Source organism: Streptomyces endophyticus (assembly GCF_035798155.1).
GTDB classification, from domain to species: Bacteria; Actinomycetota; Actinomycetes; order Streptomycetales; family Streptomycetaceae; genus Streptomyces; species Streptomyces endophyticus.
In genome coordinates, this window is sequence record NZ_JAOZYC010000207.1 from 112,930 (window position 1) to 170,600 (window position 57,671).

Annotated in this window: 48 protein-coding genes and 1 riboswitch (2 of these 49 only partly in view); of the genes, 23 read left to right on the forward strand and 25 right to left on the reverse strand. The window is 71.8% G+C overall.

Going from position 1 to position 57,671, the window contains the following annotated elements:
• The 4 genes from OKJ99_RS42155 to OKJ99_RS42170 form a co-directional block, all read right to left on the reverse strand.
• Positions 1-1,426 carry the start of a DUF5979 domain-containing protein gene (locus tag OKJ99_RS42155; RefSeq protein ID WP_326023951.1) on the reverse strand. Its footprint begins 3,584 nt before the window's first position, so 1,426 of the gene's 5,010 nt are visible here — the first part of the coding sequence; the start codon lies at positions 1,424-1,426; its stop codon lies off the left edge, out of view.
• 260 nt (positions 1,427-1,686) lie between these two features.
• Positions 1,687-1,938 (reverse strand): winged helix-turn-helix domain-containing protein, encoded by a 252-nt coding sequence (locus tag OKJ99_RS42160; protein WP_326023952.1) that lies wholly within the window; start codon positions 1,936-1,938, stop codon positions 1,687-1,689.
• Positions 1,939-2,303: 365 nt separating this feature from the next.
• On the reverse strand, positions 2,304-4,064 hold the full coding sequence (locus OKJ99_RS42165; RefSeq protein ID WP_326023953.1) for an ABC transporter ATP-binding protein: 1,761 nt from the start codon (positions 4,062-4,064) through the stop codon (positions 2,304-2,306).
• An 82-nt stretch (positions 4,065-4,146) separates the two neighbouring features.
• Positions 4,147-4,287 (reverse strand): hypothetical protein, encoded by a 141-nt coding sequence (locus OKJ99_RS42170; protein WP_326023954.1) that lies wholly within the window; start codon positions 4,285-4,287, stop codon positions 4,147-4,149.
• A 181-nt stretch (positions 4,288-4,468) separates the two neighbouring features.
• Here OKJ99_RS42170 and OKJ99_RS42175 point away from each other — a divergent pair, with 181 nt between their 5' ends.
• Together OKJ99_RS42175 and OKJ99_RS42180 are read left to right on the forward strand one after the other, a co-directional pair.
• Positions 4,469-6,979 (forward strand): polysaccharide lyase family 8 super-sandwich domain-containing protein, encoded by a 2,511-nt coding sequence (locus tag OKJ99_RS42175; protein ID WP_326023955.1) that lies wholly within the window; start codon positions 4,469-4,471, stop codon positions 6,977-6,979.
• A 61-nt stretch (positions 6,980-7,040) separates the two neighbouring features.
• Positions 7,041-10,538 carry a DUF7927 domain-containing protein gene (locus OKJ99_RS42180; protein ID WP_326023956.1) on the forward strand — a complete coding sequence of 1,166 codons (3,498 nt, stop codon included), beginning with the start codon at positions 7,041-7,043 and terminating at the stop codon, positions 10,536-10,538.
• Position 10,539: 1 nt separating this feature from the next.
• On the opposite strand, the gene cobN is transcribed toward OKJ99_RS42180, so the two are convergent.
• Positions 10,540-14,247, reverse strand: a complete 3,708-nt coding sequence (cobN, locus tag OKJ99_RS42185; RefSeq protein WP_326023957.1) for a cobaltochelatase subunit CobN — start codon at positions 14,245-14,247, stop codon at positions 10,540-10,542.
• Between the two features lie 50 nt (positions 14,248-14,297).
• Positions 14,298-14,405: riboswitch (cobalamin riboswitch) on the reverse strand.
• A 92-nt stretch (positions 14,406-14,497) separates the two neighbouring features.
• On the opposite strand from cobN, the gene cobG reads away from it, so the two are divergent.
• From cobG to OKJ99_RS42200, 3 genes are read left to right on the forward strand one after another with little or no spacing between them, the layout of a single operon-like run.
• On the forward strand, positions 14,498-15,796 hold the full coding sequence (gene cobG / locus OKJ99_RS42190) for a precorrin-3B synthase (RefSeq protein WP_326023958.1): 1,299 nt from the start codon (positions 14,498-14,500) through the stop codon (positions 15,794-15,796).
• A gap of 8 nt (positions 15,797-15,804) precedes the next feature.
• Positions 15,805-16,455: a precorrin-8X methylmutase gene (locus OKJ99_RS42195; protein WP_326023959.1), complete on the forward strand. Its 651-nt coding sequence runs from the start codon at positions 15,805-15,807 to the stop codon at positions 16,453-16,455.
• Entirely contained in the window at positions 16,452-17,975 is a 1,524-nt protein-coding gene (locus tag OKJ99_RS42200) for a precorrin-2 C(20)-methyltransferase (protein ID WP_326023960.1), read from the forward strand. Before OKJ99_RS42195 ends, OKJ99_RS42200 begins: the two co-directional genes overlap by 4 nt.
• 108 nt (positions 17,976-18,083) lie before the next feature.
• Here OKJ99_RS42200 and OKJ99_RS42205 read toward each other — a convergent pair whose 3' ends face one another.
• On the reverse strand, positions 18,084-18,818 hold the full coding sequence (locus tag OKJ99_RS42205; RefSeq protein ID WP_326023961.1) for a cobalt-precorrin-6A reductase: 735 nt from the start codon (positions 18,816-18,818) through the stop codon (positions 18,084-18,086).
• Between the two features lie 11 nt (positions 18,819-18,829).
• Here OKJ99_RS42205 and OKJ99_RS42210 point away from each other — a divergent pair, with 11 nt between their 5' ends.
• Complete coding sequence (locus OKJ99_RS42210; RefSeq protein WP_326023962.1) at positions 18,830-19,987, forward strand: cobalt-precorrin-5B (C(1))-methyltransferase; 1,158 nt, start codon at positions 18,830-18,832, stop codon at positions 19,985-19,987.
• Here OKJ99_RS42210 and OKJ99_RS42215 read toward each other — a convergent pair.
• The 9 genes from OKJ99_RS42215 to cbiE form a co-directional block, all read right to left on the reverse strand.
• On the reverse strand, positions 19,972-21,021 hold the full coding sequence (locus OKJ99_RS42215) for a hypothetical protein (RefSeq protein ID WP_326023963.1): 1,050 nt from the start codon (positions 21,019-21,021) through the stop codon (positions 19,972-19,974). The genes OKJ99_RS42210 and OKJ99_RS42215 overlap by 16 nt on opposite strands.
• A gap of 32 nt (positions 21,022-21,053) precedes the next feature.
• A complete protein-coding gene (locus tag OKJ99_RS42220; protein ID WP_326023964.1) occupies positions 21,054-21,563 on the reverse strand; it encodes a SigE family RNA polymerase sigma factor in 510 nt (169 codons plus the stop codon).
• Positions 21,564-21,657: 94 nt separating this feature from the next.
• Positions 21,658-22,953, reverse strand: coding sequence for an ABC transporter permease (locus tag OKJ99_RS42225; protein WP_407700877.1), 1,296 nt, complete (start codon positions 22,951-22,953; stop codon positions 21,658-21,660).
• Positions 22,950-23,654 (reverse strand): ABC transporter ATP-binding protein, encoded by a 705-nt coding sequence (locus OKJ99_RS42230; RefSeq protein WP_326023965.1) that lies wholly within the window; start codon positions 23,652-23,654, stop codon positions 22,950-22,952. The genes OKJ99_RS42225 and OKJ99_RS42230 overlap by 4 nt, the downstream gene beginning before the upstream one ends.
• Complete coding sequence (locus tag OKJ99_RS42235) at positions 23,651-25,129, reverse strand: efflux RND transporter periplasmic adaptor subunit (RefSeq protein WP_326023966.1); 1,479 nt, start codon at positions 25,127-25,129, stop codon at positions 23,651-23,653. The genes OKJ99_RS42230 and OKJ99_RS42235 overlap by 4 nt, the downstream gene beginning before the upstream one ends.
• Before the next feature lie 60 nt (positions 25,130-25,189).
• Entirely contained in the window at positions 25,190-26,146 is a 957-nt protein-coding gene (locus OKJ99_RS42240) for a hypothetical protein (protein ID WP_326023967.1), read from the reverse strand.
• A 130-nt stretch (positions 26,147-26,276) separates the two neighbouring features.
• Positions 26,277-26,675, reverse strand: a complete 399-nt coding sequence (locus OKJ99_RS42245) for a hypothetical protein (RefSeq protein WP_326023968.1) — start codon at positions 26,673-26,675, stop codon at positions 26,277-26,279.
• A gap of 417 nt (positions 26,676-27,092) precedes the next feature.
• The gene (cobM, locus tag OKJ99_RS42250; protein WP_326023969.1) at positions 27,093-27,848 is read right to left on the reverse strand and encodes a precorrin-4 C(11)-methyltransferase; all 756 of its coding nucleotides are present in this window, start codon (positions 27,846-27,848) and stop codon (positions 27,093-27,095) included.
• A complete protein-coding gene (gene cbiE, locus OKJ99_RS42255; RefSeq protein ID WP_326023970.1) occupies positions 27,845-29,089 on the reverse strand; it encodes a precorrin-6y C5,15-methyltransferase (decarboxylating) subunit CbiE in 1,245 nt (414 codons plus the stop codon). The genes cobM and cbiE overlap by 4 nt, the downstream gene beginning before the upstream one ends.
• 243 nt (positions 29,090-29,332) lie before the next feature.
• On the opposite strand from cbiE, the gene OKJ99_RS42260 reads away from it, so the two are divergent.
• Complete coding sequence (locus OKJ99_RS42260; protein ID WP_326023971.1) at positions 29,333-31,129, forward strand: DUF6049 family protein; 1,797 nt, start codon at positions 29,333-29,335, stop codon at positions 31,127-31,129.
• On the opposite strand, the gene OKJ99_RS42265 is transcribed toward OKJ99_RS42260, so the two are convergent.
• Complete coding sequence (locus tag OKJ99_RS42265; RefSeq protein ID WP_326023972.1) at positions 31,130-32,092, reverse strand: S8 family peptidase; 963 nt, start codon at positions 32,090-32,092, stop codon at positions 31,130-31,132.
• Between the two features lie 67 nt (positions 32,093-32,159).
• The gene (locus tag OKJ99_RS42270; RefSeq protein WP_326023973.1) at positions 32,160-33,098 is read right to left on the reverse strand and encodes a LysR family transcriptional regulator; all 939 of its coding nucleotides are present in this window, start codon (positions 33,096-33,098) and stop codon (positions 32,160-32,162) included.
• A 118-nt stretch (positions 33,099-33,216) separates the two neighbouring features.
• Here OKJ99_RS42270 and OKJ99_RS42275 point away from each other — a divergent pair, with 118 nt between their 5' ends.
• From OKJ99_RS42275 to OKJ99_RS42295, 5 genes are all read left to right on the forward strand, one after another.
• Entirely contained in the window at positions 33,217-34,464 is a 1,248-nt protein-coding gene (locus tag OKJ99_RS42275) for an MFS transporter (RefSeq protein ID WP_326023974.1), read from the forward strand.
• Between the two features lie 59 nt (positions 34,465-34,523).
• Positions 34,524-35,402, forward strand: coding sequence for a ParA family protein (locus tag OKJ99_RS42280; protein WP_326023975.1), 879 nt, complete (start codon positions 34,524-34,526; stop codon positions 35,400-35,402).
• Entirely contained in the window at positions 35,402-36,226 is an 825-nt protein-coding gene (locus OKJ99_RS42285; protein WP_326023976.1) for a ParB/RepB/Spo0J family partition protein, read from the forward strand. The genes OKJ99_RS42280 and OKJ99_RS42285 overlap by 1 nt, the downstream gene beginning before the upstream one ends.
• 47 nt (positions 36,227-36,273) lie before the next feature.
• Complete coding sequence (locus OKJ99_RS42290; RefSeq protein WP_326023977.1) at positions 36,274-37,689, forward strand: IclR family transcriptional regulator domain-containing protein; 1,416 nt, start codon at positions 36,274-36,276, stop codon at positions 37,687-37,689.
• Positions 37,690-37,761: 72 nt separating this feature from the next.
• Positions 37,762-39,093, forward strand: a complete 1,332-nt coding sequence (locus tag OKJ99_RS42295; RefSeq protein ID WP_326023978.1) for a PP2C family protein-serine/threonine phosphatase — start codon at positions 37,762-37,764, stop codon at positions 39,091-39,093.
• On the opposite strand, the gene OKJ99_RS42300 is transcribed toward OKJ99_RS42295, so the two are convergent.
• Positions 39,021-39,656 (reverse strand): NAD(P)-dependent oxidoreductase, encoded by a 636-nt coding sequence (locus OKJ99_RS42300; protein WP_326023979.1) that lies wholly within the window; start codon positions 39,654-39,656, stop codon positions 39,021-39,023. The genes OKJ99_RS42295 and OKJ99_RS42300 overlap by 73 nt on opposite strands.
• Positions 39,657-39,756: 100 nt before the next feature.
• Between OKJ99_RS42300 and OKJ99_RS42305 the strand changes: the two genes are divergently transcribed.
• Entirely contained in the window at positions 39,757-40,179 is a 423-nt protein-coding gene (locus OKJ99_RS42305; protein WP_326023980.1) for a hypothetical protein, read from the forward strand.
• A 34-nt stretch (positions 40,180-40,213) separates the two neighbouring features.
• On the opposite strand, the gene OKJ99_RS42310 is transcribed toward OKJ99_RS42305, so the two are convergent.
• Complete coding sequence (locus OKJ99_RS42310) at positions 40,214-40,645, reverse strand: SH3 domain-containing protein (RefSeq protein WP_326023981.1); 432 nt, start codon at positions 40,643-40,645, stop codon at positions 40,214-40,216.
• A 174-nt stretch (positions 40,646-40,819) separates the two neighbouring features.
• On the opposite strand from OKJ99_RS42310, the gene OKJ99_RS42315 reads away from it, so the two are divergent.
• The 5 genes from OKJ99_RS42315 (at position 40,820) to OKJ99_RS42335 (ending at position 45,249) form a co-directional block, all read left to right on the forward strand.
• The gene (locus OKJ99_RS42315) at positions 40,820-41,845 is read left to right on the forward strand and encodes an ATP-binding cassette domain-containing protein (protein WP_326023982.1); all 1,026 of its coding nucleotides are present in this window, start codon (positions 40,820-40,822) and stop codon (positions 41,843-41,845) included.
• Positions 41,842-42,696, forward strand: a complete 855-nt coding sequence (locus tag OKJ99_RS42320; RefSeq protein ID WP_326023983.1) for an ABC transporter permease — start codon at positions 41,842-41,844, stop codon at positions 42,694-42,696. Before OKJ99_RS42315 ends, OKJ99_RS42320 begins: the two co-directional genes overlap by 4 nt.
• Before the next feature lie 70 nt (positions 42,697-42,766).
• Positions 42,767-43,732 (forward strand): hypothetical protein, encoded by a 966-nt coding sequence (locus OKJ99_RS42325; protein ID WP_326023984.1) that lies wholly within the window; start codon positions 42,767-42,769, stop codon positions 43,730-43,732.
• The gene (locus tag OKJ99_RS42330; RefSeq protein WP_326023985.1) at positions 43,662-44,156 is read left to right on the forward strand and encodes a DUF7144 family membrane protein; all 495 of its coding nucleotides are present in this window, start codon (positions 43,662-43,664) and stop codon (positions 44,154-44,156) included. Before OKJ99_RS42325 ends, OKJ99_RS42330 begins: the two co-directional genes overlap by 71 nt.
• A gap of 64 nt (positions 44,157-44,220) precedes the next feature.
• On the forward strand, positions 44,221-45,249 hold the full coding sequence (locus tag OKJ99_RS42335) for an endonuclease/exonuclease/phosphatase family protein (RefSeq protein ID WP_407700878.1): 1,029 nt from the start codon (positions 44,221-44,223) through the stop codon (positions 45,247-45,249).
• Positions 45,250-45,389: 140 nt separating this feature from the next.
• On the opposite strand, the gene snpA is transcribed toward OKJ99_RS42335, so the two are convergent.
• The gene (snpA, locus tag OKJ99_RS42340) at positions 45,390-46,082 is read right to left on the reverse strand and encodes a snapalysin (protein WP_326024031.1); all 693 of its coding nucleotides are present in this window, start codon (positions 46,080-46,082) and stop codon (positions 45,390-45,392) included.
• A 125-nt stretch (positions 46,083-46,207) separates the two neighbouring features.
• Here snpA and OKJ99_RS42345 point away from each other — a divergent pair, with 125 nt between their 5' ends.
• From OKJ99_RS42345 to metG, 3 genes are all read left to right on the forward strand, one after another.
• A complete protein-coding gene (locus OKJ99_RS42345; RefSeq protein WP_326023986.1) occupies positions 46,208-47,140 on the forward strand; it encodes a LysR family transcriptional regulator in 933 nt (310 codons plus the stop codon).
• Between the two features lie 147 nt (positions 47,141-47,287).
• A complete protein-coding gene (locus OKJ99_RS42350) occupies positions 47,288-48,832 on the forward strand; it encodes a VWA domain-containing protein (protein WP_326023987.1) in 1,545 nt (514 codons plus the stop codon).
• A 144-nt stretch (positions 48,833-48,976) separates the two neighbouring features.
• Positions 48,977-50,707 (forward strand): methionine--tRNA ligase, encoded by a 1,731-nt coding sequence (gene metG / locus OKJ99_RS42355; RefSeq protein ID WP_326023988.1) that lies wholly within the window; start codon positions 48,977-48,979, stop codon positions 50,705-50,707.
• Between the two features lie 64 nt (positions 50,708-50,771).
• Here the strand turns inward: metG and OKJ99_RS42360 are convergent, their stop codons facing one another.
• The 3 genes from OKJ99_RS42360 to OKJ99_RS42370 are packed head-to-tail and all read right to left on the reverse strand — an operon-like array spanning position 50,772 to position 53,898.
• A complete protein-coding gene (locus OKJ99_RS42360) occupies positions 50,772-51,545 on the reverse strand; it encodes a hypothetical protein (protein ID WP_326023989.1) in 774 nt (257 codons plus the stop codon).
• Complete coding sequence (locus OKJ99_RS42365; protein WP_326023990.1) at positions 51,542-52,975, reverse strand: hypothetical protein; 1,434 nt, start codon at positions 52,973-52,975, stop codon at positions 51,542-51,544. The genes OKJ99_RS42360 and OKJ99_RS42365 overlap by 4 nt, the downstream gene beginning before the upstream one ends.
• A complete protein-coding gene (locus tag OKJ99_RS42370) occupies positions 52,972-53,898 on the reverse strand; it encodes an ABC transporter ATP-binding protein (RefSeq protein WP_326023991.1) in 927 nt (308 codons plus the stop codon). Before OKJ99_RS42370 ends, OKJ99_RS42365 begins: the two co-directional genes overlap by 4 nt.
• Positions 53,899-54,019: 121 nt before the next feature.
• Between OKJ99_RS42370 and OKJ99_RS42375 the strand changes: the two genes are divergently transcribed.
• Entirely contained in the window at positions 54,020-55,180 is a 1,161-nt protein-coding gene (locus OKJ99_RS42375; RefSeq protein ID WP_326023992.1) for a sensor histidine kinase, read from the forward strand.
• On the forward strand, positions 55,177-55,845 hold the full coding sequence (locus OKJ99_RS42380) for a response regulator transcription factor (protein WP_326023993.1): 669 nt from the start codon (positions 55,177-55,179) through the stop codon (positions 55,843-55,845). The genes OKJ99_RS42375 and OKJ99_RS42380 overlap by 4 nt, the downstream gene beginning before the upstream one ends.
• A gap of 3 nt (positions 55,846-55,848) precedes the next feature.
• Here OKJ99_RS42380 and OKJ99_RS42385 read toward each other — a convergent pair whose 3' ends face one another.
• Both OKJ99_RS42385 and aspS read right to left on the reverse strand, forming a co-directional pair.
• The gene (locus OKJ99_RS42385) at positions 55,849-56,736 is read right to left on the reverse strand and encodes an intradiol ring-cleavage dioxygenase (protein WP_326023994.1); all 888 of its coding nucleotides are present in this window, start codon (positions 56,734-56,736) and stop codon (positions 55,849-55,851) included.
• 166 nt (positions 56,737-56,902) lie between these two features.
• A protein-coding gene (gene aspS / locus OKJ99_RS42390) for an aspartate--tRNA ligase (RefSeq protein WP_326023995.1) crosses the window boundary here: on the reverse strand, positions 56,903-57,671 show its 3' end. Its footprint extends 998 nt past the window's final position; 769 of the gene's 1,767 nt are visible here — the last part of the coding sequence; its start codon lies beyond the right edge, outside the window; its stop codon occupies positions 56,903-56,905.

Genomic DNA, 57,671 nt, shown 5'->3' on the forward strand with positions numbered 1-57,671 from the left:
GATTGCCGTCCGCGTCGACGCCGGTGTAGACGACCTCGACCTTCTTGACCTGCTTGCAGTTCGCGGGGACCTCGTAGGTCGCGTTCTCCGTGTACGTCTCTGTGCGGGTGGTCCCGTCCTCGCAGGTGACGGTCAGCTTCGCCTCGGTCGCGCCCTCGGGGAAGCGCAGCCGGACCTTGTCGACGTCGAGCTTGTCGAACTCGCTGGTCGCGTTCGCGTCCGGCTCGGTGATCGTCAGCGTCTTCACCTTGAACGGCGACTTGTTCGACAGATCGACCTCGGTGCTGACCGGCGAGTTCTCGCCGATCACCGCGTGCTCGTTGGAAGCGTGGGAGAAGTCGCCGTTGGTGTCGGCGTAGTACTTCTTCGTGGTGCCCAGGACCAGGATGTCCGGCAGGATGTCGTACGTGTCGCAGGCCTGCTCGCCGTCGACGTCGCCGTCCGTGGTCTCCTTCGCGGACGGCGTCGCGCAGTTGTTGACCGTGATCTTGTCGGTGGGCTCCAGCTTCGAGCCGTCCGAGCGCTTGGTGTCCCGCAGCTTCATGCCGACTTCGACGCTGCCGCCGTTCTCGTCGTACGGCAGCGGGTCGCCATTGCTGTTGGTGAAGACGACCTCGAAGCCGACCACGTCACCCGCGTCCACCCCGTCGGGCAGCGGCAGTTCTTCGGTGGGTGCGGTGACGGTGTCGCCCGTGTGCGTCTGGCCGTCCGCCGTGGTGACCACGAGGTGCGCCTGGTCGGCGCCCTTGGGGTAAGCGGTCACCTTGGCCCCGGTGAAGTCGAAGTACTCGAACGTCTCCTCGGTGTCGTCGGACACCGACAGCTCGGTGACCTCGGCCGAGGACGAGGAGCTGTTGCGCACGTCCAGCTTGATCGTGGACTCTTCGCCGGACAGCGCGACCGCCGAGCCGTCCTCCCACGTCTTGGTGGAGACCGGCTTGACCACGCGCGGGATGGAGATGGTGATGTCGGAGTCGGAGGTCTTCGGGTCCGCGTTGTCGGCCTCGGCCTTCGCGGTGTTGGTGATGGTGGTGCCGTCCTCCAGTTGCGTGTCGGCCGGCACCCGCATCCCGATCTCCACCGAGCCCGCCTGGCCGGCGCGCAGGCCGGTCTCGCCTTCCGGGTTCTGGAGCGGCTGCTTGTAGACGATCGTCAGCTGCCGCGTCGCCTCGTCATAGGTGACGTCACGGGTGCTGTCCGACTTCGGAAGGCTGGTCACCTCCAGGCCTTCCGGCAGGGTGTCGGTGACCGTGAAGTTCACACAGTCCACCTCCAGGCCGGAGCACTGTCCGCTGATGGTGTAGATGAACTCGTCGCCGGGCTCCAGCGGACCGTCGGCATCGTTGGTCTTCGTGATGCCGACAGCGCTCATCGGGTCGTCCGCGAAGGCGAGAGGGGCCGTGAGGGCCTGGGTGCCGAAGATCATGCTGAGCACCGCGGCCATCACGACCACAAGTCGTAGTCGCGGTGGCCTTCCTCTGCGCAAGGACCAGGTCCGCATTCGCATCACGTCAACTCCCGAGCAAGGTTCTGGGCGTGATCGCGACGGTAGAAGGTCCCCTCTTATATAAGTCTTACGGCGTGCCGGATGATTGACGGCCTATCAGACATTTCGCCCGTACGGCGGCATGGGGGTCTGCTGCCGTGAGCCGTGAGGGGCCTGCTCGGGATTTTTCCGGGGAGGGACTATGTGGGCGGGAGTTCGCGGACGACGAAGGTGCCGCGGGCGTGAACGGTGACCACGAGGCCCTTGTCCCGCAGGATCACGAGGGCGCGGCGCACGGTCTGGTTGCCGATGCCGTACTCCTGCGCCAGCACCATCTCGCCCGGAATCCGCGTTCCGGGGGCGAACTCGCCACCGCGGATGCGCCGTTCAAGGATCTCCGCGAGCTGGACGTAGTGGTACTCGGCGGCGGTCGGATCGATCTTTTCACTCACGACTGCGACCGTAATCGACCGACCGAAGTCATGCACTGCCAGTATCTGTCACTAGCGTTCAACCGAGTTCTACCGCGTTCGACAGCGGGTAGCGTCCCGGACACAGAAGACCCCCGCGACGGGCCAACGTCCGGGGGCACGGCCAATGCCCCACCGGAGCGCTGACGATGACCCACACCCACCGCCGGAGGCGCCTCGCGCTCGTGCTTGCCGCCGATTACGGGATCGATCTCGACCAGCACGTACGAGGAGCAGCCGCATGAACGAACACGTTCACCGTCCCGTCCGCATGTGCGTGTGGTGCGAGGTGATGACGCACGAACCCGTGCTGGTCGCGGAGGTGCACCAGGGCACAGGGCCCGGGTTCAACGTGTACGCGTGCCCGCAGTGCGCCGAGTGGGCTCAGCCGCACGAAGCCGACCTTCCTCCAGGAACAGCACCCGGTCCGCATACGGGGCCAGCGTCAGGTCGTGCGTGATCAGGATCGTCGTACGGTCGCGCATCAGGCGGCGAAGGGGTTCGACGATGCGGTGGGACGCCTCCGCGTCGAGGCCCGTGGTCGGTTCGTCGAGGACGAGGACCGGGGAGGGGCGCAGCATCGCGCGGGCGATGGCGATGCGTTGGAGTTGGCCGCCGGAGAGCGCGGCCGTGCCGGGGGCGATCCGTGTGGCGTAGCCGTCGGGGAGGGCGGTGATGAACTCGTGCGCGGCGGCGTCCCGCGCGGCCTGCTCGATGTCGGTGTCGCTCGCGTCGGGGCAGCCCGCCGCGATGTTCTCGCGGATGGTGCCGTGCAAGACGTGGGTGCGCTGCGGGAGCAGGGTGACCTGGTCGCGGAGGTGGGAGAGCGGCAGTTCGGGGAGCGGGGTGCCGTCCAGGCGGACGACGCCGGAGGACGGGTCGTAGAAGCGGACCAGGAGTTGCGTGAGCGTTGACTTGCCGGCGCCGCTGGGGCCGGTGACGAGGACGAGTTCGCCGGGTGCGGCGGTGAGCGTGACGTCGCGCAGGGCGGGGTGGGACGCGTCGGGGTACTGGTGGGTGACGCTGTGGAGGGAGACCTTGCCGCGCATTCCGTTCCCACGCCTCGGGGCTCCGCCCCGGACCCCGCTGGCTCTCGTCCCAGAGCGGGGCTTGAAAGTCGCCGGGTCCGACACCGACGGCCGCGCGTCCAGGATCTCCGCGAGCCGCCGCGCCCCCGCGGTCGCGGCCGTGAGGGTGAGGCCGAGCTGGCCGAGGTCGCGGACGGGTGGGTACAGATAGCCGATGAAGGCAGCGAAGGCGAGCAACTGGCCGAGGGTGAGGCGCTGTTGGGAGATCTCCCACGCGCCGAGGCCGATCACCGCGAGCACGCACAGCGTCTCGACGACCTGGACCACCTGCTCGTACATCTCGGTGGCCCGCGCCCCGCGCACGGACGCGCGCATCCAGTTGCGGGCCTCGGTGTCGAGGCGGGCCTCCTCGGCGTGCTGCCGGTTGTAGGCCTGGGTGAGTTCGATGGCGCCGAGGGACTCCTCGACGACGGAGGTGATCGCGCCCTCGGCGGCCCGTTCGTCGCGGGCCGCGCGGCCGATCCGGCCGGAGAAGCGGCGGGCGGCGAGCAGGAACAGTGGGGCGAGGACGAAGGTGACCAGGGCCAGGTCCCAGCGGATCCAGAGGGCTGCGACACCGTAGAAGAGGGCGGAGAAGACGGCGGACACGGTGCCGACGACGCCGGACACGACCATCTGCTCGATGGCCTCCACGTCGCCTGTGAGCCGGGACACGAGATCGCCCCGCCGGTGTTTTCTGAAGAAATGCGGCGGCAATTCCTGAAGGTGCGCGAACACTTTCGCCCGCAGCCGCATGACAAATCTCTCGGCGGTCCATACGGCGAGTGAATTACCTCCGTATCCGACGGCCGCGCCCAGGACGGCGGTACCGAGCCAGGCCAGCGCGGGCCCCCAGAACGCCGAAAGCGACCCCGAGTTCAGGGCGTGATCGGTGATCTCGGCGAACAGCAGGATCGAGGCGGTCTCGGCGAGCGCCGCCACGATGACGCAGCCGATCACGGCCACGAGCCGGCCGCGATCCCCTCGGGTCAGTGGCCAGAAGCGCCGGAACGCCTCCGTGATGTCACGTGTGCCGCGCATGAACAGGGTCAACTCCCGGGCAGGAAAAGCCGAGGCGGGGCCGCCGGAAGGGACGGCCCCGCCTCGCGGTGAGGGGAACGGGTCAGCGCTTGCCGCCGACCGGACGACGCTTCGCGTGCTGCTTCGGGGCACCCTTCTTCGGCTGCGCGTGACGCTTGGCCGGGGCGGCCGGGGCGGCGGGCTTGCGGTTCTTGGAGATGGGGGCAATCTTGTGGAAGCTCATAGCGTTCTCCTAGAATTTCTGGGTCAATTCACTGGTTTTCTTTTCCGCCGGCGTTGTTCGTCGGCGACATGGAAAACACTACTGGGTCGAAAAGGGTCGCCCGCACCAAATTCGTTTAGAGGTTGGTTAATTGCGAATGAGTCGGTTTCTCATAAGGAAAACCGGCCGGAGGGACAGATCAATGGAGATCACCCGTAGACGTCTGCTGAGCGTGCTCGCCGCGAGCGGGGTGCTCGCGGCCGTGCCCACCCAGTGGGCGGGCGCGGCGGAACTCGCGGACGGGGCGGCGCAGTTGCTCGCCAATGCGACCGGGATGTTCGCGGGCACCGCAGCGTCCAACGCGCGCGAGGAGACCGCCGCCAAGCTCGCCGCGATCGAGAGGACGGCCCGGACGAACCTCGCGGCGATGGACGCGGCCTCGGGGGGCGGCGAGCTGTTCAAGGGCGTGCCGCTGGGCAGCAGCGACCCGAACCTCAACACCACGTACCAGCGGGTCTACGAGATCGCGCTGGCGACGCGTACGCCCGGCATCTCGACGGATCTGTACGGGAGTTCAGAGGTACGCGGCCGTGTCGTCGACGCGCTGGAGTGGCTGCACGAGCGGTACTACGGCGACCAGTCCGCCGGCTATTACGGCAACTGGTTCACGTGGGAGATAGGCATCTCGCAGCACGTCAGCCGGGCGCTGGTGCTGCTCGGGGACGCCGCGTCCGCCGAACTCACCGGCACGTACATCGCCTCCATGGACGCCTATCTGCGCAACGGCAAGGACGGCGACGTCGACCTCGACTCGCGCTTCCACACCGGCGCCAACCTCGCCGACATCACCACCAACCGCGTCCTCCAGGGCGCCCTGACCGGTGACGAGCCCCGCATCCGCAAGGCGCTCACCGACCAGCTGACCGTCTTCGCGACGGTCGACCCGTACGACCTCCAGCACGGTGTGACGGACGGCCACTACGCCGACGGCTCCTTCATTCAGCACTCCTCCGTCGCGTACACGGGCTCGTACGGGAAGGGCCTGCTCACGCGCGTCGTCCAGACGCTGAAGCTGCTCGACGGGACGGGGTTCGCGTACGGGGACGAGCTGGTCCCGACGGTTCAGCGGTGGGTCCGCGACGGGTTCGCGCCGTTGATCTTCGAGGGCTGGATGATGGAGGCGGTGAAGGGGCGGGCCGTGTCGCGGACGGGCAGCGGCTACGCCGACTCCGCCACGATCGTCGAGGCCGTGGTCGATCTCGCGTCCCTGTCGACGGGGGCGGAGGCCGACGCGCTCAAGGCGTACGTGAAGCACATCCGGGCCACGTCGAAGGCGAGCCTCGACCCGGCGACGTTCGTCTCGCCGCTCAGCATCGTCCGGTACGCCGACATCCTCGCCGACTCCGCCGTCCCGGCCACCGACCTCAATCCGCCCGCCCGCTCCGTCGCCTTCAACGCCATGGACCGCACGGTGCACCGCCGCCCGGGGTACGCCTTCACGCTGTCCCGCAGTTCGCGGCGCATCAGCAAGTACGAGTACATGAGCGGCGAGAACCTGATGCCGTGGTTCCAGGGGGACGGCGCCCACCACCTGTACCTGGCGGGCCAGGACCAGACGCAGGCGTTCGGCGTCGACTACTTCACCACCGTCTCCCCGTACGGACTCGCGGGCGTGACCGCGCCCGTCGAACACCGGGGAACGGTCCCGGAGTTGTACGACGGCAAGCTCTTCTACGACAACCCGGACCACCCGCTGAACTTCACCGCGTCGTCCGAGTCGCAGAACAAGTACGTGTACTTCCCGACGGCCACGCAGGCGTACTCGGGCGGGGCGGTGCTCGACGGTGTGTACGGGGCCGTCGGCTGGGTCGCGTCCGACGACGTGCCGTGGCGGGACAAGCGGGCGGGGCTGCTGCCGGACGACTTCGTGGCGTACCGGAGCGCGCGGGCCACCAAGTCGTGGTTCCTGCTCGACGACGAGATCGTGGTGCTCGCGGCGGGGGTCGGGGACGCTCCCGGCGGCGGGCGGGCCGTGACGACGACCGTCGACGCGCGCGTGGCGCCTGCGGGCGACGCGGTGACCGTGGCCGAGGGCGACGGCTGGGTGCGCTGGGCGGACGGGACGCGGGGCGCGGCCGTGGGATACGTACGCCTCGCCGGACCGCGGGCGAAGGCGCGGCTCGACACGGTGACGCGCAGCCGCCGCCTCGTGCGGACCTCGAACCCGGACACGGCGGTGACGAAGCAGGTGTTCTCGCTGGCGGTCGAGCAGTCGGCCGGGGCCGGGCCCGCCTCCTTCGCGTACGCGCTGCTGCCGAACGCGTCCGAGGCCGCGGTGCGCGCGTACGAGGGTGTGCGGGTGCTCGCGAACACACCGCGGCTCCAGGCGGTGGACCACGAGGGGCTCGGCCTCACGGGCGTGAACACCTTCACCGGAGGCGAGCACCGGGTGTCGGGGCTCGCGGTGGAGGGACCCGCGTCCGTGCTCGTGCGCCGGCGGGGCGGCGAGGTCACGGTGGCGGCGTCCGATCCGACCACGGAGCGTGACACCGTGACGTTCGTGCTGCGGGGGCGCACGCTCCGCAAGGTCGCGGGCGACGACGCGGTGCGGGTGACGCGGGTCCCGGGCGGCACCCGGGTCGAGGTGGCGACGCGGCACGGCTACGGGCGGAGTTTCACGGCGATGCTGGGCCAGTCAGGTCGACCTGAATGATTTACGCAACGTAACGACAGTCATCCTGTATGTCCGCTGTGAGACTCCCGGGATGAGACGGATGAGATCCTCCCGGCCGGCCTCGGTCCTTGCGCTCCTGTTGAGTGCCGCGCTCGGCATCGGGGCGGCTCCCCCGCTGAGCGCCCACACGGTGTCGAGCGGCGGGAAGACGGCGCGGGCCGCGGCCCGCGCCGCCGAGCCGGGTGTGCCCGAGGCCCCGACCACCCTGTACCGGGAAAGGTTCGAGAACGTTCCCGACGGGTCGGACCCGGTCATGCTCACGGCCTACGCCAGCACGACGGGCCACACATACACGGCGGCCCCGGAGTGGCTCAAGGAGTGCAACGGGTGGGTGCTGAACCAGGCGGACTCGGCCGGCTACGGGCCCGCCCTGCAGGACTGCCACAACAGCACCCTCAACTACAACCGGCTGCGTGATCTCACCGACGCCCTCGGGCGCCTCAACGGCACCGACCCCTCCACCGGGAACCACGCGGTCGCGGCCTTCACGTACAACAGCCCGGGCGCAAACTCCGTGGAGTTCGAGACGGCGGACCCGATCCCGGTCTCGGCGAGCAACCGGTTCATCAACTTCTCGGTGTCGTCCGCGGCGATGAACTGCTTCGCCTCGGGGCCGCAGTTGAAGTTCTTCCTGATGAACGGGACGACAGCGATCCCGACGTCGTCGTCCCCTGTGAACCCGTGCACGGACCCCGGCGCCAGCTCGTACACGATCAACGGCGCGCCCATCAGCGTGGTCGACTCGGCGTCCGACAAGGCGGTCCTGTTCAGCGGCGACGAGGTCGGCGTCCGCATGATCAACGGAAACGGCTCGGGCGCCGGCAACGACGCGGCGTTCGACGACATCCGGATCCTGGACGTCACCCCGTCCCTCGACAAGGCGTTCAGCCCCGGCGTCGTACCGACCGGCGGCACGTCGAAGCTCACGTTCACCGTGACCAACACCTCCGAACTCTCGGAGAAGGACGGCTGGTCGTTCACGGACGACCTGCCGGACGGGCTGAAGGTCGCCGACCCCGCCTCGACCTCGACGACGTGCACCAACGGCGCCGTCGACGCCACCGCGGGCGGCGCCTCGGTCAAGCTGAAGGGCGACCTCAACACCGGCCAGACGTCCTGCACGCTCAGCGTCGACGTCACATCCGACACCGCGGGAAGCTACGAGAACTGCGGCGAGGGCAACGTCACCGACCTGGTCGGCGTGGACGCCCCGGGCTGCGCGACGGTCGAGTTCCAGGACCCCCGCTACACCATCACCAAGACGTCCTCCCCGGCCGACGGCAAGCCCGTCGTCGCCGGTCAGAAGGTCGACTACACGGTGACCGTGAAGAACCCCGGCGACGTGCCGGTGGCCGCGGACGTCAGCGACGACCTGACCGGGGTCCTCGACGACGCCGCGTACAACGGTGACGCGCGCGCCGACACCGGAACCGTGGACTACACGAGACCGAAGGTGAACTGGTCGAGCACGCTCGCCCCCGGAGCGAGCGCGAAGATCACGTACTCGGTGACGGTGGACGACCCGCCCGGCGGGGACGGCGTGCTGACCAACGCCGTGACCGGCAACGACCGGTCGAACTGCGCGACCGGCTCCACCGACGCCGGATGCACCACCGACCACCCCGTCGCCGACCTGGAGTTCGCCAAGACCTCCGACGCGAAGGGCCTCGTCAGGCCCGGCGACAAGGTCACGTATACGGTCACCGTCACCAACCGGGGCAAGGCCACGTACGAAGGTGCCACCTTCACCGACGACCTCAGCAGGACCCTCGACGACGCCACGTACGAAGGCGACGCCAAGGCCACCCTCGGCAGCGTGAGACACAGCTCCCCCAAGGTGACCTGGACCGGTGACATCCCGGCGGGCGGCACCGTGACGGTCACCTACTCGGTGCGCGTCCACGGCGACCGGACGAAGCTCGGCGACCGCGAGCTCGACAACGCCGTCGTCTCCAGCAGCCCGGGCTCGAACTGCCCGCCGGACTCGACCGACCCGAAGTGCGCCACCGCCGACGACGTGCCCAGCCTCACCCTGGCCAAGACCACCGACGCCACGCACCCGCTGCCCGGCGACAAGGTCGGCTACACGGTGGCCGTCACCAACGACAGCGACACCGTGGCCTACCCGGACGCCGCGTTCAGCGACGACCTGACCAAGGTCCTCGACGACGCCTCGTACAACGGTGACGCCGTCGCCACCTCCGGGACCGTGGACTACGCGGCGCCGAAGGTGAGTTGGAAGGGCGACATCCCGGCGGGCGGGACCGTGACGCTCACCTACTCGGTCACCGTCGACGAGACGCTCACCGGCGACAAGCTGCTGACCAACGCGGTCACCGGGGACGTCCCCGGCACCAACTGCCCCGAGGGCTCGGCCGATCCCGACTGCACGACGACCACCGGGCTCCCCTCGCTCAAGATCAAGAAGACGGCGCGGCCGAAGGACCCCCGCCCCGGCGACACCATCACCTACACCGTCGAGGTCACCGACGACGGCGAGGCCGACTACCCCGGCGCCACCTTCACCGACGACCTCACCGACGTCCTCGACGACGCCGCCTACAGCGACGACGCGAAGGCCACCACCGGCACGGTGGCGTACGCCGAACCGAAGCTGACCTGGACCGGTGACCTCACCAAGGGCGAGACCGCCACCGTGACCTACTCGGCCGTCGTGGACACCCCGGGCGACGGCGACGGACGGTTCGTCAACGGCGTCACAGGACCCGGCTCCAACTGCCCGCCCGGCAGCGCCGACCCGGACTGCCGAAGCGTCCTGCCCGCCCCCGAGTACGACTTCGGTGACGCGCCGGACAGCTTCCACACCCTGCGCGGGAACGACGGCGCGTACCACGAGCTCGTCGACGGGCTGCGGCTCGGCAAGACCGCGGAGGACGACGAGAACGGCTCGCCCGGCACCGGCGCCGACGCCGACAAGGGCGAGGACGCCGTCACCGCGCCGACCGTCCGGCAGGACCGGGACAGCACCACGCTGAACGTCGCCGTCACCAACACCACCGGCCGCGACGCCGTGCTGGCGGGCTGGCTCGACCGGGGCGAGGACGGCTCCTTCGACGCCGGCGACATGGCCACCGCCACCGTCCCCGACGGGGCCACCAGCGCCACCCTCACCTTCCAGGGGACGCGGGGCATCGAGCCCGGCCACTCCTACCTGAGACTGCGCCTGTACGGGGACGACGAGGCGGCCGTCCGCGCCCGCCGCGCCCTGCCCGCGCCCTCGCCGGTCGGATACGGCGGCCCCGGCGAGATCGAGGACCACCGCGTCCGCGTCGAGGCCTCCGCCTGCGCGGACGGCTCCGAGGGACCGGACTGCGACACAGACGTGCCGACGCCTCCGGCCCCGTCGACCACGCCGGTTCCCCCGGCCCGGCCGGGCTCTCCGCAGGCTCACGGTGAGCTGCCGGGCACGGGGTCCTCGGACTCGGCGCTGCTCGGCGGGCTCGCGGCCGCGGCGCTGCTGGCCCTCGGTGTCCTGGCCACGGTGACCGGGCGCCGGATGCGCCGCAGGAACGGCTGACCTACTCGTCGGCCTCCAGGTCGCCCTCCGCCTCCAGATACACCTGGCGGAGGGCGTCCAGCGTCTGCGGGTCCGGCTTCTCCCACATGCCGCGGGACTCGGCCTCCAGGAGCCGCTCGGCGATGCCGTGCAGGGCCCACGGGTTGTTCTCGCTGAGGAACTTCCGGTTCGTCTCGTCGAGGACGTACGTCTCGGTCAACTTGTCGTACATCCAGTCGGCGATGACGCCGGTCGTGGCGTCGTAGCCGAACAAGTAGTCCACCGTCGCGGCGAGTTCGAAGGCGCCCTTGTAGCCGTGGCGACGCATCGCCTCGATCCACTTGGGGTTCACGACACGGGCCCGGAAGACGCGGGACGTCTCCTCGACGAGCGTGCGGGTCTTGACCGTCTCGGGGCGGGTCGAGTCGCCGATGTACGCCTCGGGGGCGGTCCCGCGCAGAGCACGCACGGTGGCGACCATGCCGCCGTGGTACTGGAAGTAGTCGTCGGAGTCGGCGATGTCGTGCTCGCGGGTGTCGGTGTTCTTCGCCGCGACCTCGATGCGCTTGTAGGCCGTCTCCATCTCGGTGCGGGCGGACTTTCCTTCGAGCCCGCGGCCGTACGCGTAGCCGCCCCACACCGTGTAGACCTCGGCGAGGTCGGCGTCCGTGCGCCAGTCCTTGGAGTCGATCAGCTGGAGCAGCCCCGCGCCGTACGTGCCCGGGCGCGAGCCGAAGATCCGGGTCGTGGCGCGGCGCTCGTCGCCGTGCTCGGCCAGGTCGGCCTGGGTGTGCGCCCGTACGTAGTTGATCTCGGCCGGTTCGTCGAGGGACGCGGCGAGGCGCACCGCGTCGTCGAGGAGGCCGATGGTGTGCGGGAACGCGTCGCGGAAGAAGCCGGAGATGCGGAGGGTGACGTCGATGCGGGGGCGGTTCAGCTCCTCGTACGGGATCGGCTCCAGGCCCGTGACGCGGCGCGAGGCGTCGTCCCAGACCGGGCGGATGCCGAGGAGGGCGAGGGCCTCCGCGATGTCGTCGCCCGCGGTGCGCATGGCGCTCGTGCCCCAGAGGGAGAGGCCCACGGAGGTGGGGTACTCGCCGTTGTCGTCCTTGTACCGGGTGAGCAGGCTCTCGGCGAGCGCCTGCCCCGTCTCCCAGGCGAGTCGGCTCGGGACGGCCTTCGGGTCGACGGAGTAGAAGTTCCGCCCGGTCGGCAACACGTTGACGAGTCCTCGCAGGGGTGAGCCGCTGGGCCCTGCGGGGACGAAGCGGCCGTTGAGCGCGCGGACGGCGTTGTCCAACTCGTCCGTTGTCGCGCTCAGCCGGGGCACGACTTCGCGCGCGGCGAAGTCGAGAATCGCGGCGACACCATCAAGCCCCTGCGGCGATTCGGGCATTTCAAGCCCCTGCGGCGATTGAGCAGCGGGGTCCGGGGCGGAGCCCCGTGGCGTCGGAACGGACGCGGCGACAACCTGCGGTACCGCCTCCGGGGACCAGTCGTGGGACTCCATCGACTCCACCAGGGTCCGCGCCAGCGCCTCCGCCTCGTCGGCAGACGTACGGGTCGCCGCCGATTCGTCCAGGCCGAGCGCCTCCCGCAGGCCGGGGAGCGCCTGGGACCCGCCCCAGATCTGGCGGGCCCGCAGGATCGCCAGGACCAGGTTGACCCGGTCCGCCCCGGAGGGCGCCACGCCGAGGACGTGCAGCCCGTCGCGGATCTGCGCGTCCTTGACCTCGCAGAGCCACCCGTCGACGTGGAGGAGGAAGTCGTCGAAGCCGTCGTCGTCGGGGCGGGCCTGAAGGCCCAGGTCGTGGTCGAGCTTCGCCGCCTGGATCAACGTCCAGATCTGGGCCCGGATGGCCGGAAGCTTCGCCGGGTCCATCGAGCTGATCTGGGCGTATTCGTCGAGGAGTTGCTCAAGGCGGGCGATGTCGCCGTAGGAGTCCGCGCGGGCCATCGGCGGCACCAGGTGGTCGATGAGCGTGGCGTGGACGCGGCGCTTGGCCTGCGTGCCCTCGCCGGGGTCGTTGACCAGGAAGGGGTAGATCAGCGGGAGGTCGCCGAGCGCCGCGTCGGGCGCGCATGCCGACGACAGGCCCGCGTTCTTGCCCGGCAGCCACTCCAGGTTGCCGTGCTTGCCCAGGTGGATCATCGCGTCCGCGCCGAAGCCGTTGTCGTCCGCCGACGCCGCGATCCAGCGGTACGCCGCCAAGTAGTGGTGGGACGGCGGGAGATCGGGGTCGTGGTAGATCGCGATCGGGTTCTCGCCGAAGCCGCGCGGCGGCTGGATGAGGATGAGCAGGTTCCCGCGGCGCAGCGCCGCGAGGACGATGTCGCCCTCGGGGTTGCGGGAGCGGTCCACGAACATCTCGCCGGGCGGCGGGCCCCAGTGCCGCTCGACCGACTCGCGGAGCGGGGCCGGGAGCGTCGCGTACCAGCGCTTGTAGTCGGCGGCCGGGATGCGGACCGGGTTCTTCGCGAGCTGCTCCTCGGTCAGCCACTCCTGGTCGTGGCCGCCCGCGTCGATGAGCGCGCGGATCAGCTCGTCGCCGTCGCCGGAGGCCAAGCCGGGGATCTCGGCCGTGTCCCCGAAGTCGTAGCCCTCGTCGAGGAGCCGGCGCAGCAGCGCCACCGCGGAGGCCGGGGTGTCCAGGCCCACGGCGTTGCCGATGCGCGAGTGCTTCGTCGGGTACGCGGACAGGACGAGCGCGAGCTTCTTGTCCTGCGCGGGGATGTGCTTGAGGCGGGCGTGCCGCACGGCGATCCCGGCGACGCGTGCCGCGCGCTCGGGGTCGGCGACGTAGGCCGGGAGCCCGTCCTCGTCGATCTCCTTGAAGGAGAACGGGACGGTGATGAGGCGGCCGTCGAACTCCGGCACCGCGATCTGGCTCGCGGCGTCGAGCGGCGAGACGCCCTCGTCGTTCGCCTCCCAGTCGGCGCGGGAGGAGGTCAGGCACAGGGCCTGGAGGATCGGGACGTCGAGCTGCGTGAGCGCGCCCGCGTCCCACGACTCGTCGTCCCCGCCCGCGCTCGCCTCGGCGGGCTTCGTGCCGCCCGCCGCGAGCACCGTCGTGACGATCGCGTCGACCGGGCGGAGCGCGTCGATCAGCTCCGGCTCGGGGGCCCGCAGCGACGCGACGTACAGCGGGAGGGGCCGGGCGCCCGTGCGCTCGATCTCGTCGCAGAGGCCGTGCACGAACGCCGTGTTGCCGCTCATGTGGTGGGCGCGGTAGTACAGCACGGCGACCGTGGGGGCGCCGTCGTGCTGCGTGGCGGGCTCGCGCTCCAGCTCGCCCCAGGTCGGCGCGGCCACCGGCGGCTCGAAGCCGTGGCCGGTCAGCAGCACCGTGTCCGAGAGGAAGCGGGCGAGGTGGTCCAGGTTCTGCGGACCGCCGTGCGCCAGGTACTTGTGGGCCTCGGCCGCGATGCCGATCGGGACCGTGGACGTCGCCATCAGCTGGGCGTCGGGGGCCTGTTCACCGGTGAGGACGACCAGCGGGATCCCGGCGGCGGTCAGCCGGTCGATGCCGTCCTGCCAGGCGCGGACGCCGCCGAGGAGGCGTACGACCACCAGGTCCGCGCCGTCGAGGAGGCCCGGCAGGTCCGTCTCGACGTCGATGCGGGAGGGGTTCTCGAAGCGGTAGGCGACCGGGGCGTCGGCGGCGTTGGCCGCACGGGCGCTGAGCAGGTCGGTGTCCGACGTCGACAGGAGCAGGAGCTGCTGAGGCATGCGTCGTCTGGCCTTCCTCGGGGTGTCCGCGCCCCGGGTGGTCGTGGGAAGGGAGTTCCTGGCTCACCTCTGCTTTCGTGAAGCAGAGGCTCACAGTGGCGGGACCGCGCCGGAATCGCACCGGGCTTCCTCCCCTGCCGCCGTCGCCGGCGACGGCCGACCGGGTCCGGGCAGCCACCGAGCATCGTACGGTGCCGGGCGACGACCTGGTACGGGGTGGTGGAAAGAGGCCATAGGTATGCTCCCCGGCATGCCCGCCTCCCCCATCTCCGCCCTATCCGTCCCACCCCCTGAGCCGGGTGCGGGCTCCGGCGACGCCTGCCCGGGTGCTTTGCGGCTGCACATGGCCGACGACGGGTTTCTCGCACGGATACGGATACCCGGCGGGGTGCTGAGCGTGGATCAGGCGCGGGCACTTGCCGGGGCGGCGGGACGGCTCGGGGACGGGATGCTGCACCTCACCTCGCGCGGGAATGTGCAACTGCGAGGACTGCGGGACGGGTGCGGGGGTGAGCTCGCGGAGGTGCTCGGGGCGGCGGGGCTGCTGCCGTCGGCCGCGCACGAGCGGGTCCGCAACGTGGTGGCTTCGCCGATGTCCGGGCTCGACGGGTGCGGGTTCGTGGATGTACGGGAGTGGTTGACCGGGCTCGACGCGGCGTTGTGTGCGAGTTCCGTCACGCCGGAGTTGTCCGGGCGGTTTCTGTTCGGGTTGGACGACGGGCGGGGGGATGTCGCCGGTCTCCGTCCGGATGTGCTGGTTCGGGGGTTGCCGTCGGGGGAGGCGGAGGTCTTTCTTGGCGAGGCGGGGTTCCGGGTGCCGTATGGCTGCGCCGCGGAGGTTGCGGTTGCCGCGGCGGAGGTGTTTGTCGCGGTTGCGCGGGAGGCCGGGGGGCGGGTGTGGCGTGTGCGTGAACTCGACGTATCCGTGGACGAGTTGACCCGTCGGCTGGCCGGTCACCCGGGGTTGCGGCCTCGGGGCTCCGCCCCGGACCCCGCTGCTCAATCGCCGCAGGGGCTTGAAATGCCCGAATCGCCGAAGGGGCTTGATGTGGCTGCCCCCGCCTTGGGCAATCTGCCGCCTGGGGCGGCAGGGTGGGCAAGGCGGCCCACGGTGCCGCGCAACTCCGCTGCCCGGCCGGAGGTCACCGTGCCGTTCGGGGCCATCCAACCCGCTCAGTGGAACGCCCTGGTCTCGCTTGCGGAGCAACTTCCGCAGCGGGAACTTCGGCTGACGCCCTGGCGCGGCGTCGTCGTGCCCGGTGCCACGCAGGCGCAGCTCGCCGATACCGGGCTCGTGGCCGACCCCTCCTCCCCCTGGACCCGCGTAGCGGCATGCATCGGGCGGCCCGGGTGCGCCAAGGCGCATGCCGACGTGCGGGCCGAGGCCGCCGCGCACATCGGGGACGCGCACCCTGAACTGCCCACCTACTGGTCCGGCTGCGAGCGGCGCTGCGGGCACCCCGCCGAGCCGTACGTCGACATCGTGGCGCTGCCCGGCGGCGGCCACACCATCACCGTTCCCTCCGTCCCCCACCACACCGAGAGCTGAGAGCAACCGTGTTCGACTACGAGAAGGACGGCGCGGCGATCTACCGCGAGTCCTTTGCCACGATCCGCGCGGAAGCCGCGAGCGGACTCGCGGCGCTGCCCGCCGACATCGCCCAGGTGGCCGTCCGCATGATCCACGCCTGCGGCCAGGTGGATCTCGTACAGGACATCGGTTACTCGACCGGCGTCGTGGCGAACGCGCGGGCCGCGCTGCGCGCCGGGGCGCCCATCCTGTGCGACGCCCACATGGTCGCCAGCGGCGTCACCCGCAAGCGGCTGCCCGCCGACAACGAGGTCGTCTGTACCTTGCGGGATCCCCAAGTACCTGACCTTGCAGCCGAGTTGGGGACCACGCGGAGTGCCGCCGCGCTCGAACTGTGGCGGGACCGGCTCGACGGCGCCGTCGTCGCGATCGGCAACGCGCCCACCGCGCTCTTCCACCTCATGGAGATGATCGCGAAGGGGGCGCCGAAGCCCGCCGCCATTCTCGGCATACCCGTCGGCTTCGTCGGCGCCGCCGAGTCGAAGGACGCCCTCGCCGCGAACGAACTGGGCCTCGACCACCTCGTCGTACGAGGGCGCAGGGGCGGCAGCGCCATCACCGCCGCCGCGCTGAACGCCATCGCGACCGAGGCCGAGATCATGGAGGACCGGGCATGAGCAACGCCCCTTCCCAGCAGGGAAAGCTGTACGGCGTCGGGCTCGGGCCCGGCGACCCGGAGTTGATGACCGTCGCCGCCGTGAAGGCGATCGCCTCGGCCGACGTCATCGCGTACCACTGCGCGCGCCACGGGCGTTCCATAGCCCGCTCGATCGCCGCGGAGCACATCCGTGAGACGCAGATCGAGGAGCGGCTGATGTATCCGCTCACCGTCGAGACGACGGACCACCCCGGCGGCTACCGGGGCGCGCTCGACGACTTCTACGAGGAGGCGGCGGCCACCCTCGCCGCGCACCTCGACGCGGGGCGCAGCGTCGCCGTGCTCGCCGAGGGCGACCCGATGTTCTACGGCTCGTACCAGCACATGCACAAGCGGCTCGCCGACCGGTTCGAGACGACCGTCATCCCGGGTGTCACGTCCATCAGCGCCGCCGCCGCGCGGCTCGGGCAGCCGCTGTGCGAGGACAAGGAGACGCTCACCGTCATCCCCGGCACGCTCCCGGAGGACGAGCTGTCCGCGCGGATCGCCGCTGCGGACTCCGCCGTCGTCATGAAGCTGGGGCGTACGTTCACCAAGGTGCGTGCCGCGCTGGAGAGTTCGGGGCGGCTCGACGACGCGCGCTACGTCGAGCGGGCCTTCATGGACGGCGAGCGGACGGGGGCGCTGGCCGACATCGACCCGGCGTCCGTGCCGTACTTCTCCGTCGCCGTGCTGCCCTCCCGGGTCGACGCCGAGCCGGTCGAGGCGCCGGACCCGGCGCGCGGCGAGGTCGTGGTCGTCGGCACGGGGCCCGCGGGCGCGCCCTGGCTGACGCCGGAGTCGCGCGGCGCGCTGGCGAACGCCGACGACCTGGTCGGATACACGACGTACCTCGCGCGCGTGCCCGAGCGTCCGGGGCAGGTGCGGCACGGCTCGGACAACAAGGTCGAGTCCGAGCGCGCCGAGTTCGCCCTCGACCTGGCCCTGCGCGGTCATCGCGTCGCGGTCGTCTCCGGGGGCGACCCCGGCGTCTTCGCGATGGCGACGGCGGTGCTCGAAGTCTCCTCCGAGGACCGCTACTCGGGCATACCGGTGCGGGTGCTCCCCGGCGTCACGGCCGCCAACGCCGCCGCCGCGAAGGCGGGTGCGCCGCTCGGCCACGACTACGCGACGATCTCGCTGTCCGACCGGCTGAAGCCGTGGGAGGTCATCGCGGAGCGGTTGCGGACGGCTGCCGCGGCCGACCTGGTGCTCGCGCTCTACAACCCCGGGTCGCGCAGCCGTACTTGGCAGGTGGGCAAGGCGCGGGAGTTGCTGCTTGAGCTGCGGCTGCCGGACACGCCTGTGGTTCTTGCGCGGGATGTGGGCGGGGCGGAGGAGAGCGTGCGGGTGGTGCGGCTCGCGGACCTGGATCCGGAGGTCGTCGACATGCGTACGTTGCTGATCGTCGGGTCGTCGCAGACCCAGGCGGTGGTCCGGCCGGACGGGACCAGGGTGGCGTGGACGCCGCGCCGCTACCCCGAACCCGGCACCGTGTGACGCCCACGGGGCTCCGCCCCGGACCCCGCGCCTCAATCGCCGGCGGGGCTTGATCGATCAAGCCCCTGCGGCGATTGAGCAGCGGGGTATGGGGCAGAGCCCCAGCCTTTAAGGCACGGTGGCGTGGAGCCACTCAACCGCCGACTCCACCGTGGTGGCCACCGGTACCCCGTCGGGTACCGGGGGACGGCGGACGACGACCACCGGGATACCCGCCTCCCGCGCAGCGACAAGTTTCGGGGAGGTCGCGGCGCCGCCACTGTCCTTCGTGACAAGCACATCGACACCGTGCTCCGCGAGAACCGCACGTTCGCCGTCCAACGTGAACGGACCCCGATCAAGCAGCACCTCCATCCTCGGCGGAACCGGCGGCTCAGGCGCATCCACGGACCGCACAAGGAAATCCACGTCGTCGACGTGGGCGAACGCGGCGAGCCCCATCCGCCCGGTGGTGAGGAAGACCCGCCCCGCCCCCCGTACACACTCCGCCGCCTCCGCCAGGTCGCCGACCTCCCGCCAGTCGTCACCCGCACCCCGCACCCAGCCGGGCCGCCGCAGCGCGAGCAGGGGAACATGGGCGGTGGCGGCGGCCCGCGCCGCGTTGAAACTGATCGTCTCGGCGAAGGGATGGGTGGCATCGATGACCGCCGACACGGCGTGCCCGCGGATCCAGTCCGCCATCCCCTCGGCTCCGCCGAACCCGCCGATCCGCACCTCACCGGCCGGCAGCCGGGGCGCCGCGACGCGTCCCGCGAGGGAGCTGGTGACACGGACGTGCGGGTCCAGGGCGTCGGCAAGGCGCCGGGCCTCGGTCGTCCCGCCGAGAATCAACACGTGCGGCATCGGGGAACTCCATGAACGAATCGGCTGAGCCGAAGGGCGGGCGCGGCGCCCAACTCAAGCACACCGGTCTGCGGCCCGGCTGGACGACCGGCGCCTGCGCGACCGCCGCGACCACGGCCGCGTACACGGCGCTGCTGACCGGCGAGTTCCCCGACCCGGTGACGATCACGCTGCCGAAGGGCCAGACGCCGTCGTTCGCCCTCGCGGTCGAGTCCCAGGACGGGGAGTCGGCGACGGCGGGCGTGGTCAAGGACGCCGGTGACGACCCGGACGTCACGCACGGCGCGCTCGTCCGGTCCACGGTGCGGCGCCTCCCGCCCGGCTCAGGAGTGGTGTTCAAGGCGGGGCCCGGCGTCGGCACGATCACCCGGCCCGGACTTCCGCTGCCCGTCGGCGAACCGGCCATCAACCCGGTGCCGCGCGAGATGATCCGCACGCACCTCGACCAGGTGGCGGCAGCCCACGGCGGCACCGGCGACGTAGAGGTCACGGTCTCCATCGACCACGGCGAGGAGATCGCCCGCTCGACCTGGAACCCGCGGCTCGGGATCCTCGGCGGCCTGTCGGTGCTCGGCACGACGGGGATCGTCGTGCCCTACTCGTGCTCGGCGTGGATCGACTCGATCCGGCGGGGCGTCGACGTGGCGCGCGCCGCGGGCCGTACGCATGTCGCGGGCTGCACCGGCTCGACGTCGGAGAAGACGGTCGTGCGCGAACACGACCTGCCCGAGGACGCGTTGCTCGACATGGGCGATTTCGCGGGCGCCGTCCTGAAGTACATCCGCCGCCACCCGGTCGACCGCCTGACCATCTGCGGCGGCTTCGCCAAACTGTCCAAGCTGGCGGCAGGACATCTGGATCTGCACTCGGGGCGGTCACAGGTCGACAAGGGATTCCTGGCGGACCTGGCGCGCGGGGGCGGGGCGTCGGAAGCCCTCGCCGAGGAGATCGCCGAGGCCAACACCGGCCTCGCCGCACTCCAACTGTGCGCGGCGGCGGGCGTTCCGTTGGGCGACCTGGTGGCGGCGACGGCCCGCGACGAGGCCCTGGCGGTACTGCGCGGCGCACCGGTCGCGGTGGACGTCATCTGCATCGACCGTGCGGGGAACGTGGTGGGGCGGAGCGACCCCGAGGGCCCCGACCGGGCCGCCGGTCACGACAGGCGCTGAGCGTCCTCGATCACGGACGGGTCCACCCAGGGCTGCCACTTGGTGCTCGTGGCGATGGCCGCCACCTGCGCCGCGCTCAACGGCGGGGCCGCCACGACCGCCGGGCCGTGCTTGCTGTCCGAGCTGTTGGAGACGGTGACGACGACACGTGTGCCGTCCTCGCGCAGTACGTCGCTGGTACGCCGCACCAGCTTCCCGGACTCCTCCTCGTAACTGATCCGCACGGAGCCGTCCGCGAGGTTGCGCGCGTCGCAGGAGGTCTGCCGCACCTTGCTCTCCCGGCGGGCCTCGCAGGAGTAGAAGTCCCGGAGCTGCGCCTTGGTGACCGGGCGGAGTGGCTTGCCCTTCCCTCCGGCGCTCTCCCCCGACGCTTCCTTCGCGGCCGCCGACTTGTCCGGGGCGGTGATGCCGCTCTTGTCCTGCTTCCCGTTCCCGCCTACGGCGTTCTTCCGCGCGGCGTCCTTGGTCAGCGCGTCGACCGTCGCGAGCTGGAAGTTCCCCTCCACGCTCACCGTCACCTCCGCCCGGCCGCCGCCACCGGTCACGAGCAGCCGCCCGCCCGCGTTGGCGGCCCGCTCCTTCCCCGCCGGTCCTTCCCACCACTGGTAGCCGCCGGTGGCCGGTGCGCCGGGAAGCAGCGATTTGAGGACGGCCACGGACGCCTTCCCGGTGAGGGCCTCCTTTCCCGCGGGCGGGGAGATCCGCGCGGCGGCCGGCGAGAAGTCGGGGACGGTGACGGCCGTGCCGGTCCCCCTGGCCACGGACGCCTCACCGCTTCCGCCGCCGGGCAGGATCCCGCCCGCCAGCGCCCCCGCGGTGAGCCCCGCCGCGAGGGTGAAGCCCGCGGAGCCCCACAGGGCCCGCCTGCGCCGCCTCATCCGTCGTCCCCTGGCCAGGCCGCCGGCCACCAAGTCCGTGCCGGGGGCCGGGAGTTCACGGCCGTACGCCTCAAGGAGCTGCCCCACGCGGGGCGCGAACTCCTGCTCTTCTCCGTTCATCGGCGAGTTCATGGGCGAGTTCATCGGCGAGTTCATGGCTGATCGGTCCCTTCCCCTCAGTTCAGTGATCAGTGACTGACGAGAGCGTCGTACTCGCCGCCCAGCGACGCGCGCAGCTGCGCCAGTGCGCGCATGCTGCGGATCCGCACGCTGCCCGCGCTCATCCCCAGGTCCGCGGCCGCCTGCGCGACGCTGCGGTCCTCCCAGTAGCGCAGCACGACCACGGCCCGGTCCTTCGGCGTCAGCTGCGCCAGGGCCCCGGCCAGGGCGATCCGCAGGGCGGGGTCGTGGGACGCCGACGGGTTGTCCGGCAGACGGTCCACGGGCTTCTCGTACGTCCGATGCAGCCGGACATGCGAGAGGTAGGTGCGCATCAGCATGGTGCGCACGTACGCCGGTGGACTGTCCGCCTTGCGGACTCTCCCCCAGGACACGAAGACCTTGCCCAGAGTGGTCTGCACCAGGTCCTCGGCCAGGTGCCAGTCGCCGCAGACGAGGAAGGCGGCACGGAAGAGGCGCGGGCTCACGGCTCGCATGAAGGATTCGATCTCCGCATCCCTACGCGCCGATCCACCCATGGGTCTCCCTCTCCCGACATCGCGTCCGCTCCCACATCAGTCATGACGCCGCGGGCACGGCGCCGCGTTACGCGGCCGGCCGAAGTACTCGGATTTACCGGCGCAATGCCTCCGCCGGCTGGATGCGGGAGGCCCGCCACGCCGGGTAGAGACCGGCCACGAGGCCGGTGACCAGACCGATGACGGGGGCCGCCGCCACCGTCGTCGGATGGACCACGGGCGTCCAGTCGCGTGCGACGGCGACACCCACCACCGTCAGGGTGCCGAGACTGGTGCCGATCAGCCCGCCGAGCGCGCCCAACGCCCCTGATTCCGCGAGGAATTGGAGCGTGATGTGGCCGCCCCGCGCGCCGAGCGCCCGGCGCAGCCCGATCTCCCCGGTCCGTTCGAGGACGGCGACCAGGGTGGTGTTGGCGATGCCCACCGCCCCGATCACCAGACAGATCGCGGCGAGCAGCAGGAAGAGCTGCTGAAGGTCCGACGTCACGTGAGAACGCAGCGTCTTGGGGTCGGGCGGCGGCTGGGCCTTGAAGTACTCGGGGTGGTCGGGGCGCAGCGCGGTCGGCGCCACCTTCGCGACCTGCTGCGCCGCACCGATCTTCGTGGCGACGAGCATCTTCGCGCCGCCCGCGCCGGGTTCGCCCCACAGCTTCACCGCGGTGGAGCGGGGGACCACGACCGACAGCAGCAGATCGGCCTTGCGCTTCACGTCGTCGATGATGCCCACCACGGTGAACGGCTGGTCCCCGATGAAGATCGCGGGGTGCGTCTCCAGCGTCGTGATGCCGAGCCGCGAGGCCATCCCGGCCCCGATCATGACGACGGGCTGCGCCGTGCGCTCCGCGTAGGCGTCGTACACCCGGCCCTGCGCCACGTGCGGGACCGCCGCCTCGATGACGCCGGGCGACGCGGCGACGATGTCCGCGCGTTCGCCCGACGAGGCGTCGCCGACCGGCGAGGCGCGGATCGTCGCGTCGGTGCCGCGGGTGTCGACCGTCCAGTAGACACCCGCGTGTTCGACACCGGGCAGCCGCTCGACCCGGGCGTCGGAATCGTGCGGGAACGCGAGGTGGACGAACTCGTTCTGCTCGATGCCGATGTCCTCGACGTCGACCTCGGTCGCGGTCAGGATGTTGAAGCGTTCGTCGATCTGGGACGACGTGGTGGCGGTCAGCCCGAGGATCGCCACGAAGGTGCCCACCCCGAGGACCGTGCCGAGCGCGGTGAGCGCCGAGCGCGCGGGCCGCTGCAACATGCCGGCCACGGACTCGCCCAGCAGATCGCGGGGGGCGAGGACGGAGGGGGCGACGGGACCCGCGCTCCGGCGTGCGCCGAGGAATCGGCCCCACGGCCTGCGCGCGGAACGGCTCCGTGATCCGCGCCGGTTCACGAGGCGGCCACCTGCTCGTGGAGGACCCCGTCGCGGATGGCGACCGTGCGTGCGCCCCGTGCGGCGACGGTGGGGTCGTGGGTGATGACCAGGACCGTCATCCCCGCTCCGTGCAGCTCTTCGAGGAGCCCGAGGACCGATTCCGCGTTCTTGCTGTCCAGGTTGCCGGTCGGCTCGTCGCAGAGCAGCAGCGAGGGACGGGAGACCAGGGCGCGGGCGATCGCGACGCGCTGGCGTTCCCCGCCGGACAGCCGGGTGGGCAGGGAGTCGACGCGGTGTCCGAGGCCGACCCGCTCCAGGGCCTGGCGGGCGCGGTCCGCGCGCTCGGCGCGCGGCGTGCCGTTGTAGACCATGGCGAGCAGCACGTTCTCGGACGCACTGCGGTGCGGCAGCAGATGGAAGGACTGGAAGACGAACCCGATGCGGCGGCCGCGCAGCGCGGTGCGGTCGCCGTCCCTGAGCGTGCCGATGTCGATGCCGTCGAGCAGGTACGTGCCCTCGGTGGGCGCGTCGAGCAGTCCCACGATGTTCAGGAAGGTCGACTTCCCGGATCCGGACGGGCCGATCACGGTGACGAACTCGCCCTCCTCGATGCGGATGTCGCAGGGCCGGAAGGCCGGTACCGGCGGCGGGCCCGGATAGGTGAGGCCCACCTGACGGAACTCGATGACGGGGGCGTCCGCCCGCTCGGCGGGGGTCATCGCCCGGCCCCGGTGGCGGCCTGCTTCACTCCGGTGACCACTTCGTCGCCCTCGGCGAGCCGTTCCCCGGCGGCCGGGGTGACCGCGACGAACCCGTCGCCCGACGTGCCCGTCCGGACCTCTACCCGGCGCTGTGTGCCACCCTTTTGACGGACCGTCACCACGGTGCTGCCGTCCCCGGCGGAGGAGATCGCCGTCACCGGCACCACCAGCGCCTTGCCCTTCGTGGACGCCGCTTCGACGGTCAGCCTGACGTCCTGCCCCACCGTGTCACCGGGCAGCGTCTTGTCCGCGGTGACCACCATCAGATAGCCCTGCGCCGCGCTGTCGCCGCCGGAACCCGAACCCGAGCCCGAACCGGCGCCTTCGCCGGAACCGGCATCGGTCCCGGTGGCCCCCTGCGTCCCCGCGCCGTCCTGCGCGGCGGCCATGGTGTCCGCCACCGAGCGGACCGAGGCGGTCGTCGTGAACCCCGTCGCCTCCGCGCGGATCTCCACCTTCTGCCCGGCCCTGACCAGCCCCTTCTGGGACTCCTGAAGGTAACCGTCGACGGCGAGCCTGCCCGCGGAGACCGTCATCACCTTGCCGGTGGCCGTCGAGCCGAGCACCGCGTTCACGCTGTCGACGCGGGCCGGGAAGCCGGACAGATACACGACCTCCGACGCGGGCAGCATGGGCCCCGCCGCCACCTGCGCGCGCTCCAGCCTGCTCCGCGCCCGCGCGAGGTCCTCCGCCGCCCGGTCCACGGCCTTGCGGGTCTCGTCGTCGGCGTGCTTGTCACGGGCGTCCTTGGCGTCCTCCCACGCGCGGTCGGCCTCGGTGACGGCGTCCTGGGCGGACTGCACCGTCGCGGCGCCGTCGCTCTGCGCGGACACCGGGCTGTAGCCGATCGACGCGTAGAAGGCGGCGAGCGCGCTCTTGGTCCCCGCCCCGAACGTCCCCTCGGTGTCGCTTCCGGTCGCGTGCCCCAACCCCGCGAGGGCTCCCTGGAGTTGGGCGACGTCGGCGCCCTTCGAGCCCGGCTTGAGGTCGCGGTAGACGGGCACCTTGCCCTTGAGCGCGAACACCGGGCGGCCGGAGATCTCGGTCAGGACCTGCCCGGCCCGAATCCGGGTGCCCACCGGCTTGGGCGCCTTGGTGACCACGGAGCCGGTCGTGCCCTCCGTGCCGCCACCGGCCGGGGACACGTCGACGGTCTGCCCGGCCACCACCGTGCCCCGCAGGATCACGGAGTCCTTCAGCACCCGCTTCTCCACCGGAGCGGTCAGTACGGCCTCGGCCGGCGCCTTCGCGTCCGCCGCGGCCTGCGCGGGGGACTTCACGACGAACGAGGCTGCGATCCCGGCCCCGGTCAGCAGCACCGCCGCCGCGGCCACGACCGCCACCCACTTCCGCTTCCGCGACAGGCCCCTGTCCGCGGCGACGAGGGGTTCCTCGGGCGTCAACCGGCGTGCGTGTTGTGCTGGTTGGGACACGGAACCTCTCCAGGCCGAGCGAACTCTTCGACTGCTTGACGCTTCGGGAGCACCCCGGCGTTACGAGACCTCGGCCATCAGCTTGAGCTGCTTCTCCTTGGCCTTCTTCGCCTCGGAGAGGGCCTGCGCGTCCTGCTCGATCATCTGGTCCTGGTAGGCGACCTCGACGGTGTACCAGGTTCCGACGACGTTGTACTTGGTCTTGCAGGCGACGTCCGCCGACGCGACCCGGCGCTCCTTGGCGGTGGCGACGGTGGCCTTCTGCCACGCGGGGTCGTCCCCGGCCTTCATCGGGTCGGCGTAGGCATAGCCCTGCTTCTTCATGCAGGCCGACCACTTCGCGAAGACGGCACGGACGCGTTCGTCGTCGTAGGACTTGGCCCAGCTGTCCGTGTTGACCTTGTTGGCGGTCGCGTCGCCGCCGTAGGACTGCGACCCGGAGGCCCCGAGCTTCGTCCTCGCCTCCCCGATGCAGCCACCGGCCGGGACCTTCTTGCCCTGGTAGTCCTGACCGCCCTTCGCGGCGGTGGATCCGGGCTTCACGTTCGGGTCGTCGGTGCCGGTCAGCACCATGTTGGCGGTCCGGCTCAGCTCCTGCGGCTTGGTCCGCCGTGCCGTCTTCTCCGAGCCGGCCGGCTTGTACCCGTGGGTGGCGACGGCGTCGGCGTCCGTCACGCCGTACCGGAACTGCGTACGACTCTTGGGGTGGAACGCCTGCTCCGCCGCGGGCACCCGGTAGGCGATGCCGAAGTGCTCCATGCACCGCTCGCGCAGCGTGAACTCGGCCTGCTGCATCTTTTCGAGCTGGTCGTCGCTCATCAGGTACGCGTCGATGGGCAGCGACTTGTCCGTGACCGAGGTCAGTTTCGGCACGGAGGCGACCTTGGGGGTGCCCGTGCCGCCCTCTGACGACGCGTTCGCCGATCCGTCCCCGTCGTCACTGCATCCGGCCACCAGCGTGACGGCGAGCGTCGCGCCGAGTAAGGCGAGGGGGAGGCGGAAGTTGCTGGTGCGCATGGTGATGAACGTCCTTGACCTGATCGATGTTCGGCGAAGAGTGAACTCGCTAGACTTCTGGCCGCGGAGGTGCGCTGCCCAGCTGCATTGGGCAGCGCACCTCTTGCTCAACTTGCCAGGAGCGGTCGGCCTAGTAGAACTTGCCCGACGCGTTCTCGTTCTTCAGCGAACTGTTCAGGTTCGCCGCCCCACCGGCCGCGATCGACTGCGACGTGCCCGCGTAGTTGCTGTTGTAGTACATGCGGATTCCGTTGTAGAAGTCCCAGTTGTCGACGGACGCGGTGTTGTTCTTGACCGCGACTCCGGCGCCGGCACTGCCCGAGGCACTCGCGCTGAAGTAGTAGCCCGAGTAGTTGGGGATGTTGAAGTACTGCCGGTAGAAGGCGCCGGAGTAGTTGCTGTTGTAGTACAGGCAGGCGTAGCCGCTGGTGCAGGACTCCGCCGCCATGGCCGTACCCGACGTGCTGAGGGCGGTACCGACGCCGGCCAGGGCGACCGCCGAGGCGACGGCCAGATTTCTGAGGCGCATGGACTTCCTTTCAGGGTGTCTGGAAAGCAGGAAACGAGCAGCCGACAGCGGTCGCGTTCCGGTCACCAACTGCCCGCTGAGAAAGGGCTGTTGGGTACGTTCGATCGACTCGAATCGCTTCGACCGCCGCGGCTCGGCCCGAAACCTAACTCCACCGGCACCCCGGGAGCGAGATCCACTTTCCCCGTGGCCAGAAACCGGCTGTCCGGCACGCGGTGCCATCCCCCGCGAGGCCACCGCGCGCGCGAAAGGGCACGTCAGCGACCTCGGTCCAGACCAATCCCGGGAGAACGCCGCAGCCGCGCCCTGTTCGCGAAACGGACTAAATAATCATGTATCGCACAGCGGAGGGAATTCCTCCACCAAACGGCCCGTTGGCAATCTTGACCGGTTTTGAACGCTCACTGCTCCCCTGCGCTACACCTCTGAACAATCGCGGTCGCGCTCCGTCGAGTACAGGTGGCTGTCCCTGAACTGCGAAGCACCCAGCGTGCGGCCCACGATGATCACAGCCGTCCGCAGCACACCCGACGCCTTCACCTGGTCCGCGATGTCGGCGAGAGTGCCGCGCAGGACCAGTTCGTTCTCGCGGCTGGCGTAGGCGACGACCGCGGCGGGGCAGTCCGCGCCGTAGTGCGGAGTCAGCTCCGCCACGATCCGGTCCACGTAGCGCGCGCCCAGGTGCAGGACGAGGAGCGCGCCGCTCGCGCCGAACGTCGCCAGGTCCTCGCCGGGGGGCATCGGCGTCGCCTGCTGGGCGATACGGGTCAGGATCACCGTCTGGCCGACCGTGGGCACCGTCAGTTCGCGCTTCAGCGCCGCTGCCGCCGCCGCGAACGCCGGGACCCCGGGCACCATCTCGTACGGGATGCCGAGCGCGTCCAGGCGGCGCATCTGCTCCGCCACCGCGGAGAACACCGACGGGTCGCCGGAGTGCAGGCGGGCCACGTCGTGGCCCGCCTCGTGCGCCGCCGCGAACTCCCGCTCGATGGCGTCGAGGTCGAGGTTGGCCGTGTCGATGAGCTTCGCGTCCGGCGGGCATTCGGCGAGGAGTTCGGCCGGTACCAGCGAACCCGCGTACAGGCACACCTGGCAGTCGGCGAGCGTGCGCGCGCCGCGGACCGTGATCAGGTCGGCGGCGCCGGGGCCCGCCCCGATGAAATAGACCGTCATGCCTGTCCAACCCCTGTCTTCGTTACGGACCATTGCGTGACGGGCATCGCCTGCCGCCACCCCGTGAAACCGCCGACCGGCACCGCGTGCGCGACGGACAGCTTCACCAGCTCGCCACCGTGGCTCCGGTACCAGGTGGCGAGCAGCGCCTCGGATTCGAGGGTGACCGTGTTCGCCACCAGGCGGCCGCCCGGCGCGAGCGCCGCCCAGCAGGCGTCGAGCAGACCGGAGGCCGTGAGACCACCACCGATGAACACCGCGTCGGGCGCCGGGAGTTCGGCCAGCGCCTCCGGTGCGGGACCGGTGACGACCGTCAGACCCGGCACCCCGAGCCGCGCCGCGTTCCGCTCGATGCGGGCCGCGCGCTCCGCGTCCCGCTCCACGGCGTACGCGCGGCAGGACGGGTGCGTGCGCATCCACTCGATGCCGATCGAGCCCGAACCGCCGCCGATGTCCCACAACAGTTCCCCGGGGGCGGGCGCGAGCGCGGCGAGGGTCGCGGCGCGCACGTGGCGCTTGGTGAGCTGGCCGTCGTGCTCGTACGCGGCGTCGGGCAGGCCCGGCGCCGCGCCGAGGCGGAGGGCGTCGGGGGCGCGGCGGCAGTCGACCGCGATCACGTTCAGCGGGTCGCCGGGCGCGTGCGTCCAGGCCTCTGCCACCCCTTCGTACGATGTCTCGTCCTCGGCGCCGAGCCGCTCCAGGACCGTCAGCCGGCTCGGCCCGAAGCCCCGCTCGGTCAGCAGCTTCGCGACCTCGGCGGGGGTGTCCGCGCCCGCGGAGAGGACGAGGACGTGGCGGCCGTGGTGCAGCGCGGCGGCGAGCCGGTCGGCCGGGCGGCCCACCAGCGTGACCACCTCGGTCTCCTCGACGGGCCGGCCGAGCCGCGCGCAGGCGTAGGACACGGAGGACGGGTGCGGCAGGACGTACAGCGCGGCGGCGCCGACGGTTTCGACGAGCGTGCGGCCGATCCCGTAGAACATCGGGTCACCGCTGGCCAGAACGGCGACGCGGCGCCCCTCATAGCGCGCCAGGAGACCCGGCACGGCGGGCCGCAACGGCGAGGGCCAGGGGACGCGCTCGCCCGTGCACTCCTGGGGGAGCAGGTCGAGTTGGCGGGGGCCACCGATGACCGCGTCCGCGGCACGGAGTGCCTCACGGGACGCCTCCGGCAGGCCGGGCCAGCCGTCCGCACCGATTCCGACGACGGTCACCCTCTGGGGGGCCGGGTTCGCGGGGGTCACTGCCAGATACCTCGGAGCGTCAAGAGCGTCAACATCGAAGCCGCACTCTATCGGGGGACACAGACGGGACATTCGAAGCCCTGTGGTGATTGAGCACTTCAAGCCCCTGCGGCGATTGAGCAGCGGGGTCCGGGGCGGAGCCCCGAGGCGTGAGCGACTCGCCGCGTACACGTCCGGTCCCCCCTACCACCTCAGCCACCGTGTTACCTCAGAGCGATCGGCATCTCCGGGAGGCAGGACGACATGGCGGGAAACGGGACGGCACGGGCCTGGGTCGTGACCGCCGCGGCGATCGCGGCCACAACCCTCCCCGGCACCACGCCGGAGGCATCCGCGGACGACCCCGCACAGGCCGCCGTCGTCTGGCCGGTGACCGCGACCCCGCACATGACGGCGGCCGCCCTCGGCTCGGGGTCGAACGCGAAGCCCGTCTTCGACGACGACTCGCTCGCCGGCCTGTTCGCGCCCGGCGGCCGGCTGCGCGAGGTCGTCGACGCGGGCAAGGGCCGCGACGTCAGCTGGGTGCTGGACCCGGACGTGGTGATCGCCGCGCAGGAGATGTCCACCGGCTACCGCGTCGCGAAGAACGCCGACTCCGCCTCCCCGCAGGACACCACCGAGGGCACGGGACAGGGCGCGGCCCGCGCCTGGCTCAGCGCGCTGCGGGAGGCGGTGAAGGGCCGCGAGGTCTGGCTCCTCCCGTACGCCGACACGGACCTCGCCTCGCTCGCCCACCACCCCGGCACCGACACCGACGACCTCACGGAGGTCGTGTCCGGGCTCGCGGCCGACGCGAAGAAGCGGGTCGACCGGATCCTCGGCACCGGCACCCACGCCGGGCTCGGCTGGCCCGCCGACGGCGCGCTCGACTCCGACGTGACCGCGCTCGGCGCCAAGCTGGGCGTGACGCGGGTCCTCGCCTCGGGCCAGGGGCTCACGCCCACGGGCGCCGACCCGGTGACCGTGGGCAGCGGCGACGACGCGATGACGGCGCTGCCCTACGAGGCCGACCTCACGACCGCGCTCGGCCGGATCAAGGACCAGGCGCCCGCCCCCACTCCCTCCGCGACGCAGTCGCCTTCGCCTTCACCTTCGCCCGGCGACTCCACGTCGTCCCCGAGCCCGAGCGCCTCCGCGAGCCCCGACACCGCCGACAAGGACACCGTCGAGCACGTCGCCGCGCTCCTGAAGGCGAACGCCCGCCCGGTCCTCGTACCGCCCCGCAATCTGTCGGGCACGGCGGCGGACGCGCTCGGTTCCGCCATCGACGCCGGCACCGAGGACGGCTGGCTCGACCTCCAGGACCTCCGCGCGGCCGACGACGACCCGGTGGAGGGAAGGGCCGGGTCCCCGTCCGCGTACCCCTCACGGCTGCGCGACAGCGAGCTCGGCAAGGACCAGCTGACCGACGCCGCGGGCGACCTGGACCGGCTCGCGACGCTCAGCAAGGTGCTCGCCGACCCGAAGGACACCACGGAGTCCGTGCACGCGGCGATGGCGCGCGCCCTGGCCACCGCCTGGCGGGTCGAGGAGGACTCGGCGCAGCGGACCTTCCAGGAACGCACGACGGCCTTCCTGTCGACGTCGGTGACCTCGCTGCGCCTGGTGCCGAAGACCACCGTCACCGTCACGTCGGGCGACGCCTCGATCCCGGTCACGGTCGACAACGCGCTCCAGCAGGAGGTCTCCGGGCTCGAACTGCGCGTCACGTCCAGCGACTCCGAGCGGCTCAGGGTCAACGACGACGAGATCTCCGTGTCGGCCGAGGGCTCGGCGAGCCACACCTCCCAGATCGACGTCACCGCGAAGGCCAACGGCAAGGCGCATCTGACGGCCCAGCTCTACACGACGAGCGACGGCAGGCCGTGGGGCGAGGAGATGACCTTCGAGGTCGACGTGACGTCGGTGTCGTCCGGGGCGATCGCCGTGGTGGCGGCGGGCGTCGGGCTCATCGTCCTGGCCGCGGTGTTCCGGATGCGCCGGGTCCGCAGACGCAACGGGAACGGGAACGGCCAGGACGAGAGCGCCCACAGCGACTGATTACGAGTCCTTGTCCGCCTTCTTCACCGCCGCCTCCGCGTCCACGATGCCGAGGCCGAGCTTGTCGTTCTTCTTCGGGTTGGTGGCCGTCCCCCGGACCGTGGAGATGATCTCGTCGGGGTCGAGCCCCTGGTGGTGCAGGAGCGCCGCGAGCGCGGAGACGTAGGGCGCGGCCATCGACGTACCGGAGAGCTTCCCGTAGCCGGACGTGTCCTTCAGGGTCTCCTTCGTCGTGTACGTCGGCAGCGTGGAGAGGATGTCCTCACCGGGCGCCGAAACGGCCTGCTCCGCACCGAAGTTGGAGAAGCTCGCCGCGGTGCCCTTCTCGGTGCTGGCGCCGACGACGAGGACCGGTGTCTGCACCTTGTACGGCTGGGTGTCCGCGCCGTCGTTGCCGGCCGCGGCGACGACGACCGCGCCCTTGTCGTGGGCGTGCTGGATGGCCTGGTTGAGGATGCCGCCCTGGAGCAGCTTCGTCATCAGGACGCCCTCGCCGAGGGAGAGGTTGATGACGTCGGCGCCGTGGTCGGCGGCCCAGACGATGCCCTTGGTGATGTTGCCGTTGGACCCGGAGCCGTTCGCGCCGAGCACCCGCACCGGCATGATCTTGGCGCCGGGGGCGCCGCCCGCGACACCGACGCCGTTGTCGGTGTGGGCGGCGGCGATGCCGGAGACGTGCGTGCCATGGCCGTTGAGGTCCTTGGGATCGTCGTCGCCGTCGACGAAGTCGTAGCCGTCGACGATCCTGCCCTTGAGGTCGGGGTGGTCGGTGGCGACGCCCGAGTCGACGACGGCGATCACCGTGTCGTCGCCCTTCGACGTGTCCCAGGCGGCCGGCAGTTTCATCGCGTCGAGGGCCCACTGGTCCTTCCGCATGGGGTCGGGCTTGCTGTCGTCCCCGCAGGCGGTCAGGAGCAGGAGGCTGGCGACGGTGGCGGCGACGAGCGGTGTACGGATACGCATGGTCCGAGCCTGCGGGCCCGCGCCGCCTCACGCATGTGGTGGCCAGCCGTGTGGGCTACCCCCACCGTCATCGCGCCCACCCGGGCGTCCAGAAGTCGCCGGAGCCGTCCTCCTGCCGCTCGTACCGGTCCGTCAGATACGTCAGGAGCGCCGCGAGTCCGGGGTGCCGGTTGTCGGCCCGCCACAGCAGCGACAGCGGGTAGAGCGGCGTCGGACGGCGTACGGGGATGAACCGGAGCTCGATGTCGGCGGGGCGTGTGAGGGGCGTGCGGGTGCCCATGATGGTGGCCACGTCGTCCGCCGCCGCGACCGTCCGCAGCAGGTGGCCGCCGCCGAAGGTGGTGCCGCCCACGTCGATGGTGAGGCCGAAGGCGCGCTCCAACTCCTCGTAGTACGCGGCCCATTCGCTGCCCTTGACCATGCCGGGCATCCAGATCCGGTGCCCGGCCAGCTCGGCGGGCGTGACCTCGGCCCGGTCCGCCAGGGGGTGCGCCGCGCCGGTGACGAGGATGGCCGGCTCGTCGATGACGCGGGCGCTGCGCACCTCGTGCGGCAGCCCGTCCTCGGGCACGGCGCGCGTCCAGAACGCGGCGTCCACGCCCCCTTCCCGTACGGACGCGAGCGCGGCCCGCCCGCCGTGGCCGAGGGCGACGACGTCGAGCGGGAGGTGCGGGTGGGCCTGGTGGAAGTCCTGCACGACCCCGTTGGTGATCACGTTGGCGCCGAGCACATCGATGCGCAGGGGCCGCCGCCCGCCCCGTACGGAGTCGGCGGCCCGCTCCGCCGCCGCGAGCAGCTCCCGGGCGTGCGGCAGGAAGGTCCCGCCGTCGAGGGTGAGCCGGGCCCCACGCGGTGTCCGCGTGAACAGGCGCACGCCGAGCTCCCGCTCCAGGGCGGCGACGCGCTTGGAGGCGGCCTGCTGGGTGATGCCGAGCTCGGCGGCGGCGATCTGGATCTGCCCCTCGTCGGCGACGGCGACGAAGGTGCGTACGTTCTGGAGGTCCACGGGGTGCACGACACCTATACAACCATTGGTTGTACGGATGCGGGTGTCGGTTGTTTGCCGTGGCATGCCACCGGCCGCTTGTATCGCCTGGTCAGCACGGCGGGCGGGAGGGCGGGACATGCGGCTCGGGCGGGATTTCGGGTGGCTGTGGGCCGCCTTCGCGGTGAGCACCGCCGGTTCCTGGCTCGCGCTCGACGCGTTCCAGCTGATCGCCGTGCTGGTGCTGCACAGCGGCGCCGCGCAGGTGTCGTTCCTGGCGGCGGCCGGGCTCGCGGTCGGCGCGCTGCTCGCGGTGCCGCTCGGGCCGTGGATCGAGTTCCGGCGCAAGCGGCCCGCGATGGTCCTCTCGGACCTGGTGCGCTGCGCGGCCCTGCTCACGCTGCCCCTCGCGTACGTCCTCGACGCGCTCACCTTCACCCAGCTCGTCCTGGTCTCCGTGGTCGTGGCCGCCGCCGACATCGTGTTCCGGGCGGCGAGCGGCGCCCACCTCAAGGCGCTCGTCCCGGACGCGGGGCTGCTGGCGGCCAATGCCCGGTTCGAGTCGACGCAGTGGACCGCCACGGCCGTCGGACCGCCGCTCGGCGGCGCGCTGATCGGCGCCTTCGGGCCGCTGACGACGGTCCTCCTGGACGCGGTGAGCTACGTCCTGTCGGCGGTGGGCGTACGCGCCATCCGGGCCCCCGAGCCGAAACCCGCGAGCGGCACGACCGGCGGCCGGTTCAAGGCCTTCAACGCCGCCGACATCGCCGAGGGCTGGCGCCACTTGTGGCGGCAGCCGCGGCTTCGCGCCCTGTTCCTCAACAACAGCCTGGTGAACGCCCTGATCATGGTGGGCGCCCCGCTCATGGCGGTGCTGCTCCTCGACGACCTGGGGCTGACCCCCTGGCAGTACGGCCTGGTCTTCGGGGTCCCGTGCCTGGGCGGGCTCGCCGGCTCCCGGCTCACCGGGCCGCTGGTGCGGCGGTACGGAGAGCGGCGGGTGCTCCTCGTGAGCGGGACGGCCCGGGCGTGCTGGCCGATCGGGCTCGCGTTCGTGGGGCCCGGCGTCGCGGGGATGCTCGTGGTGGTCTTCGTGGAGTTCGGCCTCATCACCTGCTGCGCCGTCTTCAACCCGGTCATGGCGGCCGAGCGGCTGCGGCTCACGGACGACGACCGGGTGGCCCGCGTGCTGTCCGCCTGGACCGTCACCCAGCGGGCCGTCACCGCCGCGCTGACGCTGGTGTGGGGTGCCTTCGCCGCGCTGATCGGGACGCGCGGGGCGCTCGCGCTCGCCGGAGTGCTGCTGCTCGCGACGCCCCTGCTGCTGCGCGGCCTGCGCTCCCCGGCGTGTACACCCCGCCCCGCGGCGCCCACGCTGCCAGAGTGACCACGAACAACCGCCCCAAATGCGCCGGATGTTCCGGTTCATGGAGTTAGGGAGTTTTCGTGGCACACGTACACGTGATCCTCAATCAGAAAGGCGGCGTGGGTAAGTCCACGCTCGCCGTGAACCTCGCCGCCGTCACCGCCGACGTGCTCGGCGCGGGCGCCCCCGACGCCGAGCGGCCGCCCGTCGTCGCCGTCTCCATCGACCCGCAGGGCTCGGCCGTGTGGTGGTCGGAGCGGGTCGGCGACGGCCTCCCCTTCGACTTCGTGCAGGCCCACGACGACCTCTCGGGGCTCGCCGCGCTCTCCCGGATCCCGTCCGCCGAGCACGTCTTCGTCGACACCCCGGGCTGGCTCGACCTCGCCGACGACGACGGCGACGACCCCCTCGGCAAGGGCGCGGCGGCGGACGCCCTGCGCGCGGTGCTCTCCAACGCCACCGACGTCATCGTCCCCATCGAGCCGGAGCCGCTCGGCTTCCAGCCCACGCAGCGCACGGTGGAGCGCGTCGTGAAGCCGCGCGGACTGCCCTTCCGCGTGGTCATCAACAACTGGGACCCGCGCGACGGCAAGGCCGACCTGGCACAGACCCGCAAGTTCGTCGAGGCGCAGGACTGGCCGCTCGCGCGCACCGTCGTACGCCACTACAAGCTGCACACGCGGGCCAGCGCGGACGGCCTCGTCGTCACGCAGTACGGCGCCAACAAGGTCGCGATGCAGGCCCGCGAGGACTTCTTCCGGCTCGCCCTGGAAGTGGGCCTCGCCGCGATCCCGGCCCCGACCCGGAGCAAGAAGACCTCCCGTACGAAGCCCGCCGCGAAGACCGCCACGGCCGCGGAGACCAGCGCTGCCACGAAGACCAGCACAGCCGCCAAGACCAGCGCTGCCGCCAAGACGGCCAGGACCGCCAAGGCCACGAAGAAGAAGGTGAACATCTGATGGGGCGCCGTACCGACCTGTCCTCGCTCCTGTCCTCCGAGAAGGGGACCGCCGAGGAGCAGGCCGCGGCGCCCGCCCAGCGCAGACGCCCCGACACCAAGCCGCTCACCGTCCCGATCGGCGACCTCACCGAGAACCCGGACAACCCGCGCCACGAGCTGCGCGACCTCGACGGGCTCGCCGAGACGGTGCGCGAGCGCGGCGTCCTCCAGGCCCTCGGCGTCGTCTCCGCCGCCGTCTTCCTCGCGGCGCACCCGCACCACAAGGAGGCCGTGGGCAAGGCCCCGTACGTCGTCCTGCACGGCCACCGGCGGCTCGCGGCGGCCAGGATGGCGGGCCTCGACGAGGTTCCGGTCCTGGTCAGGGACGATGCGACGCGTTCCGACGAGGACGCGCTGATCGAGAACGTGCAGCGCGACGACCTCACGGAACTGGAGCAGGCCCAGGCCATCCAGGGCCTGATCACCTCCTACGGCTACTCGCAGCGCCAGGTCGCCGCCCGGATCGGCAAGACGCAGGGCTTCATCTCGCAGCGCCTGTCACTGATGAAGCTGCGCGACGACCTCCAGGAGGCGCTCGCCGACGGCCGCGTCTCCATCGAGGACGCCCGCCGCATCGCCCGCCTCCCGAAGGACGAGCAGATGCTTCCCGGCGAGCCGGACGAGGCCGCGACCGTCCCGGCCGCCCGCAAGGAGAAGCGCGGCCGCGATTACGGCGTAATCAAGATCGACAGCCGGGGCACCCCGGACGATGTGGTCGAGGCGCTGCGCCGGCATCTGGCCCCGGCCACCCTCGACCGGATCATCGAACTGCTCGGCCGATAGTCGGCCGTGTCGTCGATGCGGTCCCCGTGGTCGCTTACCGTGGCCCCGTGCTCGAAGTACCGACCGTGCCGACCCCGCCCCTGACCCCGCAGCCGCCCGCCGAGGCCGTCGCCCCGCTGATGCGCGGCCTCGACGTGCTGCGGCGCCTCACGGACGCCGAGCACGCCGGGGGCGCGGACGGCACGCTCGCCCTCGCCGAACTCGCCCGCGCCACGGGCCTGGCCCGCTCCACGGTCGACCGGATCTGCGCGACCCTCTCCCACCTGGGCTTCGTACGCCTCGACGGGCGCGACGCCTCGCTCGCCCCGCCCCTGATGACCGTCGCCAACGCCTGCCTGGACGCGCTGCGGGTGCCGGGTCTCCTCGGCCCGCTCGCCGACGAGCTGGCCGACGAGCTCGACGAATCCGTCTCCCTCGCGGTCCCCGACGGCGACGACATCCGCTTCGTCCACCAAGTGCTGCGCAGGCGCGCCCTGTCCATCAGCTTCCGGGTGGGCGATTCCCTCCGGGGCGACGGGTGCGCGCCGGGGCTGGTGTTCCGGGACGGCCTTTCCGTCGCGGTCGACGACCAACTGGTGGAGCCGGGCCTGGTCGCGGTGGCGGTTCCCGTGCGGGGCCCCGACGGTTCGGTGGTGTGCGCGGTGAGCGTGGTGAGCCACACGAGCCGGCATACGGCGGAGGAGCTTCCGGGGGCGGTACGGGAGTCCTTGGACAAGTCCGTACGAGCGATGGAAACGGTGCTGGCAAATCAAGCCCCTGCGGCGATTGAGCAGCGGGGTCCGGGGCAGAGCCCCGCGACCGAGGGGGAAGCTCCCGCAACAATCCAATCGCTCGCCAGAGGCCTCACCGTGCTCACGGCCTTCGACGCCGCCCACCCCGAACTGACCCTCACCCAGGTCGCCGCCCGCACGGGCCTGGCCCGTGCGACGGCCCGCCGCGCCCTCATCACCTACGAACACCTCGGCTACGTCACCCGCGAAGACCACACGTACAGGCTCACCCCCCGCGTCCTCGCCCTCGGCTGCGCGCCCCTGTCGCGCACCACGCTCCCCCGCATCGCCGCACCGCACCTGACGGCCCTGTCGAAGCGGCTCGGCGAATCCGTCGGCCTGTCCGTGCCGGACGGCGACCGGGTGCGGTGCACCGCGCGGGTGACGCCGCGCCGGGTCATGAGCGTCGACATCGGCGTCGGCTCCCGGCTGCCCGCGAAGGACACGGCCGCCGGGCTGCTGCTGCGGGACGGTGGGGAGCTTGCCGTGGCCGACGGGCCCGAGGCCGGGCTGCGGTCGGTCGCCGTGCCGGTGCGGGACCGGTCGGGCCTGCCCGTGTCCGCGCTCGACGTCACCGCCCACCAGGGACGCGGGGACGACGACGCGTGGGCCGAGGCGCTGCGGGACACCGCGGAGCTCATCGCGGCGGACCTGCACGTGACCTCACGCTTCGTGACCGTCCCCGTGCACTGAGACCCGGATCTCAGCGGCGTACGGACTTTCGTCCCTACTCTTCGCGACGAATGCCCCGCATTCTCATACGTGATGACATCTCGTGGCTCGAGCGGCTTCTACTCCTCGATCCGTGGCGCGGGCCCTTCCGACTCCCGCCCCACGGGCGGCTGGCGTGCCGTGGTGCTGCTCGTCGCGGTGATGGCGCTGATCATCACCACCCTCGACGTGGCGACGCCCGCCGACTTCCGGGCCCGCGCCCTGCTCGGCCTCGTGCCGATCATGGTGGCGCTGCTCGCGCCCGTGACCGTCACCGCCGTCGTCACCGGGCTGCTGATCTGCGTCTACGTCGGACTCCAGGCCGTGGCGCCGCTGCCGACCAGCGGGAGCTGGGCCGTGCTCGGGCCGCTGATGATCGGCACCGGTGGCCTCCTCGGCGTGCTGATCGCGCGCCGCAGGGAGGAGCAGCGGGCCCGCGTCCAGGCCCTCACGGACATCGCCGAGGCCACCCAGCGCGCGGTGATGCGCGGCCTGCCCGAGCGCTTCGAGGACCTGCGCATCGCCGACTTCTACCAGCCCGCCGCGCGCGCGGCCCGGGTCGGCGGCGACTGGTACGACTTCCAGCCCTCGCCGTACGGGGTGCGCGCGGTGCTCGGCGACGTCAGCGGCAAGGGTCTGCCCGCGGTGTCCGCCTCGGCGTGGCTGCTCGGCGCGTTCCGGGAGGCGGCGTACCACGAGGAGCGGATCGAGGAGGTGGCGCGGCGCCTGGAGATCGCCATGCAGCGCTACAGCGCCTGGACCCGGATCACCAACGACGAGGGCCTCACGGACGCGTTCTCCACCGGGCTGCTGCTGCACTTCCCGCCGACGGCCCCCGAGTACCTCGACGTCGTCAACTTCGGGCACGAGCCGCCGCTGGTCGTCACCGCGGACGGCCGCGTGCACACCCCCGACCTCCCGGCCGGACTCCCCCTCGGCATGGGGACGCTGGGCGCCGCGGCGCCCGGCATGGCCCGGCTGCCCTTCGGGGTCGGGGACACGCTGATCCTCTTCACCGACGGCGTGACCGAGTGCCGCGACGAGGACGGCACCTTCTACCCCGTGCGCGAGCGGCTGCCGCGCCTGCTGTCCTCGCGCGGCGCGCAGGAGTCGCCCGAGGCGCTGCTGCGCCTCCTCGCGGAGGACCTGCGCGAGCACCGGTACGGCCCGCCGAGCGACGACGCCGCGATCACCGTGATCCGCAGGACGGCGCAGCGCGCGCCGTACGTGAACGAGGCGGACGCCGAGCTGTACGCGTACCGGCCGAAGGAGCCCGCGGACACGGCCGACACCGCCGTTCGGGGTGCCGTGGCTCAGTACGCCACCGACATGCGCTTCCTGGAGTGCGCGTCGCGCTCGATCTCGTCGACGAAGGCCAGCGCGTAGTCCTCCGCGCTGATCCGGCTCTCGCCGTCCGCGTCCATCATCAGCCGGTCGCCGCCGATCCGGAACTCCTCGGTGCGCTCCCCCGGGCCGATCTCCGCGGCCGGCGAGATGTACGTCCAGTCCAGGTCGTCGACCGTGCGCAGAAACGCGAGCACGTCCCGGTGCGCGAGCGCCTCGCCGCGGTACGCGTCGGGGAAGCCCGGCTGGTCCACGAGCGCCTCGCCGGGCGCGACCTCCAGGCTGCCCGCCCCGCCGACCACCACGAGCCGCGCGACCCCGGCCCCGCGCACCCCGGCGACCAGCGCCTGATTGAGCGACAGGAACGGCTTGACCGGGTCGGAGCCGTCGCGGGGCGGCGCGAGGGCGGAGGCCACGGCGTCGTGCCCGCCCGCGAGTTCCGCCAGCCGCTGCACGTCGGAGACGTCCGCCGCGGCCGGCGTGACACCGGCGACGGGCACGTCGCCCGAGCGGCTGACGGCGGTCACATTGTGGCCACGGCCCAGGGCCTCGGCGGCGATGCGGCTGCCGACCATGCCGGTGGCGCCCAGGAGCAGGATGTTCATGGGCTCAGCGAAACACGGTGTGCCACCGCGCGCATGTTGCGAAGGGCGTGCCACGAGAGGTCAATGGAAGGCGAGGGGGTCTGGCAGAAAGGAGCCCGTCATGGCTCAGCATGCGGCACCCGCACCGGGGCGTAAGCCCGGTGGCGTGGCACTCTCCCCGACGAGCGCGGCCGTCGTCATTCCCGTCGTGACCGGCATCGCGTACGGCTTCTGGGCGGCGAGCATCGACCGCTTCGGCGGCGAGGTCACCGGAGCCAACATCGCGCTCGGCTTCGTCACGGGCATCATCGTGGCGGCGCTCTGCTTCGGCATCCATCACTGGTCGAAGCAGCAGGCGGGCCGGCACTTCCTCGCGCGGGCCTCCGCCTGGGGCGCGTTCGCCGGCATCGCGATCGGCTTCCTGCACAGCCTCTCGGATCCCGCGATCCTCTGGTCGATCATGCTCGGCCTGGTCATCGGGGCGTCCACGTTCGTGGGCACGTACTACCGGTACTACTCGGCGAGTGAGTACGCGCCCGTATAGCTGGATACCCGGCTAGCCGTATAGAACGTACGTTCTAGTACCAGACGCCGAACTCCCGGGACTCGGTCTCCCGGTAGTACCAGCCGCTCGGGCCGTGGTCGTGATCGTGCCGCGGCCCGTCGGAGGGCGCCCGGGACGTACAGCTCGGCACGCCACGGCCACCGGTGTCGACGTACGCGGCGCTGGCCCAGCCACGGGCGCCCGTGAACCAGTACCAGGTCGAGGTGCCGTGCACGGACGAGCCGTCGGTGGCGCACTCGACGCGGTCCTGGCTGCCCGGCGCGAGCCGGTACACGACGGACGCCGAGGTGCTCGGCCCCGAACGCAGGTTGAGATCGGACCGGGAGACGACCGTCCCCCAGACGACGTCTCCGCTGTTCGCACTGGCCGGTGCCGCGGCGGTCACGGCGAGCAGTCCGCCCGCCAGAAGCCCGGCGGCAGCCAGGGCCGGAGTGGTTCGGCGCATGATCGGCCTCCTAGGTGAGCCCCAGGGTCCTTCTGGCTCTCCACATCCCCACGTCCAGGAAACACCCGTTCGGCCCAGTGCTCCACCGGAGCCCCCGCGGCCCGCCGGCCGGCCGATGAGTTCCCGTGGCGGGGCCGGTCTTCCTCTGTGACGTGACCGAGAGGGGCACCCGACATGAGCACCACCGCCACCACGACCGGCCTGGCCATCGAGACCGCGGGCCTCGTCAAGACCTTCGGCGACAACCGCGCCGTCGACGGCGTCGACCTGACCGTCCCGGCCGGCACGGTCTACGGCGTGCTCGGACCGAACGGCGCGGGCAAGACCACCGCCGTGAAGATGCTCGCCACGCTGCTGCGGCCCGACGCGGGCGAGGCCCACGTCTTCGGCCACGACGTGGTGCGCGAGGCCGACGCCGTGCGTTCCCGCGTCAGCCTCACCGGGCAGTACGCGTCGGTCGACGAGGACCTGACGGGCCACGAGAACCTCGTGCTGCTCGCCCGCCTGACCGGCCACGGCAAGAAGCCGGCCGCCGCCAGGGCCGACCAACTCCTCGACGCCTTCGGCCTGTTGGAGGCATCAGGCCGCCAGGTGAAGAACTATTCGGGCGGCATGCGGCGCCGTATCGACATCGCCGCTTCCATCCTCAACACCCCCGACCTGCTGTTCCTGGACGAGCCGACCACGGGGCTCGACCCGCGCAGCCGCAACCAGGTGTGGGAGATCGTCCGCGCGGTCGTCGCGCAGGGCACGACGGTCCTCCTGACCACGCAGTACCTCGACGAGGCCGACCAGCTGGCGTCCCGGATCGCCGTCATCGACAAGGGCCGCGTGATCGCCGAGGGCACCAAGGGCGAGCTGAAGTCGTCGGTCGGCTCCGGCTCCGTCCACGTACGCCTGCGCGACGCGCACCAACGCCCGGACGCCGAACGGCTGTTGAACACCGTGCTCGACGCCCAGGTGGTCCTGGAGCCCGACCCCGTGGCGCTCACCGCCCGCGTCGGCGGCGCCTCCAACGGCCGGGGCGCCGCCGAGCAGGCCTCCCGCGCGCTGGCCGAACTGGCCGCCGCCCGCATCACCGTGGACACCTTCGCCCTCGGCCAGCCCAGCCTCGACGAGGTGTTCCTGGCCCTCACCGACCAGCCCGTACAGGACCAGCGTCCCGTACGGGACCAGACGTCCGAGGAGGCGACGGCATGACCACCGCCACCACCGCCGGTACCGACGCGCAGGACCTCGCCCCGGTCAGCGCCGAATCCCTCGCCGAGCTGCTCATCGCCAAGGAGCGCCCGCCCCGGCCCAGCGCCCTGTCCGCTTCGCTCACGTTCGGCTGGCGCGCGATCCTGAAGATCAAGCACGTGCCGGAGCAGCTCTTCGACGTCACGGCGTTCCCGGTCATGATGGTGCTGATGTACACGTACCTGTTCGGCGGCGCCCTGGCCGGTTCCCCGAGCGAGTACATCCAGTACCTGCTGCCCGGCATCCTCGTCATGTCGGTCGTGATGATCACGATGTACACGGGCGTCTCGGTCAACACCGACATCGAGAAGGGCGTCTTCGACCGCTTCCGTACGCTGCCGATCTGGCGCCCCGCCGTCATGGTCGGGTACCTCCTCGGCGACGCCCTGCGCTACACGATCGCGTCCGTCGTGATGCTCGTGGTCGGCCTGATCATGGGGTTCCGGCCGGACGGCGGGGTCCTCGGCGTCCTCGCGGCCATCGTGGTCCTGCTCGTCTTTTCCTTCGCGTTCTCGTGGATCTGGACGATGTTCGGGCTGTTGCTGCGCACCGAGAAGTCGGTGATGGGCGTCAGCATGATGGTGATCTTCCCGCTGACGTTCCTCAGCGACATCTTCGTGAAGCCCGAGACCATGCCGGGCTGGCTGCAGGCCTTCGTCAACAACAACCCCGTCACCCACGTCGCGTCCGCCGTGCGCGGCCTGATGGAAGGCGACTGGCCGACGAGCGCGGTGCTGTGGTCCCTGGGCTGGGCGGCGCTGCTGATCGCCGTGTTCGGGCCCGTCACGATGCGCCTCTACAACCGCAAGTAGGGGCTGAGCAGGTAGTCCGTATGCACGTACCCCGCTCGCGCCTCGCGCGGGCGGGGACTTGCCTGGGACGGTGACCCGAAAAGCGCTGGCCCCCCTCTCCACGGTGCTGCTCGTCCTCGCCTGCCTGCTCGTTCCGCTCGGCACGCTCTCCACCTGGGCGAAGTACGGGATCGGCGACAGCGACCGGTACGTGTCCACGATGGCGCCGCTGGCCGGCGACCCGGACGTACAGAACGCGGTGGCCGACGCGGTGACCACCGAGGTCATGAAGAACCTCGACATGGGCGCGCTCGAGTCGGTCGTCGAGGACTATCTGCACGACGCGGTCGTCTCGTTCACGGACACCGACGCCTTCCGCGGCGCCTGGAACACCGCGAACCGCGCCGCCCACGACGCCGTGCAGCAGGCCCTCGACGAGGGCACCACGGGGCCCGTCACACTCGACCTGGCCCCCGTCACCCGGCAGGTCAAGCAGCAGTTGGAGGCGGACGGCGTGCCGTTCGCCGAGCGGATCCCGGTCGCCCACACCGAGGTCACCCTGCTGTCCGCCGGCGACCTGGCCACGCTGCGCAAGGGCTTCCACACGCTCCAACTCGCGGGCCTGTGGCTGCCGTTGGCCGCCGTGGTGTGCGCCGCCGCGGGTCTCGCGCTCGCCGCCCGCCGCCGTCGCGCGCTCGCCTGGACGGCCCTCGGTGTCGCCCTGGGCGCGGCCGCGCTGCTCATCGCGTTGCCGCTGGCCCGCGCGCTGACGCTTTCCGACATCTCCGACGCCGCGAACAAGGCGGCAACCGCCTCGGTCTACGACGCCCTGACGTCGCCGCTGCGCACCGCGTCGTGGGTGCTCGTCGCCGTGGGCGCGGTGGTGGCGCTCGCGGTGTGGCTCGGCAGACACCCGTTCAGCCGCGTCCGGAATGCCACCGACCTGCTCCGGCGCGAGCATTCCGATGACACGAGGAGGCGCTCGCATGACGCACACACCACCGGAAACCGAGCCGACGACCGCCTGGTCCCAGGACCACCGCACACCCGAACCTGACCCCACGCGCGGCGAGGGCCCGCGCGGCGACTGGGCGGCCGGCGGCTCCCTGTTCGCCGGCGTCCTGATGCTGGTCAGCGGCTGCCTCGGCGTCCTCAACGGGATCGCCGCCATCGCCAAGGACGACGTCTACAGCCGGATCGGCGACTACGTCTACGCCTTCGACCTCACCACGTGGGGCTGGATCCACCTGGTGATCGGCGCGCTCGTCGCGGTCACCGGCTGGGGCGTGCTCAAGGGCAAGGACTGGGCACGCGGCGCGGGCATCGGCTTCGGCGCGCTCTACGTCGTCGAGTACTTCCTGTTCCTGCCGTACGCGCCCGTGTGGTCGGTCATCTCCATCGGCATCGGCGTCTTCGTCATCTGGGCGCTCGCCACGGACCACGGCCGCGCCCCCAACCCCCGGGCCGCCAAACCGGCCTGACCGGCGGGTACCCGGCTAACCTGAATAACTCCGAACGGAGCGGTACGGAGACGGGGGCCGGGCCTTGGACCAGGGGCAGCAGCACATCACGCACGACGCGCCCGGCGTCCCGCGGTACGCACCGCGGGAGGCCGGGCGCCACCGTGTGAACAGGACGGGAGCGTGGGCGGCGGCGCTGCTGCTCGCGGGCGTCAGCGCGGTCGTCGCCTTCCGGGCCGCGGGCCGTGACGGCCCTACACCCGTCCCCCAACTCCTCGCGTTCCTCCCCTGGTTGCTCGCCCCCACGGCCGCCGCCCTGCTCCTCGCGCTGCTGTCGCGCTGGCGTACGGGAATGGTCTGGGGCGTCGTCGTGCTCGGCGCGCTCGCCTGGTACATGGAGCCGTACGGGCCGTCCGGGTCGGCCGGCTCGCCGGACGGTGCCCCCGTCTCCGGCGTCCGGGTGCTCGCGTCCAACGTCCAGTTCAGCCGTGGCACCAACGCGCTGATCGACACGGTCACCCGGCACCGCCCCGACCTCGTCTTCGTCGAGGAGTGCGGCGGCCCCTGCCGGGACGCGCTGGACCGCGAGTCGCTGCGCGCCCGCTACCCGCACCGGCGGGCCGTGGCGGCGGACGGCTCCGAGGGCTCGATGATCCTGAGCAGGTTCCCGCTGAAGGCGGCGCCGACGGTGGCCGGGACGATGGGCATGCCGGCCGCCGTCGCGGACGTACGCGGTCACGCGGTGCGCCTGCAACTCGCCCATCCCATGCCGCCGCTGCCCGACCAGGTGGGCGTGTGGACGACGGAACTGGGCCGCCTCGCGGACGTGGCGCGGGCCACCGAAGGGCCCGGGATCATGGCGGGGGACTTCAACGCGACGCAGGACCACGCGGCGTTCCGCCGGATCCTCGACGCGGGGGCGCTGCACGACGCGGCCCGCCTCACCGGTCACGCCCGCACCCCGAGCTGGCCGTCGACGGCGCCGGGACCGCTGGGCACGCAGATCGACCACGTACTGGTGACCGACGACTTCTCGGCGGACAAGGCCCGCTTCATCGACCTCGCGGACACGGACCACCGGGCGCTCCTGGTGGACCTGACGCTGCACGGCTGAGAGCCCGCGCGCGCCGCACCGGGCCACCGCCCAAGGGGAGTCGGACGGTGGCCCGGTGTGTGCGAGAGACGGCGGCCCGCTGCGGTCAGGTCGCAGGTGGGGCCGGGCCGCGCGCCTCGACCGTCGGACCGGCTGGCGCCCTAGCGCAGCTCGGCCTCCGCCTTGTGCAGGGCCTTGGCGAACCCGTTGGCCCACAGGGATTCCACCTGGGCCTTCTCGTTCGCGTCCGGGTTCGGGTTGGTGCACGAGGGGCCGGGACCGCCGCCCGACATCAGCTCGCTGCACGGCCCCTCGTAGTGATCGGGGAGGCCGAGCACATGGCCCGTCTCGTGCGTGGTCACGCGCGTGGAGTCGTACTGCTGGTTCTGCGCGTAGTCCAGGAAGACGAAGCCGCTGCCGTGCCCGTCCGTCGACGCGTACGAACCGCGCGAGTCGTTGCCCTCGCGGTACGAGAAGTCGCCGCCGCCGGACGAGGCCTGGAGCTTCACGTTCGACACGGACGAGTTCCAGATCGACGCGCTGTTCGCTATCTGCTGCTGGAAGGTGGGGGCTTGTGAGGCGTCGTACGAGACGGTGACGGACGCGGCGCCCGGGTTGGCGGCCCGCTTCTCGGCGACGGACTTCAGGACGGCCTGGAAGAACGCCTTGTTGGCGGCGGCCTCCTCGGCGGAACCGGCGTACCGCGCGTACGAGGACGCGGACGTCTGGTGGGAGGAAGCCTGGTCAGGGGTCGCCTGGTGGGCGACCGCCGGGCTCGCGGCGAGGGCGGTGACGGTGAGGCCGGCGCCGAAGGCACAGGCGAGCAGACGGATGACCGTGGGGGGTGGTGTCATGTCCATGCGTGAGAGTGTGGGGCGGGCGGGACGCACGGGAAAGATGCCACTGCGCGATAACTCCGCGCTATCACCACACAGTTGACTCTGGTGCGGCGTACGGGACCGGCCTACGCTCAACGCCCATGGAGCTGGAAGTGCGGCACCTGCGCGTCCTGTGCGCGATCGAGGACACCGGCAGCCTGCACAAGGCGGCCCGTCACCTGGGCATGACCCAGCCCGCCCTCAGCACCCAGCTGCGCCGCATCGAGGACCACCTCGGCGGCCGCCTGTTCACCCGCGAACGCACCGGCTGCCGCCCGACCCCGCTCGGCCGCACCCTGCTCACGCGGGCCCGCCCGCTGGTGGACGACCTGCGCGTACTGGTCGACGAGACCCGCGCGATGGCGCAGGACGCGGCCGGTGACCGCCTGCGCATCGGCTCCACGGCCAGCCGCGCGATACCGGGCTGGCTGCGCCGCCTGCGCGCGAGCTCACCGCACGAGCCGTCGCTGCGCATGGACGTCTCGGCGCACGCGCTGCTCCGCCTGGTGGCCGAGGGCGGCCTCGACGTGGCCTTCGTCCACGAGGTGGAGGGCAGCCCTCTGCGCATCCCGGAGGCCCTGACCTGCAAGGTTCTCCTTGCCCGCGAACCCCAGTACGTCTCCCTGCCGGCGGACCACCCGGCGGCGGGCAGCCCGGTCGTGCGCCTGACGGACCTGGCGGAGGACCGCTGGATGATCGACCCGACGGTGGACGGCGAATGGGACGGCCTGCTCCGCGCGTTCCGCTCGGCGGGCCTCAACCCTCGCGTCCTGCACGGTGATTACCTGACCGCGTCCAACCTCGTCGCGACCGGCGAGGTGGTGACGCTCTGCCAACCGACGTCCCTCGCCCGCCCCGACATGGCGATCCGCCCCCTGGAGGGCGACCCGGTGGCCGTCCGCCTCCTCCTCGCGGCCCGCTCCGCGCCCGTTCTGGACGCGGTGCTGCCGGCCCTTCGAGAGGCCTATTGGGAGTCGGCACACCAGTCACCGGCGTATCGGACACGGCTCACGGAGTCGGGCGTGATCGACTGAATCCACACAGAAAGGGCGGCAGTTGTCCGCTCGGTCGAACGGCCCGACCCTGCCCAAGATCACGGCCCGCGGCGGCTAACCTTACGTGTCCGCCCTGGCCAGGGGTTCCAGGGACGTCGGGGACAACTCATGCGGAAGGTTGCGCACATGGGCATTCTGGATCTGCTACGGAACACGTTCGGGCGGTCACGCAAGAAAGACGAGACCGCTGCCACGTCGGACCCAGCGCCTGCCGCTGCCGCTCCGGACCAGGCACCAACGGTCCCGGCTCCGTCCAAGGGCGAGGCCGACGAGCTGGTCTCAGCGGCTTTCGACAACATCTCGGTCCCGAAGCCGTCGAGCCCGGTGGGCGGCGAACGCCTGACACCGGAGTCACCGGCCGAGCCGAAGACCGAGGTTGCGGCTGAGCCGGCCGAGCCGGAGATCGAGGCGGAGGTCGAGGCGGAAGCTGCGGCGCCGGCTGCGACCGAGGAGAAGGCGGAGCCCAAGACTGAGGTTGCGGCTGAGGCACCGGCTCCGGCCGAGGAGAAGGTCGAGGCGGAGGCTCCGGCTGAGCCCAAGACCGAGGCCGAGGACAAGAACAAGGACAACGCCGAGGACGAAACCAAGGCCGCCGCCGAAGACCCGGCCCCCGCTGTGGCCAAGGCCAACGACGACGCCGAGGACGCGGCTGCCGCCCCCGCTGTGGGCAATCGTCCCGCAGGGCGGGACGGGTGGGCACAGCCCCCGGCGCAGGCTGAAGAGGACAAGGGGGCCGACCCCGTCGCGGTGGAGGAACCCACCCCGGCGCAGCCCGAAGAGACCGAGGAGGTCGACCCCGTCGCGGCGAAGACCCCGTCGCAGGCCGAAGAGACCGAAAAGGTCGACCCCGCCCCGGTAAAGACCCCGGCTCAGCCCGACAAGACCGAAGACGTCGACCCCGCCCCGGTAAAGACCCCGGCGCAGGCCGACAAGACCGAAAAGGTCGACCCCGTCGCGGCAAACACCACGGCTCAGGCCGAAGAAACCGAAGACGCCAAGCCCGGCAAACCCGCCCACACTTCCGCCAAGGTCAAGACCCGCGCCCCCGGCCTCGCGGCAGCCCACTCCGCCGCCGGCACGGCACTGAAGAAGAAGGGCCTCACCGGCACCCGCGCCACGGTCTACCTCGTCCTGGACCGCTCCGGCTCCATGCGCTCGTACTACAAGAACGGCTCGACCACCGCCCTCGCGGAGCAGACCGTCGCGCTCGCCGCCCACCTCGACCACCGCGAGACCCCCACCGTCCACACGGTGATCTTCTCGACGGACATCGACGCCTCCGGCGACCTCACCCTGGACGCGTACGAGGGCAAGGTCGACGCGTGGCACGCGGAGGCGGGCCGGATGGGCCGCACCAGCTACCACCGCGCGATCGAGGAGATCGTGGCGCACCACGAGAAGTCGGACGACCCCAAGGCCCCGGCCCTGGTGATCTTCCAGACGGACGGCCCCCCGGACGTCCAGCGCCCGGCGAACGAGGCCCTCGCACAGGCGGCCGAGCACCCGCTCTTCTTCCAGTTCGTGACGTTCGGCGACCCGGACTCGAAGAACTTCGACTACCTCCGCAAGCTGAAGGCGGAGAACGCCGCGGTCTTCCACGCGGGCGAGACCCCGCTGGAACTCACGGACGCCGAGCTCTACAAGGGCCTCCTGGAGGCCTGGCGCCCGTAGGACCCGCACCCCCGCCCACAACCCCGCTCAGCAGGGCCCCGAACCCCATGGCCGTCCGCGCAGTAACACACCGCGCGGGCGGCCGCCCCATGTCGGCTACGCTTTCTAGATTCCACCCACGTCACAACCCGGGAGCAGCCCCCGATGGCTCGACACCTCATCACCAGCGCCCTTCCGTACATCAACGGGATCAAGCACCTGGGCAACATGGTGGGGTCCATGCTCCCGGCCGACGTGTACTCCCGCTACCTGCGCCTGCGCGGCCACGACGTGCTGTACATCTGCGCGACGGACGAGCACGGCACGCCCGCCGAGCTGGCGGCCAAGGAGCGCGGCATCCCGGTCGCCGAGTTCTGCGCGCAGGCGCACGACGCGCAGAAGGCGGTCTACGACGGGTTCGGTCTCGCCTTCGACCACTTCGGCCGCAGCTCCTCGGAGCAGAACGCGGAGATCACCCAGCACTTCGCCCGCAAGCTGAACGAGAACGGGTTCATCGAGGAGCGCGCCATCCGGCAGGTGTACTCGCCCGCCGACGGCCGCTTCCTGCCCGACCGTTACGTCGAGGGCACCTGCCCGCACTGCGGCTACGACAAGGCCCGCGGCGACCAGTGCGAGAACTGCACGCGCGTGCTCGACCCCACCGACCTGATCAACCCGCGCTCCGCGATCTCCGGCTCCACCGAGCTCGAGGTCCGCGAGACCAAGCATCTCTTCCTGCTCCAGTCGAAGCTGCAGGTCGAGGTCGAGGCGTGGATCGACGAGGTCGCCGACGAGTGGCCGCAGCTCGCCTCCTCCATCGCCCGCAAGTGGCTGACCGAGGGCCTGAACGACCGCGCCATCACGCGTGACCTGGACTGGGGCGTCCCGGTCCCGGCGGACACGTGGCCCGAGCTGGCGGCCGACGGCAAGGTCTTCTACGTATGGTTCGACGCCCCGATCGAGTACATCGGCGCGACGAAGGAGTGGGCGGACCAGGCTCCCGACGGTGAGACGCGCGACTGGAAGTCGTGGTGGTACGAGCCGGCCGGCGCCTCCGACGTCCGGTACACGGAGTTCATGGCGAAGGACAACGTCCCGTTCCACAGCGTCATGTTCCCGGCCACCGAGATGGGCATCCGCGAGCCGTGGAAGAAGGTCGACTACCTCAAGGCCTTCAACTGGCTGACGTACTACGGCGGCAAGTTCTCCACCTCGCAGAAGCGCGGTGTCTTCACCGACCAGGCCCTGGAGATCCTCCCGGCCGACTACTGGCGCTACTTCCTCATCGCGAACGCCCCCGAGTCCGACGACTCCTCCTTCACGTGGGAGCACTTCACCGCGACGGTGAACAAGGACCTGGCCGACACCCTCGGCAACTTCGTCAACCGCGTGCTGTCCTTCTCCCGCAAGCGCTTCGGCGACGACGTCCCCGCGGGCGGCGCACCGGGCGAGACCGAGACGAAGCTCGGCGAGCAGATCGCCGAACTCCTCGCCGAGTACGAGACCCAGATGGAGGCCCTCCAGTTCCGCAAGGCCGCGGCGGCGCTGCGCGCCCTGTGGTCCGCGGGCAACTCCTACCTGGAGGAGAAGGCACCCTGGCTGGAGATCAAGACCGACAAGGACGCCGCGGCCCTCACGCTGCGCACCGCGATGAACCTCATCCGCCTCTACGCGGTGGTCTCCGAGCCCTTCATCCCGGCGTCGGCCGCCGCCATGCGCGCCGCGTTCGACCTGCCCGGCGACGACGCCGCCTGGGTCACCGCCGAGGAGGCCACGTCGCTGACCACGGTCCCGGCCGGCACCCCGTTCACCGTGCCCCCTGTCCTCTTCGCGAAGATCACGGACGAGGACCTGGAGTCCTACAAGGAGCGCTTCGGCGGCGCACCGGACGCGTAACGAAGACCGCACGAAGGGCCCGTAACCGATTCCCCGGTTCCGGGCCCTTCGCGCTGGTGTCACGTCACGCGTCCCGCACCCGCAGCACCCCCCACCCCACCACCAGCGCCCCGCCCGCGTAGGCGGCGAGGACGGCGATGCCCGTCCAGGGGGCGAGCGGGGCCGTACCGGTTCCGGTCGTCGTCTGGACGGCGAGGCCCGCCGTCATCGGCGAGAACTTCTGGACCCGGTGCAGCACGTGCTCCGGCATCGTGATGATCAGGGTGGCGAGGTACGGCCCGTACAGCAGCGCCATCACCGCCCCGGCGGCCGCCGCCGCGTGCCGCACCACCAGCGCCACCCCCACGCTCAGCAGCGCGACCAGCAGCAGATAGACGACCGTGCCGAGCGCCGCTCGCCACAACGAGGCGGAGGACAGCGGGAGTTGGGAGAATCCTGACCGGCCCGACAGGACGGTGCGGCCCGCGGCCAGGGAGCCGAGGGCCGCGGGGAGCGCGGCGGCCAGGACCACCGCCGCGGTCACCGCCGCCTTCGCCAGGAACACCGTGGTGCGCCGCGGGTTCGCCGCGAGGGTCGTACGGATCATGCGCGGGTACTCGCACGAGACCACGGCGATCGCCACGAGCGCGGCCGCCGTCTGCGCCAGGTACACCCCGGACAGGGACAGCGCGGCCGGCCCGAGGACCCCCGACTGGCCCTCCCCGGCGCTCGCCGCGATCAGCGCGGTGAACCCGACCATCGCCCCGGTCAGCGACACCACCGTCCACAACTGCCCGGGAACGGTACGGAGTTTGGTCCATTCCCCGTGGATCGCCCGCCGGGTTCCCTTCGCCGTCATACGTCCCGCCCGCTCAGCCGCCACCGCGCCGCCCCGAGCACCACGGCCACGTACAGGCACAGCACTGCGAAGCCCGCCCACGGTGTGATGACGGTGTCGAGGAGCCGGCGGGTCTGCTGGACCGCGAGGCCGGCCGTCGGCGTGGCCCGGCCGACGAAGTCGCTGAACCCGATGGACGTGGTCTGCGCGACGATCGGCAGCACCACGAACGTGACGATCATCAGGACCACGGCCGGCACGGCGCGCCGCAGCAGCGCCCCGGCCCCCAGGCTCAGCACGGCGGCCAGGGCGAGGAACGCCGCGCTGCCGACGATCGCCCGCATCGTGGCCGGGTCGGTGAGGGAGAGCTCCGGGAAGAGCGGCGGGGCGAAGCCGTTGTCGCGCAGGGCGGGGCGGGCGACGAGGAACTCCGCCACGCTCGCGACCAGGCCCACGACGAAGACCGTCGCACCGAGGACGAGCGCCTTCGCGGCGAGCACCCGGCCGCGCCGCGGACTCGCGGTGAACGTGGTGCGCACCGTTCCGGTCTTGTACTCGGACGTGATGAACAGGACGCCCAGGGCGATCACCGCGATGGTCGCGATCTGGATGCCGTCGTCGAGGGCCATCTTGACCAGGTCGGGCTGTCCGCCGAGTTGTCCGACGCCGCCCATGCCGAGGCCTCCCAGGTCACCGCTGCCGGTGATCGTGAAGGTGCCGTCGTGCTCGCGGAAGGGCTTCGGGGCGGCGACGGGGTCGGCCATCTCGCCCTTCTTCATTGCCTGTTGGATGTCCGTCTGGCGCCAGCCCCCGTCGGCCCGCGCGGGGAGGGAGACGTGGTCGAAGACGGCCCTGCCGAGGGTGGCCACGGGGTGCATGCGCAGATCGCCCGGGCCGCTGCGCTCCTCCTTGCCGTCCATCGGCGACGTGACGAAGAGGCCCGCCTCGGCGGCGTCCGGCAGCCCGGCGACGGTCAGCGTGCCGACCTTGTGCCAGGCCCGGCCGTCGGCGGACTCGTAGCCGGTGACCCGGTCCCCGGCCCGTACGAGCCGCAGCCAGCGCGGGGCGTCCGCGCCGCCGGAGCCGGTCAGTTCGTGCTTCCCGTCGGCCATCATCCGCACGCCGTGCTCCGGCGTCACCATCAAGGCGGCGTACGAGGATCCGCTCGCGGTGCCGTCCTTCAGGAGCAGTCCCGCCTTCGCCCAGCCGGCGCTGTTCTTCTGCGCGGCGACGCGCACGGTGAAGGTGCCGTCGCCCGCGGCCGGCCGGTGCACGAAGGTCGAGCTGTCGTACTGCTTCGGGCCGCCGTAGCTGAACACGCTCCCGTTCGCCGACGCGACGGTCAGCAGCAGGCTGAGCGCGAGCAGTGCGATCAGGGCGAGCGGGGTGCTGCGGACGCTGCGCAGCTTGGTCCACTCCGCGCGCACGGCACGGACCATCGGCGACCTCATGGCGACGCCTCCTGAGCGGCGAACTCCGTTGCCGGGCCGGTGAGTTCCATGTACGCCTCCTCCAACGTGGCCCGGTGCCTGGACAGTTCGGAGAACGGGATGCCGTGCGCGCCGAGGCGGGCGACGACCTCCTCGGCGGCGAGACCGGTGACGGTGAGCGAGTCGGGCCCGGTCACGGCGACGGTGGCGTCGGCGCCCGAGAGGACCGCCAGGGCCTCGGCGCGCCTGCTGGTGCGCAGGGCGACACGCTCGCCGGACGCCTCGTCGAGCAGCGCCGTGACGTCGGTGTCGGCGAGCAGCCGCCCCCGGCCGATCACGATGACGTGGTCCGCGGTGTCCTGCAGCTCGCTCATCAGGTGCGAGGAGACGAGGACCGTACGCCCTTGTGCGGCAAGGGACTTGAGGAAGCCCCTGATCCACTGGATGCCCTCGGGGTCGAGCCCGTTGACCGGCTCGTCGAGGATCAGCACGGGCGGGTCGCCGAGCAGTGCGGCCGCGATGCCGAGCCGCTGGCGCATCCCGAGGGAGAAGCCGCCCGCGCGCTTCTTCGCGGCGGAGGCGAGGCCGACCTGGTCCAGGACGAGGTCGACGCGGCGGCTCGGCAGCCCGTTGTAGTGGGCGAGCCACAGCAGATGGTCGCGGGCCCGGCGGCCCGGGTGCAGCGCCTCGCAGTCGAGCAGGGCGCCGACGGTGGACAGCGGGTCGGCGAGCCGCGTGTAGTCCCGCCCGCCGATCAGCGCGGCGCCGCTGTCGGGCCGGTCGAGGCCGAGCATCATCCGCAGCGTCGTCGACTTCCCGGCTCCGTTGGGCCCGACGAACCCGGTCACCCGCCCCGCCTCGACGGTGAAGCTGAGCCTGTCCACGGCCGTGGTGGCCCCGTACCGCTTGCACAGCCCTCGGGCCTCGATCGTCATATCCGTCATGCCTGTTGACGTTAGGGACCGGGCGGCGGGACGGCGTCCCGCCCGGGCGTGGTCTCCCGCGGCACCCGCTCCCCCCGCAGGGGGACGCCGGCCGCGCCGCGCCCCGCCGATAATGACCGCCATGACCGGGACCTGGACCTGGACCACGGCACGGGCACGGGCCCAGCGCGCGGCGACCGCACGTGACCTGCCGCTGCTCGCCGCCGTGCTGCTGGCCGTGGTGGCCCTCGGCGAGGTCACCGGACAAGGCCACGGCCCGGAGCCCGAACTCCCGGGCCTGCTCGCCCTGGCGCTGGGCGCGAGCGTCCCCCTCGCCTTCGTCCGCTCCCAGCTCCTGCTCACCGCCACGGCCCTCACCGCGGCCACGCTGCTCGCCCCGCTCACGTACGGGCAGACGCTGTACGCGGGCCTCCCGGCGCTCGCCGCCGCCCTGTACCTGGTGGGGCGGCGCCAACCGGGACGCACCGCCGTCCTGTTCGCCGTGCCCTTCACCGCGTACGCGCTCACGGACGACAGCGGCCCCTACGGCGTCGTCCTCCTCGCGGGCGCGGCGGCCGCGCTCACCGCGGGCGGCGCCCGGCGCGCACGGGCCGAGGCGGCCCGCCGTTCCGCCGCCGACTGGGCGTACGCGGACACGGCCCTCGCCCATGCGGCGCTCGGCGAACGGGCCCGTATCGCCCGGGAGTTGCACGACATCGTGGCCCACCACATCTCGACGATCTCGGTGCAGGCGGAGACGGCCCGCTACACGACCCCCGGCCTGCCGCCGGAAGGCGCCGAGCGTCTCCTGGCGATCGGGGACACGGCTCGCCTCGCCCTCACCGAGATGCGCCGGCTGCTCGGCGTGCTGCGCGAGGACGTCCCCGAGGCCGCTGCCGTGACGCGGGCCCCGCAGCCCGGGCTCCACCAGCTGCTCGCCCTCGTCGACGAGGCCCGCGAGACGGCCGGCGGCGCGGTCCGGCTCATCCTGCGCGGCCCGGTGCGGGCCCTCGAACCGGGCCTGGAACTGACCGCGTACCGCATCGTGCAGGAAGCCCTGACCAACGCCCGCCGGCATGCTCCCGGCGTCGCGGTGGACGTCGAACTCCATTACACGCAGGATGAGTTGACCCTGCGGATACGCGACTGCGGCCCCGGCGGCAGCGCCCGGGAAGCGGGCCACGGCCTGCTCGGCATGCGCGAACGCACCGCGATGGCGGGCGGCACCCTGCGCGCGGGCCCGGCCTCCGCCGGCGGCTTCCTGGTGGAGGCGTCCCTGCCGGTCGAGGGCCCCGCCGTATGAACGCCATCCGCATCGTCGTCGCCGACGACCAGGACGTCGTACGGGCCGGATTCGGCGCCCTCCTCGACAGCCAGGGCGACTTCACGGTGGTCGGCAGCGCGAGCGGCGGCGCCGAGGCGGTCCGCGTCTGCCGCGAGGTCCGCCCCGACCTGGTCCTGATGGACGTCCGCATGCCCGGCACGGACGGCATCGAGGCGACCCGCCGCATCACCGGCGAGCTGCCCGCGACCCGCGTCGTGATGCTGACGACCTTCGACCTCGACGAGTACGTGTACGACGCGCTCGCCGCCGGCGCCAGCGGCTTCCTGCTCAAGGACATGCAGGCCGAGCGGCTCTTCGAGGCGGTCCGTGTGGTGGCCGCGGGCGAGGCGCTGCTCGCGCCGACGGTCACCCGGCGGCTGATCGCGGAGTTCGCCCGGCTGCGCCCGCGCGCGGTGCCCCGACAGGCCCTGGCCATCGACGCGTTGACCCCGCGCGAACGCGAGGTGCTGCGGCTGATCGCCGAGGGCCTGTCCAATCAGGAGATCGCGGCCCGGCTCGTCGTCGGCGGCGAGACCGTGAAGACCCACGTCAGCCGGATCCTCGCCAAGCTGGGCGTACGCGACCGGGCGCAGGCGGTGGTGGCGGCGTACGAGTCGGGACTCGTGGTGCCGCGCTCCGGCTGAGCCCTAGGAAGCCGACGGCATGGTGTCCGTCGAGTCGTGCGTCTCGTCCGGGGCCACGCCCATCGTCAGGGACGCGACGACGCCCTTGGCGATGTGCTTCTTGAGGTACTTGAGGTGCAGCAGGCCACCCTCGGTGCCGTTGTCCGGGTAGATCGTGTCCTCGTCGAGCGTCGTGCGCGTCGTGGTGTTCGTCGCGTACGGCGCCACCTCGGCCGACGCGAGGACGGCCGCCTCGGAGAAGAACAGCTGGCCGGTGTGGCAGGTGTGGCCGCCCTCGTAGCCCGCGTCCGTCCACTCGCCGTCCACGTGCACCTTGACGTGGATGTGCACGCAGCGGCCCTGGTACCAGCCCGGGAAGACCGTCCTGAACGCCACGCGGCCGTGCTTGTCCGTCCTCCACGTGCCGCGCAGATAGCGCTCGTCGTCGGTGGGATCCTGGTGGCCGCCGCCGGGCGGTGCGCCGGTGGGGTCGCCGGACGGCGGCTCGCCCGTCGGCGTCCCCGTAGGCGTCCCCGTGGGCGGTGTACCGCCTCCACCACCTCCGCCGCCCGAGCCCACCGCCTCGTATCCGGAGTAGACGCCGACGGCGTTGCAGTGCCAGATGTCGACGGCCGCGTCCTTCAGCGGCTCGCAGCTCTCCGCGTCGATCACCTTGAGGTTCAGCAGGAGCGGGATGCCGTCCTGGTCCTCGGTGATGTCCCGGCGGAGCTTGTCCGCGTCGATGTAGTACGGGCCCTCGGTGGTCTCCGTGGTGAGCTGGTAGCAGGCGCCCTCCGACGACGCCGCGTCCGTGGTCTCGTCGGCGAACGCCCCGCCTGCGGTGAGGGAGCCGGCCACGCCGACGCCGACGACGGCCGCGCCGCCCGCGAGGAGGGCCCTGCGGCGGCTCATGTCACGTCTGTGCGCTGGTTCCTGATGCTCTGTCATGGGCGAGGACGCTAGGAGCCCGTGCTGTCAGGAACCTGGGTGCACGCTGTGAATCACCCAGCAACGCCCAGGGCCCCCGCTCCGACGTGCGGAGCGGGGGCCCTGGGCGTGAACTGCCGTACGGAGCCGGTTACTTCTTCTCGACCGGCTTGCGCAGCTGGATGTTGAGCTCGCGCAGCCGCGACTCGTCCAGCTCGGTGGGCGCGCCCATCATCAGGTCCTGCGCGTTGCCGTTCAGCGGGAACGAGATCGTCTCCCGGATGTTCGGCTCGTCGGCGAGGAGCATGACGATGCGGTCGACGCCCGGGGCGATCCCGCCGTGCGGCGGGGCGCCGAAGCGGAATGCGCGGAGCATGCCCGCGAACTCGGCCTCGACCGTCTCGGCCTCGTAGCCGGCGATCTCGAAGGCCTTGAGCATGATGTCGGGCTCGTGGTTACGGATGGCGCCCGAGGACAGCTCGATGCCGTTGCAGACGATGTCGTACTGCCAGGCCAGGATGTCCAGCGGGTCCTTCTCCTCCAGGTCCCGCATACCGCCCTGCGGCATGGAGAACGGGTTGTGGGAGAAGTCGATCTTGCCGGTCTCCTCGTCCTTCTCGTACATCGGGAAGTCGACGATCCAGCAGAAGCGGAAGACGCCCTCCTCGAAGTGGCCTGCGCGCTTGGCGGCCTCGACGCGGACCGCGCCCATGATCTTCGAGACCTCGTCGAACTCGCCCGCGCCGAAGAACACGGCGTGGCCGGCCTTGAGGCCGAGGCGCTCGGTGAGGACCTTGACGTTCTCCTCGGTGAGGAACTTGGCGATCGGGCCCGCGAACGTGCCGTCCTCGCCGACGCGGATCCAGGCCAGGCCCTTCGCGCCCTGCTCGACGGCGTAGTCACCCAGGCCGTCGAAGAAC

Coding starts and splice junctions, on each gene's coding strand:
- OKJ99_RS42165 (WP_326023953.1), bottom strand. CDS start 4,064: ATGCGCGGCACACGTGACATCACGGAGGCGTTCCGGCGCTTCTGGCCA.
- OKJ99_RS42170 (WP_326023954.1), bottom strand. CDS start 4,287: ATGAGCTTCCACAAGATTGCCCCCATCTCCAAGAACCGCAAGCCCGCC.
- OKJ99_RS42175 (WP_326023955.1), top strand. CDS start 4,469: ATGGAGATCACCCGTAGACGTCTGCTGAGCGTGCTCGCCGCGAGCGGG.
- OKJ99_RS42180 (WP_326023956.1), top strand. CDS start 7,041: ATGAGATCCTCCCGGCCGGCCTCGGTCCTTGCGCTCCTGTTGAGTGCC.
- cobN (WP_326023957.1), bottom strand. CDS start 14,247: ATGCCTCAGCAGCTCCTGCTCCTGTCGACGTCGGACACCGACCTGCTC.
- cobG (WP_326023958.1), top strand. CDS start 14,498: ATGCCCGCCTCCCCCATCTCCGCCCTATCCGTCCCACCCCCTGAGCCG.
- OKJ99_RS42200 (WP_326023960.1), top strand. CDS start 16,452: ATGAGCAACGCCCCTTCCCAGCAGGGAAAGCTGTACGGCGTCGGGCTC.
- OKJ99_RS42205 (WP_326023961.1), bottom strand. CDS start 18,818: ATGCCGCACGTGTTGATTCTCGGCGGGACGACCGAGGCCCGGCGCCTT.
- OKJ99_RS42210 (WP_326023962.1), top strand. CDS start 18,830: ATGAACGAATCGGCTGAGCCGAAGGGCGGGCGCGGCGCCCAACTCAAG.
- OKJ99_RS42215 (WP_326023963.1), bottom strand. CDS start 21,021: ATGAACTCGCCGATGAACTCGCCCATGAACTCGCCGATGAACGGAGAA.
- OKJ99_RS42220 (WP_326023964.1), bottom strand. CDS start 21,563: ATGGGTGGATCGGCGCGTAGGGATGCGGAGATCGAATCCTTCATGCGA.
- OKJ99_RS42230 (WP_326023965.1), bottom strand. CDS start 23,654: ATGACCCCCGCCGAGCGGGCGGACGCCCCCGTCATCGAGTTCCGTCAG.
- OKJ99_RS42240 (WP_326023967.1), bottom strand. CDS start 26,146: ATGCGCACCAGCAACTTCCGCCTCCCCCTCGCCTTACTCGGCGCGACG.
- OKJ99_RS42245 (WP_326023968.1), bottom strand. CDS start 26,675: ATGCGCCTCAGAAATCTGGCCGTCGCCTCGGCGGTCGCCCTGGCCGGC.
- cobM (WP_326023969.1), bottom strand. CDS start 27,848: ATGACGGTCTATTTCATCGGGGCGGGCCCCGGCGCCGCCGACCTGATC.
- OKJ99_RS42260 (WP_326023971.1), top strand. CDS start 29,333: ATGGCGGGAAACGGGACGGCACGGGCCTGGGTCGTGACCGCCGCGGCG.
- OKJ99_RS42265 (WP_326023972.1), bottom strand. CDS start 32,092: ATGCGTATCCGTACACCGCTCGTCGCCGCCACCGTCGCCAGCCTCCTG.
- OKJ99_RS42275 (WP_326023974.1), top strand. CDS start 33,217: ATGCGGCTCGGGCGGGATTTCGGGTGGCTGTGGGCCGCCTTCGCGGTG.
- OKJ99_RS42285 (WP_326023976.1), top strand. CDS start 35,402: ATGGGGCGCCGTACCGACCTGTCCTCGCTCCTGTCCTCCGAGAAGGGG.
- OKJ99_RS42295 (WP_326023978.1), top strand. CDS start 37,762: ATGACATCTCGTGGCTCGAGCGGCTTCTACTCCTCGATCCGTGGCGCG.
- OKJ99_RS42300 (WP_326023979.1), bottom strand. CDS start 39,656: ATGAACATCCTGCTCCTGGGCGCCACCGGCATGGTCGGCAGCCGCATC.
- OKJ99_RS42305 (WP_326023980.1), top strand. CDS start 39,757: ATGGCTCAGCATGCGGCACCCGCACCGGGGCGTAAGCCCGGTGGCGTG.
- OKJ99_RS42310 (WP_326023981.1), bottom strand. CDS start 40,645: ATGCGCCGAACCACTCCGGCCCTGGCTGCCGCCGGGCTTCTGGCGGGC.
- OKJ99_RS42315 (WP_326023982.1), top strand. CDS start 40,820: ATGAGCACCACCGCCACCACGACCGGCCTGGCCATCGAGACCGCGGGC.
- OKJ99_RS42320 (WP_326023983.1), top strand. CDS start 41,842: ATGACCACCGCCACCACCGCCGGTACCGACGCGCAGGACCTCGCCCCG.
- OKJ99_RS42330 (WP_326023985.1), top strand. CDS start 43,662: ATGACGCACACACCACCGGAAACCGAGCCGACGACCGCCTGGTCCCAG.
- snpA (WP_326024031.1), bottom strand. CDS start 46,082: ATGACACCACCCCCCACGGTCATCCGTCTGCTCGCCTGTGCCTTCGGC.
- OKJ99_RS42345 (WP_326023986.1), top strand. CDS start 46,208: ATGGAGCTGGAAGTGCGGCACCTGCGCGTCCTGTGCGCGATCGAGGAC.
- OKJ99_RS42350 (WP_326023987.1), top strand. CDS start 47,288: ATGGGCATTCTGGATCTGCTACGGAACACGTTCGGGCGGTCACGCAAG.
- metG (WP_326023988.1), top strand. CDS start 48,977: ATGGCTCGACACCTCATCACCAGCGCCCTTCCGTACATCAACGGGATC.
- OKJ99_RS42360 (WP_326023989.1), bottom strand. CDS start 51,545: ATGACGGCGAAGGGAACCCGGCGGGCGATCCACGGGGAATGGACCAAA.
- OKJ99_RS42365 (WP_326023990.1), bottom strand. CDS start 52,975: ATGAGGTCGCCGATGGTCCGTGCCGTGCGCGCGGAGTGGACCAAGCTG.
- OKJ99_RS42370 (WP_326023991.1), bottom strand. CDS start 53,898: ATGACGGATATGACGATCGAGGCCCGAGGGCTGTGCAAGCGGTACGGG.
- OKJ99_RS42375 (WP_326023992.1), top strand. CDS start 54,020: ATGACCGGGACCTGGACCTGGACCACGGCACGGGCACGGGCCCAGCGC.
- OKJ99_RS42380 (WP_326023993.1), top strand. CDS start 55,177: ATGAACGCCATCCGCATCGTCGTCGCCGACGACCAGGACGTCGTACGG.
- OKJ99_RS42385 (WP_326023994.1), bottom strand. CDS start 56,736: ATGAGCCGCCGCAGGGCCCTCCTCGCGGGCGGCGCGGCCGTCGTCGGC.